This window comes from Sinomonas atrocyanea, assembly GCF_001577305.1.
Lineage (GTDB): Bacteria > Actinomycetota > Actinomycetes > Actinomycetales > Micrococcaceae > Sinomonas > Sinomonas atrocyanea.
Map to the genome: position 1 here is coordinate 2,380,817 of NZ_CP014518.1, position 55,690 is coordinate 2,436,506.

Annotated in this window: 56 protein-coding genes and 2 pseudogenes (2 of these 58 cut by a window edge); 32 read left to right on the forward strand and 26 right to left on the reverse strand. The window is 69.8% G+C overall.

Going from position 1 to position 55,690, the window contains the following annotated elements; translation table 11 throughout:
• Positions 1–281, reverse strand: the 5' portion of a protein-coding gene (locus SA2016_RS10920) for an HIT family protein (RefSeq protein ID WP_066502347.1). The gene continues 271 nt to the left of window position 1, outside the view; 281 of the gene's 552 nt are visible here — the first part of the coding sequence; the start codon lies at positions 279–281; the stop codon falls past the left edge of the window.
• 73 nt (positions 282–354) lie between these two features.
• Positions 355–2,367 carry a threonine--tRNA ligase gene (gene thrS / locus SA2016_RS10925; protein ID WP_371326661.1) on the reverse strand — a complete coding sequence of 671 codons (2,013 nt, stop codon included), beginning with the start codon at positions 2,365–2,367 and terminating at the stop codon, positions 355–357.
• A 165-nt stretch (positions 2,368–2,532) separates the two neighbouring features.
• On the opposite strand from thrS, the gene SA2016_RS10930 reads away from it, so the two are divergent.
• From SA2016_RS10930 to SA2016_RS10950, 5 genes are all read left to right on the forward strand, one after another.
• On the forward strand, positions 2,533–3,261 hold the full coding sequence (locus tag SA2016_RS10930; protein WP_066497997.1) for an SOS response-associated peptidase: 729 nt from the start codon (positions 2,533–2,535) through the stop codon (positions 3,259–3,261).
• 77 nt (positions 3,262–3,338) lie between these two features.
• A complete protein-coding gene (locus tag SA2016_RS10935; RefSeq protein ID WP_066497999.1) occupies positions 3,339–3,599 on the forward strand; it encodes a mycoredoxin in 261 nt (86 codons plus the stop codon).
• Between the two features lie 135 nt (positions 3,600–3,734).
• Positions 3,735–4,817: an S-(hydroxymethyl)mycothiol dehydrogenase gene (locus tag SA2016_RS10940; RefSeq protein WP_179948363.1), complete on the forward strand. Its 1,083-nt coding sequence runs from the start codon at positions 3,735–3,737 to the stop codon at positions 4,815–4,817.
• A complete protein-coding gene (locus SA2016_RS10945) occupies positions 4,817–5,458 on the forward strand; it encodes an MBL fold metallo-hydrolase (protein WP_066498002.1) in 642 nt (213 codons plus the stop codon). Before SA2016_RS10940 ends, SA2016_RS10945 begins: the two co-directional genes overlap by 1 nt.
• A 78-nt stretch (positions 5,459–5,536) precedes the next feature.
• Entirely contained in the window at positions 5,537–6,112 is a 576-nt protein-coding gene (locus tag SA2016_RS10950) for a cysteine hydrolase family protein (protein WP_066498003.1), read from the forward strand.
• On the opposite strand, the gene SA2016_RS10955 is transcribed toward SA2016_RS10950, so the two are convergent.
• From SA2016_RS10955 to SA2016_RS10965, 3 genes are read right to left on the reverse strand one after another with little or no spacing between them, the layout of a single operon-like run.
• Positions 6,105–6,857 carry a lipoate--protein ligase family protein gene (locus SA2016_RS10955; protein ID WP_066502357.1) on the reverse strand — a complete coding sequence of 251 codons (753 nt, stop codon included), beginning with the start codon at positions 6,855–6,857 and terminating at the stop codon, positions 6,105–6,107. The two genes, SA2016_RS10950 and SA2016_RS10955, sit on opposite strands and share 8 nt — an antisense overlap.
• 30 nt (positions 6,858–6,887) lie before the next feature.
• The gene (locus tag SA2016_RS10960) at positions 6,888–7,721 is read right to left on the reverse strand and encodes a thioesterase family protein (RefSeq protein ID WP_066498004.1); all 834 of its coding nucleotides are present in this window, start codon (positions 7,719–7,721) and stop codon (positions 6,888–6,890) included.
• Entirely contained in the window at positions 7,718–8,290 is a 573-nt protein-coding gene (locus SA2016_RS10965; RefSeq protein ID WP_141305584.1) for a DedA family protein, read from the reverse strand. The genes SA2016_RS10960 and SA2016_RS10965 overlap by 4 nt, the downstream gene beginning before the upstream one ends.
• A gap of 120 nt (positions 8,291–8,410) precedes the next feature.
• On the opposite strand from SA2016_RS10965, the gene SA2016_RS10970 reads away from it, so the two are divergent.
• The gene (locus tag SA2016_RS10970) at positions 8,411–9,856 is read left to right on the forward strand and encodes an MFS transporter (protein WP_066498005.1); all 1,446 of its coding nucleotides are present in this window, start codon (positions 8,411–8,413) and stop codon (positions 9,854–9,856) included.
• On the opposite strand, the gene SA2016_RS10975 is transcribed toward SA2016_RS10970, so the two are convergent.
• Both SA2016_RS10975 and SA2016_RS10980 read right to left on the reverse strand, forming a co-directional pair.
• A complete protein-coding gene (locus SA2016_RS10975; protein ID WP_084249456.1) occupies positions 9,853–11,025 on the reverse strand; it encodes an FUSC family protein in 1,173 nt (390 codons plus the stop codon). The two genes, SA2016_RS10970 and SA2016_RS10975, sit on opposite strands and share 4 nt — an antisense overlap.
• A 57-nt stretch (positions 11,026–11,082) precedes the next feature.
• The gene (locus tag SA2016_RS10980) at positions 11,083–12,093 is read right to left on the reverse strand and encodes a hypothetical protein (RefSeq protein WP_066498007.1); all 1,011 of its coding nucleotides are present in this window, start codon (positions 12,091–12,093) and stop codon (positions 11,083–11,085) included.
• 184 nt (positions 12,094–12,277) lie between these two features.
• On the opposite strand from SA2016_RS10980, the gene SA2016_RS10985 reads away from it, so the two are divergent.
• Complete coding sequence (locus tag SA2016_RS10985; RefSeq protein WP_066498008.1) at positions 12,278–12,652, forward strand: response regulator transcription factor; 375 nt, start codon at positions 12,278–12,280, stop codon at positions 12,650–12,652.
• Positions 12,653–12,890: 238 nt separating this feature from the next.
• Here SA2016_RS10985 and SA2016_RS10990 read toward each other — a convergent pair whose 3' ends face one another.
• Complete coding sequence (locus tag SA2016_RS10990) at positions 12,891–13,961, reverse strand: Lrp/AsnC family transcriptional regulator (protein ID WP_066498010.1); 1,071 nt, start codon at positions 13,959–13,961, stop codon at positions 12,891–12,893.
• Between the two features lie 204 nt (positions 13,962–14,165).
• Between SA2016_RS10990 and SA2016_RS10995 the strand changes: the two genes are divergently transcribed.
• From SA2016_RS10995 to SA2016_RS22000, 5 genes are read left to right on the forward strand one after another with little or no spacing between them, the layout of a single operon-like run.
• Positions 14,166–15,086: a polysaccharide deacetylase family protein gene (locus SA2016_RS10995; RefSeq protein ID WP_066498012.1), complete on the forward strand. Its 921-nt coding sequence runs from the start codon at positions 14,166–14,168 to the stop codon at positions 15,084–15,086.
• Positions 15,083–16,411, forward strand: coding sequence for an MFS transporter (locus tag SA2016_RS11000; RefSeq protein WP_066498014.1), 1,329 nt, complete (start codon positions 15,083–15,085; stop codon positions 16,409–16,411). The genes SA2016_RS10995 and SA2016_RS11000 overlap by 4 nt, the downstream gene beginning before the upstream one ends.
• Entirely contained in the window at positions 16,408–17,199 is a 792-nt protein-coding gene (locus SA2016_RS11005; RefSeq protein WP_066498015.1) for an SDR family NAD(P)-dependent oxidoreductase, read from the forward strand. The genes SA2016_RS11000 and SA2016_RS11005 overlap by 4 nt, the downstream gene beginning before the upstream one ends.
• Positions 17,196–18,224, forward strand: coding sequence for a ketopantoate reductase family protein (locus tag SA2016_RS21995; RefSeq protein ID WP_066498017.1), 1,029 nt, complete (start codon positions 17,196–17,198; stop codon positions 18,222–18,224). Before SA2016_RS11005 ends, SA2016_RS21995 begins: the two co-directional genes overlap by 4 nt.
• Positions 18,221–19,384: a M20 family metallopeptidase gene (locus tag SA2016_RS22000; protein ID WP_066498019.1), complete on the forward strand. Its 1,164-nt coding sequence runs from the start codon at positions 18,221–18,223 to the stop codon at positions 19,382–19,384. Before SA2016_RS21995 ends, SA2016_RS22000 begins: the two co-directional genes overlap by 4 nt.
• A gap of 64 nt (positions 19,385–19,448) precedes the next feature.
• Here the strand turns inward: SA2016_RS22000 and SA2016_RS11020 are convergent, their stop codons facing one another.
• Complete coding sequence (locus tag SA2016_RS11020) at positions 19,449–20,435, reverse strand: aldo/keto reductase (RefSeq protein ID WP_066498021.1); 987 nt, start codon at positions 20,433–20,435, stop codon at positions 19,449–19,451.
• A gap of 213 nt (positions 20,436–20,648) precedes the next feature.
• Here SA2016_RS11020 and SA2016_RS11025 point away from each other — a divergent pair, with 213 nt between their 5' ends.
• From SA2016_RS11025 to SA2016_RS11035, 3 genes are all read left to right on the forward strand, one after another.
• The gene (locus SA2016_RS11025; protein WP_066498022.1) at positions 20,649–21,470 is read left to right on the forward strand and encodes a histidine phosphatase family protein; all 822 of its coding nucleotides are present in this window, start codon (positions 20,649–20,651) and stop codon (positions 21,468–21,470) included.
• Positions 21,454–22,389 carry an NAD(P)H-hydrate dehydratase gene (locus tag SA2016_RS11030; protein WP_229710776.1) on the forward strand — a complete coding sequence of 312 codons (936 nt, stop codon included), beginning with the start codon at positions 21,454–21,456 and terminating at the stop codon, positions 22,387–22,389. The genes SA2016_RS11025 and SA2016_RS11030 overlap by 17 nt, the downstream gene beginning before the upstream one ends.
• 119 nt (positions 22,390–22,508) lie before the next feature.
• Complete coding sequence (locus SA2016_RS11035; protein WP_066498024.1) at positions 22,509–23,834, forward strand: Nramp family divalent metal transporter; 1,326 nt, start codon at positions 22,509–22,511, stop codon at positions 23,832–23,834.
• A gap of 241 nt (positions 23,835–24,075) precedes the next feature.
• Here SA2016_RS11035 and SA2016_RS11040 read toward each other — a convergent pair whose 3' ends face one another.
• Positions 24,076–24,288 carry a hypothetical protein gene (locus tag SA2016_RS11040; protein ID WP_066498025.1) on the reverse strand — a complete coding sequence of 71 codons (213 nt, stop codon included), beginning with the start codon at positions 24,286–24,288 and terminating at the stop codon, positions 24,076–24,078.
• A 277-nt stretch (positions 24,289–24,565) separates the two neighbouring features.
• On the opposite strand from SA2016_RS11040, the gene SA2016_RS22235 reads away from it, so the two are divergent.
• From SA2016_RS22235 to SA2016_RS11055, 4 genes and pseudogenes are all read left to right on the forward strand, one after another.
• On the forward strand, positions 24,566–24,835 hold the full coding sequence (locus tag SA2016_RS22235) for a hypothetical protein (RefSeq protein WP_066498026.1): 270 nt from the start codon (positions 24,566–24,568) through the stop codon (positions 24,833–24,835).
• A 44-nt stretch (positions 24,836–24,879) separates the two neighbouring features.
• A pseudogene (locus tag SA2016_RS22645) lies at positions 24,880–25,014 on the forward strand (sigma factor-like helix-turn-helix DNA-binding protein); the annotation flags it as partial.
• Positions 25,015–26,219: 1,205 nt separating this feature from the next.
• Positions 26,220–26,657 (forward strand): nuclear transport factor 2 family protein, encoded by a 438-nt coding sequence (locus SA2016_RS11050; protein WP_257125748.1) that lies wholly within the window; start codon positions 26,220–26,222, stop codon positions 26,655–26,657.
• A gap of 52 nt (positions 26,658–26,709) precedes the next feature.
• Positions 26,710–27,006, forward strand: a complete 297-nt coding sequence (locus SA2016_RS11055) for a hypothetical protein (RefSeq protein WP_066498028.1) — start codon at positions 26,710–26,712, stop codon at positions 27,004–27,006.
• A gap of 126 nt (positions 27,007–27,132) precedes the next feature.
• Here SA2016_RS11055 and SA2016_RS11060 read toward each other — a convergent pair whose 3' ends face one another.
• Positions 27,133–27,810, reverse strand: coding sequence for a response regulator (locus tag SA2016_RS11060; protein ID WP_066498029.1), 678 nt, complete (start codon positions 27,808–27,810; stop codon positions 27,133–27,135).
• A 553-nt stretch (positions 27,811–28,363) separates the two neighbouring features.
• Here SA2016_RS11060 and SA2016_RS11065 point away from each other — a divergent pair.
• Positions 28,364–28,726: a ribbon-helix-helix domain-containing protein gene (locus tag SA2016_RS11065; RefSeq protein WP_141305586.1), complete on the forward strand. Its 363-nt coding sequence runs from the start codon at positions 28,364–28,366 to the stop codon at positions 28,724–28,726.
• 83 nt (positions 28,727–28,809) lie between these two features.
• Here the strand turns inward: SA2016_RS11065 and SA2016_RS11070 are convergent, their stop codons facing one another.
• The 12 genes and pseudogenes from SA2016_RS11070 to SA2016_RS21445 all read right to left on the reverse strand — a co-directional run bounded on the left by SA2016_RS11070 (position 28,810) and on the right by SA2016_RS21445 (position 38,785).
• Positions 28,810–29,523, reverse strand: a complete 714-nt coding sequence (locus SA2016_RS11070) for an IclR family transcriptional regulator (RefSeq protein WP_169803070.1) — start codon at positions 29,521–29,523, stop codon at positions 28,810–28,812.
• Between the two features lie 332 nt (positions 29,524–29,855).
• The gene (locus tag SA2016_RS11075; protein WP_066498035.1) at positions 29,856–30,647 is read right to left on the reverse strand and encodes an SDR family NAD(P)-dependent oxidoreductase; all 792 of its coding nucleotides are present in this window, start codon (positions 30,645–30,647) and stop codon (positions 29,856–29,858) included.
• A 116-nt stretch (positions 30,648–30,763) separates the two neighbouring features.
• Entirely contained in the window at positions 30,764–31,576 is an 813-nt protein-coding gene (locus SA2016_RS11080; RefSeq protein WP_066498036.1) for a sugar phosphate isomerase/epimerase family protein, read from the reverse strand.
• Between the two features lie 99 nt (positions 31,577–31,675).
• Positions 31,676–32,425: an SDR family NAD(P)-dependent oxidoreductase gene (locus tag SA2016_RS11085; RefSeq protein ID WP_066498038.1), complete on the reverse strand. Its 750-nt coding sequence runs from the start codon at positions 32,423–32,425 to the stop codon at positions 31,676–31,678.
• A gap of 227 nt (positions 32,426–32,652) precedes the next feature.
• A complete protein-coding gene (locus SA2016_RS11090) occupies positions 32,653–33,753 on the reverse strand; it encodes an MFS transporter (RefSeq protein ID WP_257125749.1) in 1,101 nt (366 codons plus the stop codon).
• Between the two features lie 17 nt (positions 33,754–33,770).
• Positions 33,771–34,073 (reverse strand): hypothetical protein, encoded by a 303-nt coding sequence (locus tag SA2016_RS22240; RefSeq protein WP_257125750.1) that lies wholly within the window; start codon positions 34,071–34,073, stop codon positions 33,771–33,773.
• 138 nt (positions 34,074–34,211) lie between these two features.
• Entirely contained in the window at positions 34,212–35,213 is a 1,002-nt protein-coding gene (locus tag SA2016_RS11095) for a Gfo/Idh/MocA family protein (protein ID WP_066498040.1), read from the reverse strand.
• Positions 35,210–36,112, reverse strand: a complete 903-nt coding sequence (locus SA2016_RS11100; protein ID WP_066498042.1) for a sugar phosphate isomerase/epimerase family protein — start codon at positions 36,110–36,112, stop codon at positions 35,210–35,212. The genes SA2016_RS11095 and SA2016_RS11100 overlap by 4 nt, the downstream gene beginning before the upstream one ends.
• Before the next feature lie 202 nt (positions 36,113–36,314).
• Positions 36,315–36,686: pseudogene (locus SA2016_RS20915) on the reverse strand (VOC family protein); the annotation flags it as partial.
• Entirely contained in the window at positions 36,683–37,669 is a 987-nt protein-coding gene (locus SA2016_RS11105) for a LacI family DNA-binding transcriptional regulator (protein ID WP_066498044.1), read from the reverse strand. The gene SA2016_RS11105 and the pseudogene SA2016_RS20915, both read right to left, overlap by 4 nt.
• Complete coding sequence (locus SA2016_RS11110) at positions 37,662–38,642, reverse strand: Gfo/Idh/MocA family protein (RefSeq protein WP_066498048.1); 981 nt, start codon at positions 38,640–38,642, stop codon at positions 37,662–37,664. Before SA2016_RS11110 ends, SA2016_RS11105 begins: the two co-directional genes overlap by 8 nt.
• On the reverse strand, positions 38,639–38,785 hold the full coding sequence (locus SA2016_RS21445; RefSeq protein WP_157089126.1) for a hypothetical protein: 147 nt from the start codon (positions 38,783–38,785) through the stop codon (positions 38,639–38,641). The genes SA2016_RS11110 and SA2016_RS21445 overlap by 4 nt, the downstream gene beginning before the upstream one ends.
• Before the next feature lie 102 nt (positions 38,786–38,887).
• On the opposite strand from SA2016_RS21445, the gene SA2016_RS11115 reads away from it, so the two are divergent.
• Entirely contained in the window at positions 38,888–39,535 is a 648-nt protein-coding gene (locus SA2016_RS11115) for a bifunctional 4-hydroxy-2-oxoglutarate aldolase/2-dehydro-3-deoxy-phosphogluconate aldolase (protein WP_066498050.1), read from the forward strand.
• Positions 39,532–40,086, forward strand: a complete 555-nt coding sequence (locus SA2016_RS11120) for a P-loop nucleotide/nucleoside kinase family protein (protein WP_066498052.1) — start codon at positions 39,532–39,534, stop codon at positions 40,084–40,086. The genes SA2016_RS11115 and SA2016_RS11120 overlap by 4 nt, the downstream gene beginning before the upstream one ends.
• Before the next feature lie 404 nt (positions 40,087–40,490).
• Here SA2016_RS11120 and SA2016_RS11125 read toward each other — a convergent pair whose 3' ends face one another.
• From SA2016_RS11125 to SA2016_RS11135, 3 genes are all read right to left on the reverse strand, one after another.
• Positions 40,491–41,645 (reverse strand): serine hydrolase domain-containing protein, encoded by a 1,155-nt coding sequence (locus SA2016_RS11125; protein ID WP_066498053.1) that lies wholly within the window; start codon positions 41,643–41,645, stop codon positions 40,491–40,493.
• 104 nt (positions 41,646–41,749) lie between these two features.
• Positions 41,750–43,099 carry an MFS transporter gene (locus tag SA2016_RS11130; protein ID WP_066498055.1) on the reverse strand — a complete coding sequence of 450 codons (1,350 nt, stop codon included), beginning with the start codon at positions 43,097–43,099 and terminating at the stop codon, positions 41,750–41,752.
• Positions 43,100–43,297: 198 nt separating this feature from the next.
• Positions 43,298–43,897 (reverse strand): TetR/AcrR family transcriptional regulator, encoded by a 600-nt coding sequence (locus tag SA2016_RS11135; protein WP_066502362.1) that lies wholly within the window; start codon positions 43,895–43,897, stop codon positions 43,298–43,300.
• A gap of 204 nt (positions 43,898–44,101) precedes the next feature.
• Between SA2016_RS11135 and SA2016_RS11140 the strand changes: the two genes are divergently transcribed.
• The 10 genes from SA2016_RS11140 to SA2016_RS11185 form a co-directional block, all read left to right on the forward strand.
• The gene (locus SA2016_RS11140; protein WP_066498057.1) at positions 44,102–45,658 is read left to right on the forward strand and encodes a class I adenylate-forming enzyme family protein; all 1,557 of its coding nucleotides are present in this window, start codon (positions 44,102–44,104) and stop codon (positions 45,656–45,658) included.
• 5 nt (positions 45,659–45,663) lie between these two features.
• The gene (locus SA2016_RS11145; RefSeq protein ID WP_066502364.1) at positions 45,664–46,854 is read left to right on the forward strand and encodes an acyl-CoA dehydrogenase family protein; all 1,191 of its coding nucleotides are present in this window, start codon (positions 45,664–45,666) and stop codon (positions 46,852–46,854) included.
• Complete coding sequence (locus SA2016_RS11150) at positions 46,851–48,698, forward strand: alkyl/aryl-sulfatase (protein WP_066498059.1); 1,848 nt, start codon at positions 46,851–46,853, stop codon at positions 48,696–48,698. Before SA2016_RS11145 ends, SA2016_RS11150 begins: the two co-directional genes overlap by 4 nt.
• A gap of 134 nt (positions 48,699–48,832) precedes the next feature.
• Complete coding sequence (locus SA2016_RS11155; RefSeq protein ID WP_066498061.1) at positions 48,833–50,074, forward strand: acyl-CoA dehydrogenase family protein; 1,242 nt, start codon at positions 48,833–48,835, stop codon at positions 50,072–50,074.
• 35 nt (positions 50,075–50,109) lie between these two features.
• A complete protein-coding gene (locus SA2016_RS11160) occupies positions 50,110–51,324 on the forward strand; it encodes an acetyl-CoA C-acetyltransferase (protein WP_066498063.1) in 1,215 nt (404 codons plus the stop codon).
• Positions 51,325–51,406: 82 nt separating this feature from the next.
• A complete protein-coding gene (gene fabG, locus SA2016_RS11165; protein WP_066498064.1) occupies positions 51,407–52,159 on the forward strand; it encodes a 3-oxoacyl-ACP reductase FabG in 753 nt (250 codons plus the stop codon).
• A gap of 37 nt (positions 52,160–52,196) precedes the next feature.
• Complete coding sequence (locus SA2016_RS11170; protein ID WP_066498066.1) at positions 52,197–52,649, forward strand: MaoC family dehydratase; 453 nt, start codon at positions 52,197–52,199, stop codon at positions 52,647–52,649.
• A 17-nt stretch (positions 52,650–52,666) separates the two neighbouring features.
• The gene (locus SA2016_RS11175; protein ID WP_084249460.1) at positions 52,667–53,836 is read left to right on the forward strand and encodes a zinc-binding dehydrogenase; all 1,170 of its coding nucleotides are present in this window, start codon (positions 52,667–52,669) and stop codon (positions 53,834–53,836) included.
• Positions 53,833–55,032 carry an acyl-CoA dehydrogenase family protein gene (locus SA2016_RS11180; RefSeq protein ID WP_066498067.1) on the forward strand — a complete coding sequence of 400 codons (1,200 nt, stop codon included), beginning with the start codon at positions 53,833–53,835 and terminating at the stop codon, positions 55,030–55,032. The genes SA2016_RS11175 and SA2016_RS11180 overlap by 4 nt, the downstream gene beginning before the upstream one ends.
• A 46-nt stretch (positions 55,033–55,078) precedes the next feature.
• Positions 55,079–55,690: the beginning of an NAD-dependent succinate-semialdehyde dehydrogenase gene (locus SA2016_RS11185; RefSeq protein WP_084249461.1), read on the forward strand. Its footprint extends 828 nt past the window's final position; 612 of the gene's 1,440 nt are visible here — the first part of the coding sequence; it begins with the start codon at positions 55,079–55,081; its stop codon lies off the right edge, out of view.

Consider the following 55,690-nt stretch of genomic DNA (forward strand, 5'->3'; position numbering starts at 1 on the left):
GCCGTCTCCTCCGCGGTGATGTCGGTGTAGTCGGCCACGTGCCGGTACGGGCAGACCAGGAGGTGGCCCGGGTTGTAGGGGAAGAGGTTGAGGATCGCGTAGCAGGTCCGCCCGCGGTGCACGATCAGGGACTCCTCGTCGCTGCGGCCCGGCGCCGCGCAGAACGGGCAGTCCTTGTCCGTGTACTGGTTCTGCCCGCCCTTGACGTAGGCCATGCGGTGCGGGGTCCACAGGCGCCCGAACGCGTCCGGCGTCCCGGGCAGTTCGAACGGATCCGTCACGGCGGCGTCGGACGCGGCCTCGCCGACGGCCGACTCCGCCTGCTGGCCCTGGGCTCCCCCGGACCCCGCCACGTCAGAGGGCCCTCGAGCGGACGGCCTCGACGATCCGCCGCACGGCCTCGTCGACGGGCACGCCGTTGTCCTGGCTGCCGTCGCGGAAGCGGAACGAGACGGCCCCGGCCTCGGCGTCGTCGCCGCCCGCGATGAGCACGAACGGCACCTTCTCCTTGCTCGCGGTGCGGATCTTCTTCGGGAATCGGTCGCTCGATGCGTCCACCTCCGCGCGGATCCCCTCCTTCTTCAGGCGGTCCACGACGTCGTACAGGTAGTCGTTGAACGCCTCCGCGACCGGGATGGCGACCACCTGGACGGGGGCGAGCCACGCCGGGAAGGCGCCCGCGTAGTGCTCGGTGAGCACGCCCAGGAAGCGCTCGATCGAGCCGAACTTCGCGGCGTGGATCATGACCGGCTCTTGGCGGGTCCCGTCGGCGGCCTGGTACTCGAGCCCGAAGCGCGCGGGCTGGTTGAAGTCGTACTGGACGGTGGACATCTGCCACGTCCGTCCGATCGCATCGCGGGCCTGGACCGAGATCTTCGGGCCGTAGTACGCGGCCCCGCCCGGATCCGGCACGAGCTCGAGCCCGGTCTCGAGGGCCACGCGCTCGAGGACGGCTGTGGCCTCTTCCCACTGCTCGTCGGTGCCGATGAACTTGTCCGACTCCGGGTCGCGGGTGGAGAGCTCGAGGTAGAAGTCGTCGAGGCCGAAGTCGCGCAGGAGGGAGAGGATGAAGGTCAGCAGGTGCTTGACCTCGCCCGGGGCCTGCTCCTTGGTCACATAGGAGTGCGAGTCGTCCTGGGCGAAGCCGCGGACGCGGGTGAGGCCGTGGACCACGCCCGACTTCTCGTACCGGTAGACGTGCCCGAACTCGAACAGCCGCATCGGCAGCTCGCGGTAGGACCGGCCGCGCGAGCGGTAGATGAGGTTGTGCATGGGGCAGTTCATGGCCTTGAGGCGGTAGTCCTGGCCCGGCTTGGTGATGTTGCCGTCCTCGTCGCGCTCCTCGTCGACGTGCAGCGGCGGGAACATGGTGTCCGCGTAGTACGGCAGGTGGCCCGAGGTGTGGAACAGGCCGTCCTTGGAGATGTGGGGGGTCCCGACGTACTGGAAGCCCTCCTCGATGTGCCGGCGGCGGACGTAGTCCTCCATCTCCCGCTTGATGATCCCGCCCTTCGGGTGGAACACGGGCAGGCCGGAGCCGAGCTCGTCGGGGAAGGAGAACAGGTCCAGCTCGGCGCCGAGCTTGCGGTGGTCGCGCCGCTCGGCCTCCGCGATGCGGTCCTGGTAGGCCTTGAGGGCCTCCTTGGTGGGCCACGCCGTGCCGTAGATGCGCTGGAGCTGGACGTTCTTCTCGCTCCCGAGCCAGTAGGCAGCCGCGGAGCGGGTCAGCGCGAAGGCGTTGGAGATGAGCTTGGTGTTGGGCAGGTGCGGACCACGGCACAGGTCGCACCAGATGACCTCGCCGCTCTTGCGGTCGATGTTGTCGTAGATCGTGATCTCGCCCGCGCCGACCTCGACGTTCGCGCCCTCCTTGGCCGCGGCGTCGTGCGCCTTCGAGTCCTGGTCCTTGACCCCGAGGAGGACGAGCTTGTAGGGCTCGTCGGCCATGGCGGCGCCGGCCTCGACCTCGGTGACGACGCGGCGGCGGAAGACCTGGTTCTGGTTGACGATCTTGAGCATCATCTTCTCGAGGGTGCGCAGGTCCTCGGGGGTGAAGGGCTCGGCGACGTCGAAGTCGAAGTAGAAGCCGTCCTTGATGTACGGGCCGATGCCGAGCTTGGCGCCCGGGCGGAGCTGCTGCACGGCCTGGGCCATCACGTGCGCCGTCGAGTGCCGCAGGACGTTGAGCCCGTCCTCGCTGGCGATGTCGACGCCCTCGACCACGGCGCCGTCGGGGACGGACTGGTCGAGGTCCTTGAGGACGCCGTCGACGCGCATCACGACGATCTCGCGGTGCCCGTCGAACAGCTCGGTCCCCGTGGTGCCCGCCGTCACGGTTCGCGGTTCGCCGTCAACGGTGATCGTCATCTGCTGGGCCTCTGGCACGGGTCTCTCCTCGTCATGTTCCGGCTTCATAGCTTGTGGCATACGGGGACCACAGCCAGCCAGCGTCAAGCCTATCGGATCGCGCCCTCCGTCCCGGGCGGCGACGGGGCCTCGTGGCCGCCCGGCGCCGTTGGCGATAATGGGCCCATGTGCGGCAGATACGTCATGGCCCGTCCCGTGGGCGACCTGGTGGCGGAGTTCGACGTCGACGAGACCTACATCGACGAGCTCGAGCCCTCCTACAACATCGCCCCGACGGACCCGGTGCCCCTCGTGCTGGACCGGCGCGAGAAGGACACCGGGGAGCTCTCCCGCAAGCTCGTCACCGCGCGGTGGGGTCTCGTGCCCCCGTGGGCAAAGGACACCAAGGGCGCCGCCCGGCTCATCAATGCGCGGCGCGAGACGGTCACGGAGAAGCCCTCCTTCCGCAAGGCGGCCGCGGCCAAGCGCGCGCTCGTCCCCGCGGACGGCTACTACGAGTGGGAGAAGAGGGAGAGCGCGGCGAAGCCGGGCAGCATCGAGAAGGTCCCCACCTACCTCCACGCGGACGACGACGGGCTGCTCGCCTTCGCCGCCCTGTTCGAGAACTGGCCGGACCCCACCCTGCCGCCCGACCATCCCGGGCGGTGGCTGCGCACGTGCACCATCCTGACCGGTCCGGCGACCGACGCGCTGGGCTACATCCACGACCGCACCCCGGTCATCGTCCCGCGCGAGATGTGGTCGGACTGGCTCGACCCGGAGACCACGGCCGAGGCGGACGTGAAGGCGCTCATCGACTCGATGCCCGAGCCCCACCTGGTTCCCCGGATCGTCGGGAGCCTGGTCAACAGCGTCCGCAACAACGGTCCGGAACTCATCGAAGCGGCCGGATGACGCCCCCGGACGGGGAATATCCCGCGTCCGCCCCGCGTTCCCTATGCTCGGATCCCCCAACCCCTAGGAGCACACCCATGGACACCTTCACCCCGGCCGCCGGCACGATCACGATGTTCTCGACGACCTGGTGCGGCTACTGCAACCGGCTCAAGAAGCAGCTGGACGCCCAGGGCATCGGCTACACCGAGGTGAACATCGAGGAGGTCGAGGGCACCGCCGAGCTCGTCGAGCAGCTCAACGGCGGCAACCGGACCGTCCCGACCGTGATGTTCCCGGACGGCAGCGCTGCGACCAACCCCTCGGCGGCGCAGGTGAAGGCCAAGCTCGGCCTCTGACGCGTGCGGGCGTCCGGCGGTCTGCGCCTCGGACCCGGTTTGCCCAGCCTCCCCCGGCCCCTCCTACGATGGCCCCACACCGTAGGACGAGTCAGGGGAGGTTTTTTCATGGCCAGCACAGCTCAGGAGTCCAGGATGCATGAGGTGAAGGGCGTCGTGGTGCGTTCGAAGGGTGCTCCGGCGACGGTGGAGACGATCCTGGTGCCGGATCCGGGGCCGGGGGAGGCGCTCGTGGACGTGCTCACGTGCGGGGTGTGCCACACCGACCTGCACTACAAGCAGGGCGGCATCGGGGAGGACTACCCGTACCTGCTCGGGCACGAGTCCACCGCCGTGGTCTCGGCGGTCGGCCCGGACGTGACCGACCTCAAGCCCGGGGACCGGGTCATCCTGAACTGGCGGGCCGTGTGCGGGCAGTGCCGGGCCTGCGCCAAGGGCCAGCCGCAGTACTGCTTCGCCACCCACAACGCGACCCAGAAGATGACCCTGGCCGACGGCACCCCCCTCTCCCCCGCCCTGGGCATCGGCTCCTTCGCCGAGAAGACCCTCGTCGCGGCCGGGCAGTGCACCAGGATCGACGAGGACGTCGACCCCGCCGCCGTGGGCCTGCTCGGCTGCGGCATCATGGCCGGCATCGGCGCCGCGATCAACACCGGGGAAGTGAAGCGGGGCGAGTCCGTGGCCGTGATCGGCTGCGGCGGGGTCGGGATCGCCGCGATCGCCGGGGCCAGGCTGGCCGGGGCGACGACGATCATCGCCGTCGACCTCGACCCGGCCAAGGTCGAGCTCGCCAAGACCCTGGGCGCCACCCACGGGATCGTCTCGCGCGAGACCGACCCGGTCGAGGCGATCCGGGACCTCACCGGCGGCCACGGCGCGGACGTGGTGATCGACGCCGTCGGCCGCCCCGAGACCTACCGGCAGGCCTTCTACGCCCGCGACCTCGCCGGCCGCGTGGTCCTCGTCGGCGTCCCCACCCCGGAGATGACCCTCGAGCTGCCCCTGCTGGACGTCTTCGGCCGCGGCGGGTCGCTGAAGTCCTCCTGGTACGGCGACTGCCTGCCCTCCCGGGACTTCCCGATGCTGGTCGAGCAGTTCAAGCTCGGCCGGCTGCCCCTGGACGCCTTCGTCACCGAGCGGATCGGCCTGGGCGAGGTCGAGGCCGCGTTCGAGAAGATGCACCGCGGCGAGGTCCTCCGCTCCGTGGTGGAACTCTGATGCCGGGCCAGGGCCGCGCCCGGATCGACCGCGTCACCACGTCCGGCACCTTCTCCCTCGACGGGGGGACCTGGGAGGTGGAGAACAACGTCTGGATCGTCGGCGACGACGCCGAGGCGATCGTCATCGACCCCGCGCACGACGCCGGCGCTGCCGCCGCCGCCGTCGCGGGCCGCACCGTGGCCGCGGTCCTGCTCACCCACGGCCACGACGACCACATCCGCCACGCCCGCGAGTTCGCCGACACGGTCGGCGCCCCCGTGCTCCTGCACCCGGCCGACCTCATGCTCTGGGACGCCGTCTACCCCGGCACCGTCCCGGACGCCGAGATCGCCGACGGGCAGGTCTTCACCGTCGCCGGGACCGAGCTGACCGCCCTGCACACCCCCGGCCACTCCCCCGGCTCGGTGTCCTTCCACGCCGAGGGGCTCGGGACGGTCTTCACCGGCGACACCCTCTTCGCCGGCGGCCCCGGAGCCACCGGCAGGTCCTACTCCGACTTCCCCACCATCATCGACTCCATCCGCACCCGCCTGCTGACGCTCCCACCCGAGACCGTGGTGGACACCGGCCACGGCGACCCCACCACCATCGGCACCGAGGCCCCCCACCTGCAGGAATGGATCGACCGCGGCCATTGACCGCGGACCCGCCCCGGGCGGCCTGCGCCTGGGGCGAGGATGTGTGTGCGTGCCCGCGCCCGCGGGTAAGGCGCGGGCATGCGCACCGCCCTGCTGATCATCGACATGCAGAACTCGTTCTTCGAGTTCCCCGAGCTCGCGGCACAGCGCGGGCGGCTGGTCGCCGCCTGCAACGAGCTCATCGCCGCCGCCCGCGGCTCGGGGCTGCCGGCGCTCGTGGTCCGCACCGAGCACGAGCGCGACCAGTCCACGTGGACCCTGGCGATGCTCGACGACGGGCAGGGCTTCGCGTTCCGCGGCACCGAGCAGGCGGAATCCCTGCCCGAGCTGGACATCGACGGGCTGCCCCAGCTCGTCAAGCGACGCGACAGCGCGTTCGTGGGCACCGACCTGCTCCAGCGCCTGAGGACGTGGGGCACCGAGCGCATCCTGCTCGCCGGGGTCTCCACGCACCTGTGCCTCGCCCAGACGGCCGCGGACGCCTACGCGCTGAACCTGCGGGTGGCCTTCGCCGCCGAGGCGATGGGCGCCGAGGACGCGGGCCAGGCGGACGCGATGCTCACGATCCTCCTCGAGCAGTACCGCCAGGAGCGGCTCGGCCGCGAGGATGCCCTCGCCGTGCTCGGCGGGGTGAGCGAGCCCACCGTCAGGTGAGGGCGCCCTGGTCCCTGTACATGGCCACGAGGGCGGTCTCGACGGCGTCGACGGTCACGCCCGGCACGAGGTCGTCCGCGGCGCCCGCGGTGGCGGGGTCGAAGGGCAGCGCGAGGGCGCGGTAGACATCGGTGAGCACAGCCCGCACGGGTGCGGCGTCGGCCACGACGAAGACCGAGGAGAACAGCCACGCCCCGGCGACCACCCGCTGGGCCGTGCCGACGAGCTTGAGGCGGCCGCCCGCCGTCGTGCTTCCCGGGCCGCCGCCCTGCCCTGGGAGGTCCGCGCCGGCGGGGACGCCGTGGACGCTGAACTCGCCCGGGCAGTACTCCCCCGGGATCTCGCCCACCCGGGCGTCGACGCCGAGGGTGCGCAGAACTCCCGCGTAGAGGTCGCCGAAGACCTCGAACCGGTGCCGGTGGCCCACCATGGCCTCCCGGGCCGGCTCGATGTGGTCCACGATCAGCGTCCCGGCGTGGTACGCCGCAGCGCGGCCGCCAGCGCGGCGGACCACGGGCTCGAAGCCGTGCTCGAGGGCCGCGGAGCGGGCCGCGTCGAAGCCGGGCAGGCGGGTGTCCCGCTGCCCGAACGCGAGGGTGCGCCGGGGGCGGTAGAGCCTGAGCGTCGCCCCGCGGGCGCGGCGCTTGACCTCATCGAGGAGCTCCGTGGCGCGCGCGAGCTCCGCAGCGGCGCCGCCCTCGTCGTCACCGGCCAGCCCAGTGCCGGAGACGATCTCGAGCGGCACGGAGGCGCCGCCGTTCCACGCGGCCACGGATCAGCTCCTGCGCAGCGTGAGGATCTGCTCGGCGCGGCCGAAGGGCCCGTCATCGTCGTGCAGCACCGAGGAGGTCAGGCCGATCCCGTCGGCGCCGAAGGAGACGTGGTTGTCGATGCCGAGCCACTCGCCCCGCGGCTCGCGGTACATGTGGATCTGGAGATCGACGTTCGGGAAGGCCCAGCTGCCGGGGCCCGGCGGGACCCGGGTCGCGATGCCGTTGGCCGTGTCAACGAGGCCGATGAGCCGGACCCAGTCCGGGCTCTGCGCGCCGCCGACGAGGGGGTGGGCGGTCCGGATCCACACCGTGCCGCTGCCCGAGCGGTGTCCCGGTGCCTGGTACATCTCGAGCGAGCGGATGTAGCCCCCGGGCCACTCGGTGGCCCCGTCCCAGCGCTCGCACTCCTCGCGCGGCGGAATCCGCGGGTCCTCGACCGCGGCGACCGCCGAGGTGTCCGCGGTGATGAGCCGCCATGCGGTGGCGCGGACGGCGGGACGGCCCTGGGCGCTGAGCTCGGCCTCGATCAGCTCGATCGTCCGCCCCGGGCGGACGGTGCGGGTGGTGACCTCGAACTCGCCGCCGTGGATGAGGCCGAGGATCTCATAGCCGATGCGGGCGATGCGCATCTCGGGCCGCGGCTCGTGCGCGGCCAGGGCGTGGGCCAGGATGCCGGAGGCGGGGGCCATGTGCTGCTCGTGGGCATTCCAGGCACCCTGCGCGTGGATGGTCGACCGGTAGCGGCCGCCGCCGAGGTCCTCGTAGTAGAAGTCGCCCACGGCGAGTTCGGGCAGCTCCTGCGCCCACGGGGCCGATGTCCCTGCCTGCTGCGTCACGTCTCGCTCCTCTCCTGGCCTGCTCCCCGTTGTGCGGCCCCGTCCACCTTATCGCCAGCGGGAGGCGGCACAGCACCGCCGTCGGGCGCGGAGCGGGCGCGTGCGCGGCGGAGGAGGACGAGCCGACCGGCGACGGCGGCCGCTGCCGCCGCACCCGCTGCCCAGAGCCACGGCGCCCCGGCCACGTGCTCGGCCCAGAGCTCCAGGGCGGCCAGGCCGACCGTCGCGTAGACGAAGGCCCAGAGGACCGACCCGGCCGCGGCGGCGGGCAGGTGGTAGCGCAGGTGCATGCGCCCGAGCCCGGCGGCCAGGTTGACGGCGGTCTGCAGCCCCACCGTCAAGAAGGTGAGGACGATCGCCATCGGGCCCCAGCGGTCGAGGATGCGCTGGGCGCGGGCGAGCCTGCGCGCGGGACCCGGGCGGCCCAGGCGGGCAGCGATGCGGCCGCTGCGCGCGGCTCCGGCCGCGATCCCCCGGCCGAGCCAGTAGGTCGCGGTGGTGCGGGCCAGGACGATCGCAAAGAGCACGGCCCACGCAACGCCGAAGGGCAGCGAGAGGATCTGGTCCACGTGCTCACCCCCGGGGCCGTGCGGATCTGGAGGAGGGGGCGGGGAACGAATGCCCTCCTGGTGTGAGCCTAGTCCAGCGCTGCAGGGACTATTTGCGCCCCCGGCGCGGTTCTGACCAACATGACCGTGACCCGTGCCGACGTGGGCTTCCGCTCCGAGCGTGGCCCCATCCTCATCGCCCTCATGCTCACCACCGGCCTCGTGGCCATCGACTCGACGATCGTGGCAACCGCAGTTCCCTCGATCGTGCGGGACGTGGGCGGCTTCTCCTCCTTCCCCTGGCTCTTCTCCGCATACATGCTCGCCCAGGCCGTCTCGGTGCCGGTCTACGCCAAACTCGCCGACATGCTGGGCCGCAAGCCGCTGATCCTGACGGGCATCGGCCTGTTCCTGCTCGGCTCGGTCCTGTGCGGGCTGGCCCCGACCATGGGCGCGCTCATCGCTTTCCGGGTCGTGCAGGGCCTCGGCGCGGGCGCCGTGCAGCCGATGGCCATCACCATCGCCGGGGACATCTACACGGTCGCGGAGCGGGCCAAGGCGCAGGGCTACCTCGCCAGCGTCTGGGCCGTCTCCTCCGTGGTGGGTCCGACTCTCGGCGGCGTCTTCGCGTCGCTGGGCATCTGGCGCGGGATCTTCCTGATCAACATCCCGCTCTGCGTCCTCGCCGCCTGGATGCTCGCGCGCACGTTCCACGAGTCCTTCGAGAAGCAGCGGCACCGGATCGACTACCTCGGCTCCGGGCTGCTGACCGTGGCGATGACCCTGTTGATCCTCGGCGCCCTCGAGGGCGGTCAGGCCTGGGCGTGGGCCTCGCCGCTGGGCATCGGCGTGCCCGCCGCGGGAGCGGCCCTGTTCGTGGCGTTCCTGCTCGCCGAGAGGCGTGCCGCCGAGCCGGTGCTCCCCACCTGGGTAATCTCGCGGCGGCTCCTGCTCACCACCACTCTGGTCTCCTTCGGAGTCGGGGCGATGATCCTGGGGCTGACCTCCTATGTGCCCACGTTCCTCGAGGGCGCCCTGTCCGTCTCCCCCGTGGTCGCCGGCCTCGCCCTGGCGGCGCTCACGCTCGGCTGGCCGATCAGCGCCTCCCAGTCCGGGCGGCTGTACCTGCGGATCGGCTTCCGCCGCACCGCGATCATCGGCATCGTGGTGGCGGTGGCCGGGACGGCCGTGCTCGCGGCGACCGCGCACACGCCGGGCGTGCTCTTCGTCGCCGGCAGCTGCTTCGTGATCGGACTCGGACTCGGGCTGACCGCCTCGCCCACGCTCATCTCCGCGCAGTCGAGCGTGGACTGGAGCCGGCGCGGCGTCGTCACGGGGACCAACCTCTTCGCCCGCTCCATCGGCAGCGCCCTCGGCGTCGCCGTGTTCGGCGCGATCGCCAACGGGATCTACGCGGCCGCGCCGAGCCAGCAGCTCGCCGTCGTGCCCGCCTCGGGGGCCGTCTTCTTCGCCGTCCTGGTGGTCGCGGTGCTCGCCGTGGCGGCCGTGCTCGCCATGCCGCGCGATGCGCAGAAGGAGCCGGAGGCCGCCGGCGCCGAGGAGGAGTCGCGGCGCCCCGCGCCCTAGGCCGGGCCGGTGGCGCCCTCGGCCGGGAGTGAAGCCTCGGGCTCACCGGAGTCCAGGCGCCCGCGGACCATCCGGAGGATCCGCGACAGCGCGAGCGAGATCGCCCCGGTGGCGTCGCCGGGAGCCTCGCGTGCCACCACTTCGTGGTAGGAGCCGCTGAGGGCGTCGACGGCCTCCTGGGCGCGGTCGAGCAGGGCTTCCGGCGCGTCCTCCTCGCCCCAGCCGCGCAGCGCCTCGGCGGTGGCGAGCAGCGCCGCGGCCAGCTCGGGGGTCAGCTCGGTCGGCACCCGCGTCCCGGCGCGCTCTTCCCAGATCACGCTCGTGAGCACGTCGGTGATGTCCTGGACCCGGAAGGTGGCGCGCTCGAGGGCCTGCAGGTCTGCGAGGTCCGCCTCGAGGTCGCGGTGGTGCCGCCTCCTGCGCGGGTTGGCCCGGGCGCTGACTTCGGCCTCCTCGACGGCGCTGCGCACGTCCGCCGCGCTGGCCGCCAGCAGTCCCTCCCTCGTGGACCACTCCTTGCGGCTCGGCGGCCATTCCTCCTCGGTGACCGCGGCCGCCATGTCCTCGAGCTGGTCGCCGAGCGCGTGGCGCAGGCGCGCGAAGGCAGGGGTCACGGCCGCGACGCGCAGCGGGGGGAAGACGATCCAGTTCACCGCGAGCCCCACGGCGACGCCGAGGCCCATCTGGACGAGGTAGGCCAGCGAGAAGTCGTCGCGCCGGTTGGCGCCGGCGACGAGGACGAAGAGCGCGGCGAGGGGAACCCACTCGCGTCCGCTGCCCATCCGTGGGAGCCCGCCGAGGACCATCCCCACCCCGACCACGAGCGCGACCGACCAGGCCGCGGTGTCCGCGAAGCTGCCCACGAACAGGGCTACGCCGATCCCCAGCGCGAGCCCCACCAGGCTCTGGAGCCCATTGCGGAGCGAGTCCGCCACGGTCGGGTACATGCTCACGAGGGCCCCGAGCGGGGCGTAGTACGGGTACTGGCCGAGTGCGCCCGGCATGAGCTGCGCGACGGCCCACGCGATGCCTGCTGCGAGGGCGGTCTTCCCGGCCAGGACGAGGCGCTCGGCCGAGGCTGCCTCCCTCAGTCCGTTGCGGGTGGCCGAGGGGGCCCAGAGGAGGAACTGTCGGAGTGCGGCGCGGGGCTGACGGGGAGAGGGAGCCATCTGTCCAGCGTGGCATGGGCCCGGGGCTGCGTCGACTTGAGTTGGCCCGCGGGGCGGTCAGTCCAAGGCCGCAAGTCGCTCCTGGGCCTTCGTCACGGCCCGGAGTTCGCGCTCCACAAGACGGGCAGCGAGCCCCCGGGCGCGCTCTGCCGCTGCCGCTTCCCGTTGGGCCGCCGCAAGGTCGTCCTCGAGCTCCGTGATCCGGGCGCGCAGGCTCCCGAGTTCGTCGGCCAGGCGCCGGGCGCGGGCGGCGGCGTCCGCGGCATCCCGCTCGGTGCCGGCGAGCTCGGCCTGTGCCTCGTCGAGGGCCTGCGCAGCCTCGTCGCGGTCCGCCTCGGCCTCCGCCCGCTCCTCGCGCCGGAGCTGCTCCGCCCGCCGGCGCTCTTCCTCGGCCTTCCGCTTCGCCTCCTGCGTCCGACGCTGGCCGGCGACGTCCTTCGAGCGCTCGCCGCTGTCGGTGCGCACCGTGCTGTCCCTGCGCCCCGTGTCTCCGTTCGAGGTGCCTCCGAGCCGGCCTCCAGGCTGCGTGGGGCCCCCGCGCGGCGCCGACGGTCCGCCGAGCACCTCAGGGACGGCCACGGCGCCGGAGAGGTCCACCGGCTCGAGGCCATTGCCCTCGAGAGCGCGGACCAGGAGTCCGCTCTGCACCGCCCTCGAGGCCTGCTCGTCCCCCATCGCCGCGCGCAGGGTCTGCTCGATCTCCGCCGCGGCGGCATCGCTCACTGCGACCCCGGCCTCGCCCGCGGCGGCCCGGGCGGCGGCCACCGCCTCGGGCAGGAGATGCGTGCGGTCTTTGCTGAGAGCGCGGAGGCGGGCGGGGTCCAGGTCCTCCTGGGCCTCCCGCAGCTGGGTGCCGAGGCTGACGAGGTCCCCCAGGGCTCCCGGTCGCCCGACGGCGAGCGCGTTGACGGCCCAGGCGGAGACAGAGGGCTTGGCGAGCCGGGCAACCCGCTGCGCGAGCTCGCGGTGGCCCTCGCGCCGGAGCTGCTTGACCCGGTCGTTGCGTGCCGCGGTGAAGGCGCCCGGCGGGCGGGCGTAGAGCTCGGCGGCGACGGCGGCGAGGTCCATGACACGCATCATAGGCGGCTGTGGCCGCTGGCAGCGGGTGCAGCCCGCTCCTGGCGCCCGGATCCATGACAGGGCCGTCATGCCCTAGACAGCTTTTGGATGGACTTTTCATACTTGTCATATCGACTTCGTAGCCCGGCAGAGCGCCGGCTCCTGTCGAAGCGGAACAGGCAGGAAAGACATCATGGGAGCAGACCAGAGGACCCGTGTGCTCCTGGTGAGCGCCTATCCCCCGCTCCTGAGCGCGCTGCGGGAGGTGCTCGAGGAGGAGGGCGTCGACGTCGTGGGCGAGAGCGGGACGATGCGCGAGGGCGCGCGGCTCGCGCGCAGGTGCGCCCCGCAGGTCATGGTGCTCGACGAGCACCTCCCCGATGGGGATGCGGAGGCAATGTGCCGCCGGCTCAGCGAGGCGGGCACACCCACCCGGTGCGTCATCCTCACCAGCCTAGGCGCCCGGAACGGACGCAGGAGGCCGCCGGGCGACCCCATCTTCGTGGTCCGCAGGATTGCCGACAGCGGGCTCCCCCAGGCCGTCCGGGCGGCCGCGGCCCTCACGTGAGCGGTTCCAGCCTCAGCTCCCTCGAGAGGCGGTAGGCGGCCCTGAGGTGAGGCCGTAGCCGACCACGAGGACGCGCCCGATCATGAGTGCGGAACGCCGGGGGGACACGATCTGCCGCATGCCCGGAGGCACCTTCCCGGCCAAGTAGCCCTATCTCCTCACCCTGGCCTCCCAGCCCTCCGAGACCACCGTGCTCCTACCCCTGCGGCGCCCGGCACCTGCACGACCTCCGGCCCTATCAGTCCGCTAGGTGGTCAGGACGTCGTAGGATCCCCTGCACCTGGTCGCCGATGCGGAAGCCGTCCCGGTCCATCCAGTAACGACGCAGCACGTTCAGCCCGATACAGATGTCCATTGAGTGGACGCCCTGCAGGGCCCCCAAGTCCTCGGTGATGAAGTCTGCCAGCTGGGCGGGGCCCGTGAACGCGCCGTTGTGGGTCACGGACGCGCTGCCCGCCACCATGGACACCATCCGCGCGGAGGGGTGCCGACTGAGGTCGGCCAGGACGTCCGGAATGGCAGAAGGGTCGACCTGCAGGGAGATGTTGGCGTTCAGGGGGAAGCCCACCGCTGCGGGTTCGACCTCGATTCGCGGCGAGATCGCCCCGGAGCCCAGGATCACCTGCATGCTCCGATAGGCAGTAGAACTGCTCACGGAGAGCTTCCTCCCCAGGTCGGCGGCTGAGATGCGCGAATTGCTGCCCAACTCCTGCAAGGTTCGAAAGTCGATCTCGCTCAGGTCTTCGATCCGCGTGAAAGGAGGCAGGACCACCGGGTCGGTGCAGCCCTCCAGTTCGCGCCGCTGCTGTTCGGTCAGGCGATTCAGGCGCCACGACTGGCCCACCCGCGGACTCCTAAGCACGAGCTGGCTCCGGGCGGAGGCGATACCCGGAATAGAAGGGATCCGACGGCTGATCAGGTCATTGGCGTCGGATCCCAGAAGCGGGTAGAGGTCCGCGTAGATGTCGGCGCTGCCCGAGGTGACCATCAGGAACTGGATCTCCGGAAACTGCTTGAGTTCCTCGGCAACCTCGTACGCGCGGCCGGGCTGACAACGGATCCACATCTGAAGCGGATTGCCCGACGTGACAAGGGGCCACGCGAACCGGCCGATGGCCTTGACCAGGCGCTCCTGCTGCAGGCGCTTGAGCTTCCGCGTCACTGTGGTGGTGGGCTGATCGAGGATCTCGGCGAGCTTGCTGGCCGGCACACGGGGGGCCACCTGCAGGGCGGCGACGATGTCCAGACTGACCGGATCGTCGATCACCGGCCAGTCATCGACTCGGGCGGGCGTCGGGTCAGCGCTCATGTGGGAAGGGTAGCACCGAGCGGCCATCCTAGAGCTGGTTAAAAAAGCCACATGAGCGCAAAAATGAGAACGAATTCACCAACCTGGGTCTTGTATATGATCGAAACCGTCCTTACGCTGAGTGAGATGGAGGTCACAGGCGGCATCCGACGTCGGTGCTGGCCGCGTCCTCCGCCCACCCAGCACGCGAGAGAGAGACGAACCATGAGCAGCGAACCCCCTTGGAGCTGGCCCGAGAGCACATGGAGGGGACACGTGGAGCGTGTCCGGGCCGGCCGGACGCTGATGGACCCGGCCCCGAGCCGACGGTGGCCCGAAGGAGCGAAGGCTGCCGTCCTGCTTTCCTTCGACTCTGACCACGAGACTCCGTCGTTGCGCGATGGGGAAACCAGCCCTGGAAAGATGGCCGCCGGTGAATACGGCATCAGGGTCGCCGTGCCCCGCATTCTGGAGCTCTTGGAGCGGTACGAAACTAAGGCGTCGTTCTTCATCCCTGCGGTCTGCGCCCTGCTGCGTCCGCATGAGGTACCCGGCTACGCCGATGCCGGCCACGAGGTGGCCGTACACGGCTGGATACACGAACGCAACACGCAGCTGAGCCACGAGCAGGAGCTGGACCTGCTGAGCCGGTCGCTGGAGGTGCTGCACAAGCAGTCGGGAGTGCGCCCCGTTGGTATCCGCACCCCGTCGTGGGACTTCTCCGATTCGACGCTCGATGTGGTCCGCGAACTCGGGTTCCTGTACGACTCCTCGCTGATGGCCGACGACGAACCCTACGAACTGCTCGCCGACGGCGTACCCACGGGAGTGGTAGAGATCCCCGTCGAGTGGATCCGCGACGATGCGCCGTACCTGATGATGGACCGCTTTGCCTCGCTCCGCCCCTACACCCCTCCTAGAGAGCTGCTGCGGATCTGGAAGGACGAGTTCGACGGTGCGTACGCCTCCGGTGGCGTTTTCCAGCTGACGATGCATCCGCACATCATCGGCCACCGCTCACGCCTAGTCGTCCTCGAAGAGCTGCTCGCCTACATCCGCGAGTTCGACGACGTCTGGGTCACCACCCACGCAGAACTCGCCGACCGCGTCTCCGCCCACCTCACCCCAAGGGACACCGAATCATGAGCGAACTGAGCGTGAACGAGACCCTCGTTCACCAGACCAGACTCTCCGCCCGCGGCCGCAAGGCCATCATCGCCGGTTCCATCGGCAACACCGTCGAATGGGTCGACTGGTCCGTATACACGACCTTCTCGTCCGTCTTCGCCCATCACTTCTTCCCCGCAGGGAATGAGATCGCGTCGCTGCTTGGCGCACTCGCCATCTTCGCGGTCGGGTTCGTGATGCGCCCGATCGGAGCCGCAGTGCTCGGCGCCTACGCGGACAAGCATGGACGGAAGAAGGGCCTCGTGCTGACCATCGGGATGATGGCCGGGGCGTCCTTGGTCATCGGCCTGATCCCTGACTTCGGCACTATCGGCGTCCTCGCACCTGCCCTCCTCTTCCTTGCCCGGCTCGCCCAGGGATTCTCCGCTGGCGGCGAGTTCGGTTCCTCCTCTGCATTCCTCATCGAATCTGCGGCCCCGCGGAGGCGGGCATTCGCCGGTTCTTGGCAGCAGGTCTCGGTCGGCGCCGGCATCCTCATAGCCTCGGGCCTCGGCGCCATTATCACCTCGACCCTGCCCAAGGACGCCGTCGATGCCTGGGGATGGCGCGCCGCATTCATCATCTGCGCTCTGCTCGGAGTCGTCGGGCTCTGGCTCAGGTCCTCCGTCGAGGAGACAGACTCGTTTGCGAAGGCGAAGGTCGCGGCAGAAGCGACGGCTGCCCGAAGCATCCGACCGCCCCGCGGCGCAGTGTTCACCATGTTCGTCAAGCACCCTGGTTCCACCCTGCGCGTCTTCGGCGTCACGATAGCCGGCACGCTGCTGTACTACATGTGGGCCTCCTATATGCCCACCTATGCGGCCGTCTCGACTCACATCCCGCTCAACCAGGCGCTGACGGCCAACTTCATCGGCGTCCTCATCTTCCTGGTCCTGCTGCCGTTCGCGGGTCTGCTCTCAGACAAGATCGGCCGCAAGGCCACCATGACTGCCTTCGCCGGTGGATTCTTGGTCTTCGCTTGGCCGGCTTTCCACTTCCTCAACGCATCCTTCTCGACGCTGCTGGTCATCCAGATCATCGGCATGATCCTGCTGCTCGGCTACTCCGCCAACTGTGCAGTGATCATGGCAGAACAGTTCCCCGCTTCCGTCCGCGCCACCGGCATCGGCGTCCCCTACGCCCTCGCTGTGGCACTCTTCGGCGGCACGGCTCCATACATCACCACCTGGCTCACCTCCAGCGGCCTCGGAAGCTGGGTCTGGCTCTACTGCGCGGTCGCAGCAGCCATCGGCGTCATCGTCTACCTGACCATGCCCGAGACCAAGGGAAAGGACCTGGATTGAGCCGCCACGTCCTGATCACCGGCGCCGGCAGTGGGATCGGCCGCCAGACAGCTCTTGCCTTCGCCCAGCAGGGCGCAATGCTCTCCCTCGTCGACCTCAGGACCGATGCCGCCGAGAGCGTGGCCAGCGAAGCCGAAGCCCTCGGCGCAGACTCAGTCCACGTGCACGCAGCCGACCTCCGCGATATGGAAGCACCGGCCACCATCGTTCGTGGCGTTTGGGGCGCTGCGCCAGTCGACGTGCTCGTCAACGCGGCCGGGGTCTACCCCGCCACCCCCTACCTCGATCTGGATGCCTCGACGTGGGACGCGGTGCAGAACCTGAACGTCCGAGCTCCACTGCTCAGCACGGTCGCCCTGGCACAGCTGGCCTCGGCAACAGGGCGCCGGGCCGTCGTCGTCAACATCTCCTCCGGCGCCGCGCTGCGCGCCCGCCCAGGGGCCGCACCATACGCCACCTCAAAGGCTGCCCTCGAGATGGCCACCCGCGCCTCGGCCCTCGAGCTCGGCTCGCTGGGCATCAGGGTCAACGCCGTCGCCCCCGGATTCGTCACCGTGAACAGCAAGGCCAACCCCGTCACCGAGGAGTACGCCGCCGCCGTCTCTCCCAATCCGCTCGGCCGCAGGGGGCGCCCAGAGGACGTCGCCAATGCCGTGCTGTGGCTCTGCAGTGACGCTGCCGAGTGGATCACCGGCGAGATTCTCCGTGTGGACGGCGGAGCCTCGACCGGCGCTATGAACCTGCCCCTCCACTGGGAACCCGCCACCAAGAAGGAAGCACACGCATGACCCTCGCGGACCTCCCCTACACCGTCGTCGGCGCCGGTGCCATCGGCGGCACTCTGGCCGTCCATCTCGATGCCCAGGGCGTCCCCGTCCAACTGGTCGACGCTGACCCGGGCCATGTAGAGGCCATCCGACGCAACGGGCTGCGCCTGCAGACCCCGGACGGAACCCTCACCGCACACCTGCCCGTCTTCGGACTCGACGACGCCCCCTCCCAGCTCAAAGGGGTGCTGCTAGCGGTCAAGGCTCAGACCACCGATAAGGCCGCCGCATGGATTGCGCCACGGCTCGCGCCCGACGGGTACGTCGTCTCGATGCAGAACGGCCTCAACGAGGCCGTCATCGCTGCTCACGTAGGAGCCGGGCGCACGATCAGTGCCTTCGTGGACCTCTTCGCCGACGTCATGGAACCCGGTCTGGTCAAGGACGGCGGTGCCGGAGGGATGGCACTGGGTGAATACTCCGGCGGGGTAAGCGAACGCGTGCACAACCTCGCCGCCGACCTACAGCACTGGGGATCCCCGGTGGTGACACCGAACGTCGACGGATTCCTCTGGTCCAAGCTCGGCTTCGGCGCCATGCTGTCCGCCACCGCGCTGGCCGATGCCGACATGGCCGACTTGATCCACCGGCACCGGCCCTCGATGGAAGGGCTCGCCGAAGAGGTCTTCGGCGTAGCAGAGGCCGAAGGAGTCGCACTCGAAGGGTTCGATGCTTTCGAGCCCACCGCGTACCGTCGGGGCGCCGACGCCGCCATGCGGGAGGCCGCCACCGACAGGCTGGTGGCATGGCTGGGCACGCAGTCGAAGACCCGCTCTGGAATCTGGCGCGACATCGCCGTCCGCAGACGCCCTACCGAAGTGCCCTGCCACTATGAACCAGTCATTGCGAGGGCCCAGGCGCACGGCATCGCAGTTCCACTCCTCACGCAGCTGGTTGAGCTGATCAAGGCATTGGAGACCGGGCACACCGAAATGGGCGAACCACACCTGGACGCGCTGGACGCGGCAGTCGGGGTCCGCTCATGAGAGACGCCCGCGCCGTCATCGCTCTTCAGGACTGGATCAGCTCCCACAGGGACGAGATGGTGCAGGACCTTTCGGACTACATCGGCCAAGAGACACCCTCCGACGATAAGAATCTCCTGATCAAGGGGCTCGACTGGACCGAACGATGGCTGGGTCTGAGGCTGGGCGCTCCCGCTGCTCGACGAATGGTTGACGGCGGCGACCACGGCGACACCGTGGTGGTCGACTACCCTTCCCCAACCCTCCCAGCTGCCCCTTGGGTCACCGCGCTGTGCCACTACGACACGGTATGGCAAGCAGGAACTCTCGCAGAATGGCCCGTATCGGTCGAGGGCGACGCCCTGACCGGGCCCGGTGCCTTCGACATGAAGGCAGGCCTAGTCCAAGCAGTCTGGGCCCTCAAGGCCTGCGACGCCGTGGGGGCAGTCCGCCCCCACGTGCGCCTCGTACTCAACGGTGACGAGGAGCTGGGCAGCCCCTCCTCCCGCACTGTCATCGAGGAGGAATCGCTTCGCGGGGCGTCAGTGCTCGTCTTCGAGGCGAGCGCCAACGGCGCCCTCAAGACCGCGAGGAAGGGCGTCGGCATCTTCCGGGTGGAAGCACGGGGCGAAGCTGTCCATGCTGGGCTCGACCCGGAGGCGGGAGCAAGCGCTATCGAGGAGATCTCACGGGTAGTCCTCCTGCTGCACGCGGCGTCCGATCTTGCCGCGGGAACGACTATCAACGTCGGTGTCCTCCGCGGCGGAACGCGGACGAACGTCAAGGCTGGCCGCGCCGTCGCCGAGGTCGACGTCCGCGTCAGCAGTGAGGCGGAAGCCCAACGCGTTGACAGCCTGCTCGGATCCCTGAGAGCAGAAAATCCCCTCGCGTCCATTTCGGTCGGGGGCGGGTGGAACCGGCCCGTGATGCAGCGGACGGAGAAGACGGCGGCGATGTTCAGCCGTGCCGTAGATGTCGCCACGGCGCTCGACCTCGATCTGCAGGAAGCTTCGGTGGGAGGGGCCAGCGATGGAAACTTCGCCGCAGCCCTCGGCCTCCCCGTCCTGGACGGCCTCGGGGCGGTCGGAGCGGGAGCTCACGCCCGCAACGAATGGATCAGCATCTCGGGCATGGTCGAACGGGCCGCTCTCGCCGCTGGTCTCCTGACGAGGCTCGTCTAGAGAGGGAGGCCGAGGCGGGGCTGGGCAATTCAAAGGTGCAGCCCCGCCTGCTTCTCCCCCGCAGTCACCAGCGTGGGTGGACCGCCTCGCGGAAGTACGCGTCGTAGATGCGCCGCACGCCGACGTCGAACTCCGGGCCCAGTGACGCTGCGCCGGCTGCCGGTGCCGCGTTTGCCCGTGCCTGATCGCCATTCCTCGCGCCAGGGATCACGGTCGACACCCCGGGCTGGGAGATGATCCAGGCCAGGGCAGCCTGTGCGGTGGTCAGCCCTGGCGGGACGAGCTTCTGGAACTCGGCGACCGCGTCCAGTCCCTGCTCGAAGTCCACGCCGGAGAAGGTCTCCCCGACATCGAACGCGGAGCCGGTCCGGTTGTAGTTGCGGTGGTCCCCTTCCGGGAAGGTGGTGCTCCGGCTGTACTTCCCGCTGAGCAGGCCCGAGGCGAGTGGCACGCGCACCACGATGCCCACTCCGGCCTCCACTGCCGCCGGGAAGACCTCGTCCAGGGGCTTGAGCCGGAAGGGATTGAAGATGATCTGCACTGTGGCGACGTGCGGCCGTGCGATCGCGGCCAAAGCCTCGTCGGCAGTCTCCACGCTGACTCCGTAGTGCCGCATCACCCCCTCCTCGACCAGTTGGTCCAGGGCATCGAAGACCCGGTCGTCTGCGTAGACCGAGGTGGGCGGGCAGTGCAGCTGGACGAGGTCGAGGGTGTCGCGTCCCAGGTTGCGGCGCGAGCGGTCCAGCCACTCCCGGAAGTGTTCCAGAGAGTAGTTCTCCGGGACCTGGGGCATCCGGCGGCCCATCTTTGTGGCGACCATGACCCCGGCGTCGGGATGCGCCGCGAGCCACGCGCCGATGGCCTGCTCGCTGCGGCCGTCACCGTACACATCGGCGGTGTCGAAGAACGTCACCCCCGACTCGGCGGCCGCGTCGAGGACCTGCCCGGCCGCCTCCGGGCCGACGTCGCCCCAATCGCCACCCAGTTGCCACGTCCCCAGGCCAATCACGGAGACTTCTCGACCAGTCCGTCCCAGCACACGCGTTTCCATGGGCTCCGACTATAGTGCCGAAACCTGCTTCCAGCGCGAGGGCGATCACGATGGCCGGGGAGGGTGAGCCCAGGGGTCGCTGAAGGTCGCCCAGATCGGTCGCGGACGTGTCGCGGCGGTGCCCGGCCGCCGTCGCCCGTTACGTTCCGCTGCCCGCTGGGTACCGCGTTAGTAGTGTTCCTGCATTCGGCACGGCGAGGACGGGGTGATTTCGTGGAGGACACGACAGCGACGAGTGGTCCGGCCGACGGGGATTCGGTCAACCGTGACGGCCTGACGCACGCCGTCCAGGAGCGCGGGGCGGTGGAGCTGCTCCTCATCCGGCACGGTGAGAGCGAAGGCAACGTCGCGGCCACGGAAGCGCGCGAGGCAGGTGCGGAGGTCATCGACGTCCCCGCCCGCGATGCCGACGTGGACCTCTCCGCGACCGGCCGGGACCAGGCCAAGGCGCTGGGCGCCGCGTTGGGGCGGATCGCCGAGGGGCTCCGCCCCGACGCCGTGGTGTCCTCTCCCTACGCGCGGGCGCGCCAGACGGCCGAGATCGCTGTGGAGACAGCGGGCTGGCCGCTGCAGGTGCGCACCGACGAGCGGCTGCGCGACCGCGAGCTCGGCATCCTGGACCGGCTCACCCGGCTGGGCGTCGAGAGCCGCTATCCCGAGGAATCCGAGCGCCGGGACTGGCTGGGCAAGCTGTACTACCGCCCGCCGGGCGGGGAATCGTGGGCGGACGTGGCTCTGCGGCTGCGGTCCGTGCTGGCCGAGCTGAACGACCTGGGTGTGGGGCACCGGGTGATGCTGGTGTGCCACGATGCGGTCATCATGCTGTTCCGGTACGTGCTGGAAGGCCTCAGCGAAAGGGAACTGCTGGACCTGGCCGCCAGGGAAACCATCCTCAACGCCTCGGTGACGCGGTTCGTGCGTCCCTCCGGGTCGGGACCGTGGACCTTGGAGAGCTTCAACGTGGCCGACCACCTGGCGGAGCAGGGCGTCGCGGTCACCGAGCACGGAGGTGACACCAGTGCCCGGCCGCGCTGATTCTCATGCCGCCATCCTCGTGACGCCGTCGCTCCTGCGACAGTGGCCGCTCCCCGCCCCCGGCCAGGACAAGTACTCGCGCGGGTCCGTACTGGTGGTCGGCGGAGCCCGGGCAACCCCCGGCGCCGCTCTGCTCGCCGGAACGACAGCACTCCGCGCCGGGGCCGGGAAGCTGACCCTAGCCGTGGCTGGATCGGTGGCCGTGCAGCTGGGGGTCGCCTTGCCGGAGTGCGGTTCGATCGGCCTGCCGGAAACCGACAGCGGCTCCATCAAACCGGAGCTCGCCCGGATCTCCCCGTACCTGGACGAGGCGGACACGGTCCTGGTGGGGCCGGGGCTGGACGACCCCGACCTTGCCGGGCAGCTGCTGGCAGCCCTTCTCGAGCGCGAGAGCGCCCGCGGCGACCAGTCCGGCGGCGACTCTGACGGCCGGGGAGGGCCCGCCGTCGTCCTCGATGCCTTTGCCCTGGCCGCCCTGGTGACGCTGGAGGACCAGCTGGAACCCTGGCGGGGCCGGCTGATCCTCACCCCGAACCGCAAAGAGGCCGCGCTCCTGCTGGGGCGGGACGTGGATGACCCGGAAAAGGACCTGGCCGAGATCTCCGCCAGGTTCGGCGCCGTGGTCACCTGCCAGGGGCTGATCACCCAGCCGCCCGGACGGGATCCGGAGGAACCGGACCTGTGGAAGATCACCACGGGATACGGCGGCCTCGGCACCTCCGGCAGCGGGGACGTCCTGGCGGGCGCGATCGCCGGGCTCAGGGCCCGAGGAGCCAGCAGCGCGCAGGCAGCCTGCTGGGGCACCCATCTGCATGCCGCAGCAGGCGACCGGCTCGCCAGCAGGCTGGGGCCGCTCGGGTTCCTGGCCCGCGAACTTGCCGACGAGCTGCCTGCGCTGATGCTGGAGTCCAGCGTCTGACGCTCACTAGCCGTGCAGAGCAGCCAGGGTTGAATAACCGCATATCGGGTACAACTTTGACGGGTTCACTGAAGCGCCGGGCACCCCGGCTGGCAGGGGGAGGAAACAGGAGGCGATCCGTGGCGAACACGCGCGAGCGGGCCCGGAAGACCCCAGCCCGGCTGGGCTGGCGGGGCTGGCTCAAAGCCCTCGGCCCGGGCCTCGTGACCGGGTCCGCGGATGACGACCCCTCGGGCGTGGCAACCTACGCCCAGGCCGGCGCCCAGTACGGGTACGCGGCAGTGTGGACCGCTCCCGTGGTGCTGCCGATGATGATCGCGGTCCAGGAGATGTGCGATCGCACCGCCACGGCAACCGGGGAGACGCTGGGCAAGCTCGCCCGGCGCCGTTTCGGCAGGGCCGGGGCAATCGTGGTGGGCATTCTGCTGCTGTGCCTGCTCGTGGCCAACATCGTCAACGTCGGGGCCGACCTGATGGCAGTAGGCAAAGGCATGGAACTGCTCGGGGCGGGCCCTTCCCAGCTCTGGGCCCCCATCGCCGGAGTGGGCCTGGGAGTGCTGCTGATGACCGGGTCCTACAAGCTGGTCTCGAAGGTCTTCATCTGGCTCTGCCTCGCCCTCTTCGCCTACGTCGTCGTCATGTTCCTCGCCGGGGTCCAATGGAACGAGGTCCTCGCCGGGCTCACCTTCCAGCGCCTCGACCCCAATCTGCAGTTCTGGGGTCTCGTGGCCGGGGTCTTCGGCACCTCGATCTCCCCCTACCTCTTCTTCTGGGAGAGCGGACAGCGCATCGAGGAGATGCGCGCCAAGTCCGAGAAGGGAGACCGCCCCGCCGCCGACACAGACATCCCCGACTACAAAGCCATCCGCCGCCGCAGACAGCAGCGCATCGACGTCGTGACCGGCATGACCGTCTCAGTACTGATCATGTTCGCCATCATCGTCGCCACCGGCGCCACCATCGGCCGGCACCCCACCGACATCAACTCCGCCGCCGACGCCGCCCAGGCCCTGAAGCCCGTGGCTGGGCCCCTGGCCGGTGCGGTGTTCGCCCTCGGATTCATCGGCACCGGGCTGCTGGGCGTCCCGGTCCTGGCCTCGGCAGCGTGCATCGGCTTCAGCGGCCTCACCGGCAAGAACTGGGGCTTCGACCGCAGCCCCCGCAAGGCCCCCCTCTTCTACGGGCTCCTGGTCGCCGGGCTCGTGGTCGGAACCATCCTCTCGGCGCTGTTCACCGACGCGATCGCCCTCCTGGTCCTCTCGGCCATGATCAACGCCATCGCGGCGGCCCCGTTCCTCATCGTCGTGCTCCTGATCGCTGGGAGCCGTCGAATCATGGGCGACAGGGCGAACCGCGCACTCTCAAGCACCATCGGCTGGGCGACCGCTGCGATCATGGCCGCCGCCGGAGTCATGGCGATATGGGCCCAGCTCTCAGGGAGCTGAATTCTCGCAGGCAGCTGAGCCCTCTCCCGGGCGGCCGCCGGCAGCACCCTGAGGATCCGCTGCCTCAGTCGAAATGCGTGGTGGGGTGAGGCTGTCCGAAACAGGCCCGGATCCGGACGCGATCCGTGCAGCTTCACTTTGCGATCATTCGAAGCCGTGAGGAGGAAGCCCACGGCCTATTCACGGGTCCTTCCGGATTCTGCCGTGACCACGCCTGCGGACAGCTGATCGGGGTCCGGGATCAAGGGGGCCGATGTTCCCGGCAGGTTGCGTTTGCGTCTTCGTCGAGCCCTTCCACCGCGGCCGCTGCCACGACGGAGAGGCTCTCGGCGATGCTCAGGAGCGCCACGGTGCGGGCCTGCCCGAACCGTCCCGCAACCTCGGGATCGGCCGCGCCCTCCTCCTGGGACGCCTCGAAGTAGGCCAACGCCACATCGAGCGGTTCGAATGCCACGGCATCGCTCCTCATGTCACGGGCTGCATCCGACCTTTGAAGTCAGGATCGGACCATCGGCGGCAGCTGCTGGTCCGGGGTTCGGGTCTTCGAAGCGGTCGTTCCTGCAGTCCGCTGAGGAGGACTCGGAGGAGAACGGTCGAGGTACCTCGGCGTCGCCGACGCGCTCGCACGGCATTTCAGGTACCGGGAACCGCCCGGGCACGGACCCCTGCAGTACGCCGTCCCAACGGTCAACGGAGAGCTCAAGCGCTACATCCGCGACCAGTCCTGGACGGTGAGGCCGCCCCGGGGCCTGCAGGAGACCAGGCTCAGGCGCAACGCCCTGCGCCGCCGCCTGGCCCAGGAGCTCCGCCGCGAGCCCTCTGCCAAAGAGCTCGCCGCCGCCGCCACGCGCCCAGACGATGTCGCCCAGGCCCGGCTCACCGACGCAGCCAGAGTCGGACAGCCCATGGAAGCCGACGAGGCGCCCTTCACGCCGGAAGGACGCCGGCTCCCGTCCGTCCCCCCCAGGACGATCTCCGGTACGCCCGCGTCGCGGAACTAGCCGCACTCAGGCGCGCCCTCTCGGACGCCTCCGGCCAGGAGAGGCACCTCCTGCGGCTGCGCTTCATCGAGGAGATTATCCGGGAACAGATCGCGCACGAGCTGGGAGTCAGCCAGATGCAGATCTCGCGCCTCCTCGTACGGATCCTCGACAGTCTGCGCCACCGCCTCTTCGACTGACGGTCACACCTGGGCACGGCACCAGACTCCTCTCGCCCCTTTCGGTAGCGGCCCGGGCGCCTCGTGCCAGCGCTGGGATTGGGAACGAGCTGGCCCTCCCACCGAGGCGCTCCGGCTGTGCACGGACGCGTATCCATCCCGCTGATGACCTGTCATGGCGGCGGGTCCCCCCCGGTAGCCCGAGTCCACGAAGAGCAGCGACTTCGTCCCAGACGCGGACCCTCTGGCGGCGAGGGAGGTCCGCTCGGACATCAGGGCGTGGTCAAACTCGGCGACGGCATCGATTTCGAAGAAGCCCAGATCCAGACGTTCCTACCCCTGCCTGACCCCAGCGTGAGCGCCGAGCATCGACACCTGACGCTGTCTCGGTTGGGGTTCCTTCGATGGGACTCCGTGTCATGCTGTTCAGGACTGTAGCGCCGCCCGCTCAACGGGCCTGCCGGTCTCGTACGTTGCGGCCACCGTACGAGTAGCACCCACGGTCCTGCCCGCGGCGGGCGACTGCTCGGGTCTCTTGGGCCTGGATGGGAGCGGCCCCGAGCCGTCCAGCTCGGAGTCGACGCCGCGCTCGCCCTGCGCTGGAAGCTCATCGCCGACGTGGCGGCCTCGATCACCGCGGGAGAGCCATGAGGCGCGGCAGCAGGCCGGAGGAACCACCCCAGGACTCCGCCCGCGAACTTACCGCCCTCGTGGATGTGCTGCTCCACGCCGCCCAGCCCGCGCTGGACGCCGACCGCTGAGGACAAGACCGCTGCGGTCAGGCTCCCCCACCCCCGAGGTTCCGCTTGGCTGGACAGAGCCCGGGTCGGGATGGGCTGCCCGTGCCCGGCGCTCAAGGACGCTCGGCGTCGCTGCCTGCCTCGCCCATCCGAGGGTGTGGCCGGCGACCACAGGTGCGGTCACCCCGTCCGGCTGGGGGGTAGCTGGGCGGGGCGCCGGGTGCCGGCTTCCCATCCCGAAAGGCGGCAGGCCAGCACAGTTCGACGATACGGCTGGCGCATCGAGCCGGCCAGAGGACTTCGGCCCGCCCTGGCCGTGGAGCCGCCCTCGCCCGTCGCCCCCCCTTCCCCCGCCCGCGTGGACGGCACACCAGGCCGGGACGGCGGGACGATCACGGAGGGCCCTAAGCCCCTCACGCTCCCAGAGCCCTCCTGCGAGCATGGAGTGCAGCCCCGCCCCGAGGCCGCACCCCCCGTGGACAGGGCTTGAGCAGTCCATCGACCGACGAGGATGACGGAGAGGTATCCGATATGGGCGCTGCAGAAAACGCCGAAGTGGTCCGGCGCGGCTATGAGGCCTTCAACGCAGGGGACTTGGCCGCCCTGAGCGAGTTGTTCGCGGAAGACGCGGTCTGGTACGCCGCTGGCAGTGGCGTACTGTCCGGGACCAAGCAAGGACGCGAGGCCATCTTGGCCTACTTCGGCGAGCTGGGCGCACGTTCCCACGGTTCCTTCCAAGCGGCGGTCCAGGACATCGTCGGCGGAGAAAGCCACACCGTAGGGATCCAGCAGAGCCACGCCGAGAACAACGGGAAGACCCTGAACCTGGCCACGGCCATCGTGTTCGCACTCCGGGACGGGAAGGTGATCGAAGGCCGCGAGTTCTTCGAGGACACGGCCAAGTCGGACGACTTCTGGAGCTGACCCTCAGCGGGGCAGGAACACCACACACACCCGGACCAACCAAGGAGCAGACATGGAAGCCGCCCCATACGGAGTCGTGCACTTCTTCCCCGGAGGCACCAAGGAGCAGTACGAGGCCTCGATCGCCGCCGTCCACCCCGGCGAAGGCCTCCTCCCCGACGGCCAGACCTTCCACGCGGCAGGACCTTCAGCCGGAGGCTGGACGATCATGGCCGTCCACGAGTCGAAGGAAAGCTGGGAGAAATTCCGCGACGGCATCCTCATGCCCCGCATGCAAGCGGGCATCGAGGGCGGATTCACATCGCCCCCCGAGGAGACCGTCATCGACCTGTACAAGATCATCCCCTGACAATCCGGCAGGCCACCTGAGGTCCAGCGCGTCCTCTCCGGGCATAGCCGGACGCGTTTCGGGAGGGACGAGGGCGCGCCGCCGTCCCCGCCCGGAAGGCCCGGGGCCCAAGACCCGCCGCGGGCTTCAAGCGTGCGGGCCGTGTCTCCTGCGCTCGGCCTGGGCCACGTACAGGGCTGCCTGGGTCCTGTGGTGAAGGCCGAGCTTGGCCAGGACCGCGGAGACATAGTTTTTCGCTGTCTTCTCCGCCAAGACCATCTCGTCGGCGATCTGCCGGTTCGTCATGCCCTGGCCGAGCAGCTCCAGCACCCGGGACTCCTTAGGTGTCAGGCCTTCGTAGGCCCCGGGCCTGGACTGTCTCGCCTCGATGGCCGCTGAGAGGATCCGGTCCTCCTCCTCGGGATCGAAGAGCACCTCACCCGCGGCGGCGCGGCGGACTGCCGCGGCGATGTCCTGCCCGGAGAGCTGCTTGACGAGGTACCCGGACGCCCCTGCCAGGACCGTTTTCCTGAACACCTGCTCATCATGGTCCTCGGCCAGGATCAGACACCTAATGCTCTTGTCTATCGAGCGGATGCGCCGGCAGACCTCGATCCCAGCCCCACCCGCCGGCCGCGCGTCGAGCACCGCCACGTCCGGCCGCAAGGCCGGAATCCTCGCCGCTGCTTCTGCAGCGGTCTCACTCTCCCCGACGACGACCATGCCCTGCTCCTCGAGCAGGTCCCGCAGGCCCCGCCGGGATACCTCATGGCCGTCCAGGAGGTAGACCCGGATCGCCTCAATGGCCTCGTCACTGCTGTCCACGTTGCACGCCTCTGGCTCAGCCCTGCTTGGACGGGCAGCCGCGGCCGTCCTCGAGATGTGCGAGGTGCGGCACACTCCCTGAGGTCCCCGTCCAAGGGGTTGTACGGAAGGGGAGCCTGTCTGGTCCAGCGCTCCCCGCGGGCGCGATTCTTGACCCGTCAGCCATGCTAGGGACCGCCCTCCTTGACGGGCGAGTACGAGACGGCGCGCACAGGCCGGCGGGGCCCGATGACCGCTTCATCCCTGAGCAGGACGAAGACCGTGGGCCCTCGGCCCTCCTCAGGCTAAGTACGAGCGGCGCGAGTGGAACAGTCACGGCAGGGACCTGCAGACGTCGGCGAGGAGCGGGCCCGCATGCCGGGTACCCTCATGCGGGGTACTGGGACGTCGGGCTCTTCCCGTGACCACCTCGTCCATGGGGTCCAGCCGACGGCAGTGCCGCGGGCGCCCTATCGCCGCTGGCTGCCTCCGTCAGCCTCCCGGAGCGGCCCCGTGGGCGAAACCACGCCCAAGTCCAGCCTTGGTACCGCGTTGGTGCCATGAGGGGATGGCCATGACACTCAGGCTCCCTGAAGACCTCGACCGCGAGCTGGACCGCCTCGCCGTCGAAAGCCACACCTCCAAGAGCGCGCTCGTCGTCGAGGGCGCACGCCAGCTTGTCGAGCGCAGTCGCCGCCCCGATCAGGTGTTCGACCTCGTGGTGGGCGTGGCTGACGGGACGGTCGAGCTCGAGAAGTCAGCCGAGATCCTCGCTGGGCACCTCCGCACGAACATCCCGATGAAACCCCTGCCGGATCGACGGTGCCAACGCCGCGACGCAGAGGCGAAGCTTCCGGCAGCCGTCCCGATACGGGCGGATCCCCCAAGCCGCTGGGGCACCTCCCTGCGCTGGCTCCCATCGGGAACCGCCGCCTGATTCGCACCGTGCCACGCCAATCCTGTCAATGATTCCCTTGATGAGACGGCCGCGCCAAAGAGCGCCAGAACATTGGCGGCGTGTCAGCTGGCTCGTGAGCTGGCTCCGCTCAGGCGGAGCGGTGAACGAGCCGTCTGAGCTGCGATCGACTGGGCCACGCGGCCGTAGGCGCTGGCTTCCTCTTCGGTGAGCCGCACTCCCATGAGGGACAGGCTCACCGCGAAGGAGGGCGATGATGTCTCCGATGGAACGGCTGCAGCGATGGCCGTTACGGCTGGGTGGAGTTCCCGGGCCTTGAGGGCGAAGCCTTTCGCCCTAATCTGCGGGAGCTCTTCCTTAACCTGCCGGGAGACCCGCGGGTCCCCATCAGGCAGGGACGCCAGTAGCGCCCTCCCCGCTGCGGTCGAAACGGCGGGCAGCCTGTCGCCGGGCCTTCCCGATGCCATGAGCGGGGCCTTCCCTTCGTGCCGGGCCATGACCAGCACTTGGGGACCGTCGAGTAGGACCAGTTGCACGAGCTCACGAGCCGCAATGCTCGATCTGGCGCACGCCTCGTGGAACGAGCGTACTTCTGGGAAGGAGTTCACATAGGCGCCGCCCAGTTCGGCCAGACGCCGTCCCAGTCGATAGCCGTCGGCTCCGCGCTCGAGCAGGCCACCCATTTCAAGGGCGGTGCATACCGATACAACTGAGCCGCGGGCAGCGCCGAGAACGTTCGCGATCTCGGTCGCTGCCATAGGCTCCGAGGGATGTGCCGCAAGGATCGCGAGCAGCTCGATGCAGCGGTTGACAGCCATGGATCCGGCCATTGGGACTTCTCTCTGAGAACGGCAACCTGATTCACGACAACCAGGCGGCGTCATCGGGGACCACCGTGGACCCGGGCGGAAGAACACGCGGCCGGCGCCGCGGCCCTCGCAAGCGTGCAGTACCGGGGCGGATCGGGAGAGGCAAACCCTCACCGTCGGCTTTCCCGGGTGGTGCGACGATAGGCACCTGAACCATCTAGCCGGCCGACGACAGCGATGGCTGATCGGGACGGCTCCGAGCACTGGCGTACTTGCCGCCAAGTCGCCCTGGGGCGACGCCTGCATGGCATCGCTTCCCCGGTACCGATGCAGGTCAGGCTTCAGGACTTCGAGCTGGGCCGACCGGGAATGTGGCTGAGAATGGACTTCGTGAAGCCACCGTCGACACAGATGTCCTGCCCGGTGACGTAACCCGAAAGCGGGCCCACGAGGAATTCGATGACGTTCGCGATGTCGATGGGATCCCCGATCCTCGCCAGCGGGATGATGTCCTCCCTCGCTTTCTTGATCTGGGGATCGGCGTACATGTTCTCCGTCATCCGCGTATGGGTCATGCCCGGGGACACGACATTCACACGGATTCCGTCGGGCGCCCATTCCAGTGCGAGGGTCTGGGCCAGCATCGTCAGTGCAGCCTTGCTCGGGCTGTAGGCGCCTGATCCGGCGTGCGGTAGCTGGCCCGACATTGAAGAGGTGAAGCAAGCGGCACCGCGGCTCTCTCTCAGGTGCGGGTAGCTTGCTTTGGCAAGGAGCCACGCTCCGCGGAGGTTGACGGAGAACATTCCGTCCCAGTCCTCGAGGGACAGGTCACAGATTGCGCCCGGGCTCGCGATTCCGGCGTTCGCCACCAACGCGTCCAGGCCGCCGAATTCTGCTGCTGCGGCCTCCACCAGCTGACTGGGCACGTCGGGGTCGCCGAGGTCGCCCGCCAATGCGATGGCGGTCCCTCCTATTGACTGGATGCCTCGCACGACTTGATCTTGGCTGCCGTTCGGCTCGTGTCCGCACACCGCGATCATCGGGTGCGCGCCCCGGGCAAGAGCCGCCTCTGCAAGCCTCACGCTTGCAGACGCCCCTATGCCGCTGCTTCCACCGCTGACCAAAGCCCTCATTGCACACACTCCTATTGACACGGATTCACATGGAAATCATTTGGATTGGTAACTAGATCGGGCGCCACGGCCGACGCGACAGTCCGTCAGCCACGTCGGCGCCTCGCGCCAAGGGGTTACTCCCCTAGCTCCCAGCCTCGGTTCCTGAGCTCGTCCAGCGCCTTCTTGAATTCGTGGCCGGGGTTCTCTTCGCGGATGACCTCGAGGACGACGTTGTCGACGCCGCAGGTTGCCTTGACGGCGTCGCCGAGTCCGTTCCAGTCGATCACTCCGGTGCCGATCGGGTCATGCCCCCAGGTTTCCGTGCCGGTATCGGAAATGTGGACGAGCCCGATTGACCGATGGTTCGCGAGCAGGGCCGCCACGGGGTCCTCCCCGATGTAGGCGGCGTTCGCGACGTCGTACACGATCTTGAGCGAATCGTCGTTGACCGCGTTCACGATTTCTGACAGGTCCCGGATGGTGGGAGCGAAGCAATAGGGCGTGTTCTCGAAGAGGAGCCGTGTGCCCGCCTGTCTGGCCATCGGAATCAGGGCCTCCAGGCTCTCGTGCATCCATCCGTGGACGTTCTCGAGGGATGGGGAGATCATGGGGCGTCTCGTGCCGGGGGATATGACGACCTCGCGGGCGCCCCAGGCTGCCGCCAGGTCGATTACCGACTTGATGTGCTCGATGCTCTTGCGGCGCATGTTGGCGCCGGGGCTGGCCAGGTTGATGTCGTATCCGCCGGCATTCAGCGACCTGATCGTGGCGCCGTATTCATTGAGCCTTGCATGGATGGCCGATCGTTCCGAGCCGGACATCTCGTCCGGCCAGCAGTGTGGAGAGCTGATCGGGACTTCAAAAGTGTCGTACCCATTGTCGACCAGTTCCGCGATCGCCTCAATCGCCGTGGTTGACCACAGATAGGAGAATGTGTTGATGATCATCGGGCTGTCCTTCTCAGCTCTGTGCCTGGGCTCTGCCGCTGGCAAGTCGTGGCGCCGGAATCCTGGGGTGTTCGTCTTCAGCCTGCACCGGCCGCACGTTCAGGTTCCGACGCCGAGGTGGGCTCCGCCTGCGACGTCGAGGGTCACGCCGGTGATGTAGCGGTTGTCCGGGTCGGCGAGGAAGAGGATGGCGCGGGCGACCTCCTCGGGTTCGGCGAACCGTCCCATTGGCAGCTGGGCGGCGCGTCGTGCCCGGTTGGCGGCTGCGTCCGGGCCGGTGTCCTTGGCGAACTGGGCCCACATGGGGGTGTTGACCGGGCCGGGTGCGACGGCGTTGACGGAGATGCCGTGGGGGCCGAGGATCTGGGCGAAGGACCACATGATGTGGAGCACCGCGAGCTTGCTCGCGTTGTACGGGAGGTAGTTGCTGCGGGCTTCCTTGGCGGCCACCGAGGACAGGACGACGATCGCGCCGGCGGTGCCGGTGCCGGTCATCGAGCGGGCCGCCTCGCGCACCATTGAGAACGTCCCGGAGGCGTTGATCCGCATGACGGATTCGAACTCTTCCGTCGTCGTCTCCATCAGGTCCGGGGTCGGGCCGAGCACCCCGGCGGCATGGATGAGGGCGTCGATGCGGCCGTATTTGGAGACCGTGTCCTGGATGACGCCGGCGCACTGCTGTTCGGAGGTGATGTCGAGGGGGAAGAAGTCCGCCAGTTTCTGGTCGGCCTTCGCAGCCCGGTCGGCGCCGAGGACGAGGGCGCCGGCCGCGGTGAGCGCCTCGACGACGGCGTTGCCGATTCCCCCGCTCGATCCGGTCACCAGGACGACCTGGTCTTTGAGGCTCATGCGGTCTTCCCCCTCCCGCTGGCACTAGCCCGTCGGTCGTCTGCACCAGGTGTTTGAGCTGCTGGCTTCATCTTTCGAACGTTCCTTTCGGTGGGGTGCGCGTGCTGCGGTGCCGGGTCCTGGGCTTGCCCTGCGGTCATTGTTGGGGAGGCGCTTCCCCTCCAACGACCGCAGGGCGGCCAGGCGCGTTCCGGGGGCGGTGGTTCGGCTCGAGGATCAGGTGGCGCCTACGGGCGGGAGCGCTTCGCCTGGCCCGGCGCCGAACCGATCTCGGCCACGAGGTTCTCGCCCTCGAGTACTTCGCTGTCGGCCAGGGCCACGGTGGCGCGGCCTGTCCGACTGCCGGTCTCAGGCAGGGTGAAGTAGACGATGAGGCACAGGGCGACGATGGCGATCATGTAGAACGCGACGTAGGTGGGGTGCCCGGAGCCGACGAACGCTGCGGCGATCAGCGGTGCGGTGCCGCCGAAGACTGCGATCACGATCTGGTGTGCGAGGCCGATGCCCGAGACACGGACGGCGGCCGGGAACAGCTCGGCCTGCATGGTCGGGTAGACGGCCTGCCAGATGCCCAGGACGACCCATCCGGAGGCGGAGACCAGGACGTAGACCCCGAAGCCGGGCTGGTTCAGGAGCAGGAGCAGGGGGTAGAAGAGCACGACCATGCCGATGGCGCCGATGATGGGGAAAATCTTGCGTCGGCCGAGCCGGTCCGAGAGAGCACCGCAGATCGGGACGATGACGACGAGCAGTGCTAGTCCGATGACGCTGCCGGCCAGGGATGAGGCCAGGTCGCGGCCGGTGGTGAGGTTGGCGTAGGTGGGGAGGAAGGTGGCCCAGGTGTAGTAGGCGACCGCGGGGGCGGAGAGCGCCGCTGTCTGCAGGAGGGCCTTGGGGTGCTCGCGGAGCAGGGCCCACAGGCGCGCCCACGCCGACCGCTGGTCGACCATGGCGGTCGCCTCGAACTCGGGGCTCTCGTCTGCTCGGGCCCGCATGATGAGGCCGATCACGCCCAGGACGCCGCCGACGATGAAGGGCAGGCGCCATCCCCAGGCGGCCAGGTCGGCCTTGGAGAAGGATGATGTCACGATCGCCCCAGCGCCGGTGGCCGCGAGGGTCGCCAGGCCGCTTGCCATGTTGGAGAAGGAGCCGAACAGGCCCCTCCTGTTCGCCGGGGCGTGCTCGACCATGAACGCGATGGCGCTCTGCTGCTCGCTGCCGGCCGAGATTCCCTGGAGGATGCGGGCGACCAGGAACATCACCGGTGCCGCGTAGCCGATCGTCGCGAACGGCGGGGTGAGGCCGACGATGAGGGAGCCCAGGGCCATCCCGGAGATGGAGAGGGTCAGGACGGCCCGTCGGCCGAACCGGTCGGCCAGGGGGAGATGATGATCCCGCTGAGCGGGCGCACCACGAACCCGATCGCGTAGGTGAGCAGCGCCGCAATGAGGGATGCGAAGGCCGAGTGGCTGGGGAAGATCTGTCCCGAGAACACCGCCGCCAGCAGTCCGTAGACGTACCAGTCGTACCACTCGACGAAGTGGCCGATCGTGCCGGAGATCATGTTCACGGGGCGGGGAGGGCGTCCGGGGGCGTGGGGCGTGGGCGGGATGTTCGGTGTCCCGAACGGATCTTGCGAGGTCGTCATTGAACTCTCCTTGCTCCTGGGGGTGTTGCTGGGGTGGTCTGGTTCTGGTTGAGTGAGATCGATTGCATCGCAGGGCAACGAGCGGTCCCGGGCGAGGATCCTGTGCCCGGAGGGCTCTGGATCAGGACGGCTGCGGGCTCAGCGCCGGGCGGTGTTGGTTGCGTGGCTTTCCCATTGGCGGCCTTCCTGTTCACCGCTCGGCAGCCCGGCGGACTGGAGGATGCGCTCGAGCAGCCTCTGGGTGGCGACGGCGTCGCGGCCGCTGGTGAGGGGCTGGCGGCGGTCTGCGAGGCGGTCGAGGAAGTGGTGCACTGCCTCGGCGAAGCCGAGGGTCTCGGTGGCGGTGGCCCAGCCGAAGGCCTCCGAGCTGAGGTCGCGGACGGTGGTGGTGCCGTCGACGGTGATGGCGACGGATTCCGGGGCCCGGACCTCGGCGGAGCGCCCCGCGCCGTAGGCGTCGAGCTTCTCGTTCCATGCGCCTGCGGTCCGGGCGGCCATCAGGACCCCGGTGCTGCCGGTGTCGAAGCGGATGACTGCCGCGGTCCCGTCCTCCTGCCAGGGGTCCTCGCCCGCGGTGTGGGCGGTCACCTCGGCGGCCTCGCCGCCGCAGTACCAGCGCAGCAGGTCGACCATGTGGATGGCGTTCTCGAATGTGGCGCGGTACTCCGATCCGGGCCGGTTCTTCTGCGCGACGCAGAAGGCGGCTCCGGCGTTCCCGAAGGCCTCGCGCCCTGCCACGTACACGGGGGCGTAGCGGCGGTTGAAGTCGACCATCAGGATGCGGCCGTGCTCGTCGGCGAGGTCGGCCAGGCGCTCGGCCTCATCGGCCGAGGGCGCGAGGGGCTTCTCGCAGAACACGTCCACCCCGCGCCGCAGGCAGGCCTCGACGGCGTGCGCGTGCTCCGAGCGCGGTGTCAGGACGAAGACGGCGTCCAGGTCCTCGGCCTCGAGCATCTCCTCGACCGTGGCGTAGGCGTTGCCGAAGCCCCAGCGGCGCATCAGCGCCCCGGGGTCGGGGCGGCGCGAGACGAGCGCGGCCAGCTCGACGTCGTCCCGCTTGACCAGGGTGGGCAGCTGGGCGATGGAGGCGATGTTTCCCGCTCCGACGACGCCGACGCGGGTCCTGGCCTGCGCGCTCACCGGGCGCTCCCGGGGACGGCCGTCTGGGCGAGGGCCGCGCGCACCGCGGCCGCGGACCGGGCGAAGCCGACCGCCGGCTCGGGCAGGTCCTGGGGGTGCCAGCGGTACTCGTACTCAAGGGAGAGGACGTCGTCGTAGCCGAGAGCGGCGAGGGATGCGAGGATTCCGGCCCAGGGCAGGACGCCCTCGCCGACGACGCGGGAGCGCACGGCGCGCTCGGACGCTGCGACCCGGGCGGTCTCGGAGGCCTGGAACGGTGCGTCCGGGTCGGTGAAGACGAGGTCCTTCACGTGCACGTGCCCGATGAGGTCTCCCTGGACGCGCAGCGCCTCCTGGTACGGCTCGTCGTGGGTGAACGTCAGGTTGGCCTGGTCGTAGAGGACCCGCACCGCATCGTGGTCCACTTCGCGCACGAGCCGTGCCGTCTCGGCCGCGGACTGGGTCATGGTCCCGAAGTGGTTCTCGACGCAGAGGCGAACCCCGGCGTCGGAGGCTTCCGGGGCCAGCGTGCGCAGGGCTGCGACGAGCCGGTCCCAGTGGGCGCCGTGGTCCCGGTCGCCCGGGTGCCATGACCCGGCGTAGACGCGCAGCCGGGCGGCGCCGACGGCCTGGGCGATCTCGATCGCGCCGCGGAACTCGTCGACCGCGCTCCGCCACTGGCCCTCCTCGAGGGCGTTGATCCCGGTTGTGTAGGGGGTCAGCCCGATGATCGGGACGCCCAGGTCCTCCGAGGCCCGCCGGGCCTCCTCGGCCGAGCGCCGGTCGCGCGGCGGCAGCGCTGAGCGGTAGCCGTCCTGGTAGATCACCTCGGCGGCGTCGAGCCCGGCGGCCGCGAACAGCGCGAGGGCCTCGGGGACGGTCTGTCCCGGGGTTCCGAGGGTGTGGCCTGCGAGGCGCATGGTCACTGGTCCTTTCTGGGGTTCTGGGGGCTGCCGTGAGCCAGTCGGCGGGGCCGACCAGGGGCGGCGGGTCGGCCACCCTGGAGCGGTCGACGATCTCCATCAGCAGCCCCCAGGGGGTGAGGAAGTAGGCCCATCGGTTGCCCGCGACGCGGGGGCTGTCGCCGGCGACCTCCTTGCGGTCGCCGAGCACCCGCACACCGGGGATGACGCGGAGCGCTGCGAGGGCCTCGTCGACGTCGTCCACGACGAAGCACAGGTGGTGGCCGCCGGCGTCGCTGTGCCGGGGGTGCTCGGTGCGGCGGTCCGAGGTGTCCCACTCGAACAGCTCCACGTTCAGGTTCGGAGGCATGCGCAGCATTGCCAGGGTCAGGCGCGCGTCCTGCGGCACGGCGAAGTTCTCGGGCATGAACTCCGCGTCGGGTCCCCGGGTGGAGCGGTAGAGCTCCTCGGCGCCCAAGGCCTGGACGAAGAACCGGACGGCGTCGTCGAGGTCGGGCACGGTGAAGGCGACGTGGTCGGCGTGCCGGAGGCCGGGGACGCGGGCCAGCTTCCCCTGCGTGGGGGCGCTCATGGCCGCGGCCCTGCGGTGGAGGCCCGCACCAGCAGCTCCGGCTCCAGGACGATGTGTCCGGCCGATCCGTCTGCCGCCTTCTTCTCGGCGAGTTCGATCGCGATGCTGCCCATGTCGGCGATCGGCTGGCGGACCGTGGTCAGGGCGGGGTTGAAGCGGGCGCCCAGGGCGAGCCCGTCGAAGCCGACCACCGAGACGTCCTCGGGGACGCGGAAGCCCCGGGAGGCGAGGGCGGAGATGACCCCGAAGGCGACCATGTCGTTGGCTGCGATGATCGCGGTGGGCCGGTCGGCCATCGCGGCGAAGTGCGCGGCGGCGCGGCCGCCCGCCTCGGAGTCGGCGCCGCTGTCCAGGACGATCGGCTCGCCCTCGGCCAGGTCCCGGTACGCGTCCATGCGGTCCTGGGCGGTGTGCGTTCCTGCGATGCCCGAGACGTAGCCGATCCGGCGGTGGCCGAGGGAGCGCAGGTGCTCGAAGGCGAGCTCGATGCCGCGGCGGCTGTCGACGGTGACGGTCGGGACGCCGGCGTTCTGGTCCACGCGGTCGATGACGACCAGGCGCTGCCCGAAGTCGAACTGCATCAGCGCGTCGATGTCCACCCGGGTCGAGGGGGCGATGATGCCGAACGGGGCGTACAGCGACTGCATCGCCGTCAGATAGCCGGCGGTCTGCACGTCGTCGCCGTTGGTGACGCACAGCATCAGCTGGTAGCCGCGCTCCCCCGCCGCCTCGGTCATCGTCTTGGCGAGCTCGGCGAAGAAGGGGTTGGTGATGTCGGGCACGATCAGCGGCACGAGGGTGCTCGTCTTGCGCCGCAGGGCCTGGGCGAGCGGGCTCATCGTGTACCCGAGCTTCTCCGCGACGCGCAGGATGTGCTCGCGCGTCTCCGCCTTGACCGCCTCGGGGCGGGAGAAGGCGCGGGAGACCGTGGAACGGTGCACGCCCGCTTCCCTGGCAACGACATCGATGCTGAGATCAGCCACGGTGTACTCCTTTTCGTTGGACCTCGTAGGCGTGCCAGATGATCCGCATCGCGTCCTCCAGCTCGCCCAGCGTCGGCATTCCGCGGAAGCCCTCGCCCAGGGTGCGCGCAACCTGCCGCACGAACGGATCGTAGAGAGGGTCGCTGTCGACGTTGATGACGGCTCTCTCAGTGCGCCCGTCGAGCCCGGTGAACACGGCCGACCCGTCCGTGTCGATCGAAGCGAATCCGACCTCGCCCGCGGACGAGTAGCTGCAGTAGCGCTGCAGCTCCGAGTGCGGGAACGCATACCCCACCTCGACGATCGCCTCCCGGCCGTCCGGGGCGGTCAGGACCAGGGTTGCGTGGTCTTCGACGGCCCCGGCGTGAAGGGCAGAGGACAGCCGCGCCGTGACCTCGGCGCCCGTGTTGCCGCTGCCGCGCAGGAACAGGTCGGCGAAGTGCGGGCCCAGGTTGGCCAGGCAGCCGCCGCCGGCCCGCTCCGGGTCGAGCATCCATGGGTTGCCGTTGCGCTCGTAGCGCTCAGGGGGGCCGGCGATGAACGAGAGCCTCTCGTACACCGGCCGGCCGGCCTTCGCCAGCCAGCTGTCCACCGGGCCGCCGCGCTGCACCAGCGGAACGGTGGCCGGGACCCCCGCCTCCTCGGCGGCGCGCCGGACCTCCTGCAGCTGCCCAAGCGAGGTGCCGATCGGCTTCTCCACGACGAAGGGAACGCCCCGCCCAATCAGCGCCCGGCAGATCTCAGGCATGCGGTCATGCGGGCTGAAGACGTAGGCGAGCTCTATGTCCCGCAGCTGCAGCAGCCGACGCCAGTCGGCCTCGACCGGGGCGCCCCACAGCTCGGCCAGTTCCCGCACGCGTCCTGGGTCCTCGTCGGAGAGCCCGACGACGTCATGCACCTCCGCGATCGCCGGAGCACAGAGCGGGACGTGCCAGTGCGAGGCCCCGAAGACGACAGTGCGCGCCCGGTTCACGAGGACACCCCGAGTCCGGCTTGGCCGCCGGGCGAGCGGTGGTCGGCCGAGGCGCTCGACTGAGCCGGATCGAGGCGGATCCCGGCGCCGTCCCGCAAGGACAGGCGGGCGCCCTCGGCTCGCGGCTCGAAGTGGACCATCACGGGAATCTCCTCAATGAGATCGGTTGCTGAGATCGGTTGCATTCAGCGTAGGGAGCGTGGGACAGTCTTGTCAACGGATCTTTTTCCACAGGAGGAACCCTGATGTTCACCAAGCTTCGGACCCTGCGCACGATCGATGACTCCGGGGCGGTCCTCATCGTCCGACTTCCCGATGCCGACACCGCCGAGCGCGTCGCGCACGCCGCGATCGAAGGCGGGTTCCGGGCGCTCGAGATCACCCTGTCCATCCCAGGCGCGGTCGACCTCGTCCGCCGCCTGGCCGCCCAGTATGCCCCCGAGGGCGTCGCGGTCGGCGCAGGGACGGTCCTGGACGGCCACGCCGCATACGAGTGCATCCGCGCCGGGGCTGCGTTCCTGGTCAGCCCGCAGCTCAACCCCGAGATGATCCGCGTGGCGAACCGCTACCAGGTGCCCACCATCAGCGGCGCGTCCACCCCGACAGAGCTGCTCGAGTCGGCCGAGGCCGGCGCGGACATCCTCAAGCTCTTCCCGACAGAAGGCGCGGGCATCCCCTACGCCAAGGCCGTGCTCGCTCCCCTGGCGCACCTGCCGATCATGCCCGCTGGAGGCGTGACGACGGAGAACGTCGCCGAGTGGTTCGCCGCCGGCGTCTCCGGCGTCGGTGTGGGGAGCGCCGTGACCAAGGCATGGCAGCCCGACGGCGACTTCACCAGGGTCGCCGCCGCCGCCAAGGAGTTCCTCGCGGCCGTGCAGGAAGCGCGCCGATGACCGAGCCGACCCTCCGCATCGTCATCGGAACCGCCGGCTCCGGCAAGTCGACCGTCGCCCAGCACCTCGCCCGCGAGCACGCCGCCGCCTACCTCGACAAAGATGCGATGAGCGCCCGCTTCGTCGAGGCCGCGCTCGCTGCCGCCGGATATGATCCCGGAGACCGCGAGTCAAACGCGTTCTACCTCGATCGCATCCTGCCCCTCGAGTACGACTCGCTCCTCGACGTCGCCGGAGCCAACCTCCGCCTCGGCCGCCCCGTTGTCATCGACGCCCCGTTCAGCCCATACCTCTCCGACCCCGACTTCATCACCACCGCCCGGAAACGCTTCCAATGGCCCACGGTCGAGGTCGAGGTGATCCGCGTCCGCGTCTCCCCCACCACACTCCAGCAGCGCCTGCGGGAGCGCGGCCTCGAGCGGGACCGCTGGAAGCTCGCCCACTGGCACGAATACTGGGCGAAGCACGGGGGCCAGGCATGCACCTGGACCGGCGTCCTCCTGACTGAATTCGACAACGACGCATCAACGGACCACCGGCCAAGGCCCTGACGATTCGACGCCGCTCTCTCAGACCAGGGAACAGCAGTCCGAAGCAACCCGGCGCCTCCACCGCTCGTGGGCATCCTCGCCGTGGACACAGACTCAACTCGATGCTTCTGCGTGCGGATGACCACATAGGGCAGAGCTCCAAAGGTTCCTTTGGTGAGGCGACCAATCACGCCTCGTGCCCCCTCCCCGGGCCCCCGGACACTCCGCCCGGCATCAAAGAAGGGCTCGGGCACCAGGGTTGTCCCACTCCGGTTCTTCTCAGGATCAGTCCACTCGAGCCTTTGATTGGAAGGCCAGGCAAGATGAACCCGGTCCACTGTCTCATCGGGGGTGAGACCGGGGCGACGCGTTCCAAGGGCTCGGAGCATTGGGTTTCGGGCATTTTGGACCTGCGAAACGCCTCCTTATGATCCGTGCGAAAGGTGGTGGGCGATCTGTCGGAACACGTGCTCGAACTGGGGCACGGGAACAGCCGGGTCGATGACGTGAGCCCCGAAGTGCGCGATCACGGTTTCCCTTTCCGGAGAAACGTAGAGGCGCTGTCCCGAGCGGCCGCGGGCCACAAACGCACCCTCATCGTTGTAGGGGACCCACCAGAAGTCGTGGTAAGCCATGACGGGGCTATTTATTCTCCGGTCTCCCGGGCCTAAGACGTCGTGGGCCGGCCCTGCGGGGATCGTGGGGATGCCGCGGACGATCTCCTCCGGGAGCACCTGGTGTGCGCCCAGCGCTCCGCCACAACGTAACAGTTCACCAACACGTGCGATATCGCGAAGGGTGGCTGCGAAGCGGCCGCATGCGATCTCGCGACGTTGCCCATCGAGGCCGAACAACGCGTCCTCCTGCGCACCGATCTTGGACCAGAGGACGTCGGAGAGCAGCTCGGACAGGGAGGCACCGGTGACCCTGCGGATGGCTTCGGCCAGCGCTTCGGTGTTGCCGTTCTCGTAACGGAAGATCGTACCGGGCTCGTGTTCTGCGTGGGCGGTCGAGAGCCGTTCCATGAGGTTCCGTGGGCCGTTGTAGTCGTGAGGTCTGGGCAGGATGCCGACGGCGGTGAAGAACCGCTGCGCTTCGCTCTCCTTGTTGAAGGGGCGTCCCTCGTATCGGACCGCGGTCGCCATGTGCAGCAGATGGTCGACCGCCGCGTCGCCGAACGCAGTGCCGGCGAGCTCGGGCACGTAGTGATGCAGAGCGCGGCCGCGGTCGAGCTGCCGCTCCCGGGCCAGTACCGCACCGAGCAGCCCGACCAGAGACTTGCTCATCGAGGCGGTGACGTGCAGGTCGTGCGGCCGCATGCCGCGCATGTACCGCTCATACACGACGTTCCCCCGGTGCAGGACCAGGATCGCGGTGCTCTCCGACTCGGCCAGGAAGCTGTCGAGGGTCCGCAGGCCGTCGCCGGCGAGTTCCAGCGAGCCGAGGTCCTGGGCCTCGGATTGCAGGTGCCACGGGCCGCCGGCGCCGCGCCAGACCCTGCGGGTGGGTGTGGTCTCACTGCTCTGGAGGAAGTGGGCGCGCAGGGCTTCAGGGTCCTGCCTCCGCCGGGCGTGTTCCATGGGGGTCCTTTCGGAGGGTCATCGGTTGGGCGGGCAGGGGCACATGAGCAGGGGGCCGCCCTGTGGCCCCTCGCCCTCCGCTGGGCTGTCGGCTGCCGGCTGCTTCAGCTGAGGGAGGTGCCGGCTTCCTGTGCGGCCGCTGTCGCGGGTGCCTCGCTGTCCCGCATGTCCTTGCGCCTGTGGTCCGGGACGAGGGTTATCACCGCGAGGAAGCCTGCGATGGCCACCGTCGCGGCGATCATCCAGGTCTCCCAGCCGGCGGCGGCCACGACGCGGGGCGCGAGGAGCACCGAGGCGAGGACGAAGAGCCGCGTCACGAGATGGTTCAGGCCGAAGGCGAGTCCCTGGATGTCGGGGTGGACCTCCTCGATGTCCTCGGAGAAGCTGGCCATCCAGGGGCCGAAGACTGCCCCCAGCGCGAGGCCGGTTGCGGCGAGTAGCAGGATCAGCAGGGCCAGGGGTGCCTGGTGGCCTGCAGTCATCGAGGCGATGAACGCCGCGAGCAGGACGGTGGCGGCGGCGCTGCCGGCGAGCATGAAGGGCTTCCTCCTCTGCACGCGGTCCGAGAGCCAGGAGAAGAGGATGCCGCCGCCCAGGTTGCACAGCCAGAAGGCCATGGCGACGCCTGAGGCCAGCTGGATGCTCAGGGCGAAGTGGTCGACGAGCATGATCTGCGCGTAGGAGTTCATGGTGGCGAGGAAGACGTACATGAGCGCCATGGCGGCCACGTGGGCCCACACCGTCGGGCGCTGCAGCAGCAGCCGGAGCCGCCTTCCGCCGGCATCAGCGCGCTCGTGGAGCGGGTGCTGCGCGGAATGGACTGTGTGCTCCGTGGACCGGACGGTCCTTCGGACCTCGGGAGAGAGGTCGCGGAGCACCAGGGCCACCGCGACTGCCCCGACACATGCGAAGGCGCCCATCAGGTACACCTGGGAGCGCCACGAGTGGCCGAACGCCCCGAGCGTAAGGGCGGCGATGGCGGCGGCAAAGAAGCTCGCCCCCACGGGCCCCCAGGTCCACAGCGCGTAGGCCTGCGCCCGGCCCACGCGGGGGGTGAAGTCGCGGATGAGCGGGGCCGTCCCGGCCACCGCAACGCCTTCGACGAAGGCCAGCAGGATCCGCGCGATGAGGAAGTGGAGCATCGAGTCGGAGCCGGCCATGAACAGGCAGGCCCCCGCCGAGAGGAAGGAGAAGGGCACGAGGATCCGCACCCGCCCGACGCGGTCGACCAGCCCGCCCCCGATGTAGCCGGCGAAGGCGCCCACCAGGAGCGAGGCGGCCGTGATCAGGCCGTAGGTCTGCAGGGGCATGTGGAGGTCGGACAGGAGCAGCGGCAGGATCGGCGCCAGCTGGCCCTCGTAGGCCGAGATGAAGACGGCCAGGATCACCACGCTCACGTACACTCGGCGGCGCCAGCCGGTGGGGAACTCGTGGAGCAGTCTGCGAGAGGACAAGGCAGAACCTCAATTCCTAGACGTGATGTCCATTAATGATCGATGGCTCCAAAACTAGGCCACGTGAGACAGATCACGCAAGGCCCCTGCAGCTTGCGCCCGCGCCTCGGGTTCTGACCGCCCCGCCAGGGCGCGGACCGGCGTCGGCATCGCTTGCGCCGAGGACTCGGGGGGCCGGAGAACCAGTCCGGCTGCCTGTCAGACGGGCGGAGCGGCGAATCCCATGGCCCATTGGCGGCCGCGGCGCGAGAGGTCGACGAGGGTGGCCACGACCTGCTCCAGAGAGGGCCGCGGCTGCGGCGCCTCGAGCCACCAGAGGAGGACGGCGGCCTGCTCGCCTGCCCATGCGCGCGAGACCACGCGGAGGTCGACGCGGGGGCGGACCCTCTGGGCCTCCGTGCGGGCGAAGAAGATCTGGTACGCCGTCTCGGCCCACTCCTCGGTCAGCCTGCGCAGCCCGCGCCCGTCCCCCTGGCCGCGCAGGATGAGGCGGTAGGCATCGGGCTCCTCGGAGGCATGCCGGAAGAGCTCCATGACCGGCACCCCGGTGAAGCCGGCATCCTGCCTGTCGATCGGGGCCAGGCGGGCCCTCAGGCCCTCGAGGATGTCGTCCACGACATGGTCGTAGAGGGCTTCCTTGTCCTTGAAGTGGGTGTAGAAGGTGGCGCGTCCGATGTCGGCCGCGGCCACGATGTCCTCCACTGTGACCGGGGTGTATCCGCGTTCGAGCACCAGCGCGACGAAGGCTCTGCGCAGGGCCTCCTTGGTCCGCCGGATCCGCCGGTCTTCCAGTGCCATGCTCGCCTTTCCGTCCCCCACGGCGGCCGCGTCGCGGCCCGGTCCGAGCACGAGGAAGACATGTCCGCGCCCGACGCCCCCGCTGCGGAGACGCTGCGGCCGACGTCTGGCACGCACTCTTTCTAGCAGTTTTGCGACCCCTAGACTATTAATGGACACCGTGTCTATTATCTGGTGCTGTTGGAGAACCGAATTGGAGGACTGATGAACCTCGGTGACTACCTCAGCCGCAGCGCCGCGTACTGGCCTGACGCTGAGGCCTTGGTATGGAGCGGGCAGCGGTGGACCTACCGGAGGCTGGAGGCCGAGGCCAACCAGCTGGCGTCGGCGCTGCAGGGACGCGGATGCCTCCCTGGGACCGCCGTTGCTACCTTGGCGGCCAACCGCGGCGAGCTGGTCGTGGCCGAGATGGCGCTCTGCAAGGCCGGCGCGGTCCGGGTGCCCATCAGCACCCGGCTCGCCCCTGCGGAAGTCGAGCACGTGCTCGTCGATGCCGGCGTGGAGGTCGTCCTGGTCGATGCGAAGCACCGGCACATGGTATGCGAGATCGCCGACCGCCGCGGGCTCGCGCTGCTGGTCGTCGACTTCGACGCTGCCGGGGACGGCGATCTGGCTTTCCCGGCGCTGCTGGCCGAGGGCGATCCATCGCCGGTCTCGGTCGACGTCCCGGCCGGCCATCCCGCGGTGCTCAACTTCACCTCCGGGTCGACCGGGACGCTCAAGGCTGCAGTGCAGACGGTGGGAAACCGGCTGTCGAACATGCGCAAGATGGCAATGAACCCCCAGGCCACCCTCAGCAAGGGCTCCGTCTACCTGGTCGCCGGCCCCATCACGCACGCTAGCGGGATGGGCATCCTCGGCTGCTTCTTCCGCGGGGCAACCGTCGTGGTCCTGTCCGCGTTCGACGTCGAGTCCTACCTGGACACCCTCGAGCGCGAGAAGGTCACCCAGAGCTTCCTGGTGCCGGTCATGCTCAACCGAGTCCTCGCCTCCCCCACCCTGGGCCGCCGCAACTTCCCCCACCTGCGCAGCATCACCATCGGCGGCGCCCCAGTCGCGCCGGCACGGCTGAGGGAGGCCGTGGAGGCCTTCGGCCCGGTCATCAGCCAGGGGTACGGACAGGGCGAGACCACCAGCACCATCACCTTCCTCACGATCGAGGACGTGCTCCGAGGGATCGAATCGGACCCCGACCTCCTCCTCTCCTGCGGCCGGGCCGTCTTCGACACCGAAGTCCGGGTCGTCGACCCCGACGGCCGGCCCCTGCCCCCTGGCGAAGTCGGAGAGCTCCTGGCCCGGGGCCCCGACTGCGTGCAGGAGTACTTCCACGCGCCCGAGGCCACGGCCGAGCTGCTCCTGGACGGCTGGGTCCGCACCGGCGACCTCGGCTACATCCGCGAGGACGGCTACATCTTCCTCGTGGACCGCAAGAAGGACATGATCATCTCCGGCGGCTACAACATCTACTGCACCGAGGTCGAGGCCTCCCTCTACGACCATCCCGGGGTCTTCGAGGCCTGCGTCGTCGGCGTGCCCGACGAGCAGTGGGGCGAGACGGTCAAGGCCTTCGTCAGCCGCGCCCAAGGCACCTCGGTGTCGGAGGAGGAGCTCAGGGACTTCTGCAGCCAGCGGCTCTCGCGCGTCAAGGTCCCCCGCATCATCGAATTCGTCGAGGACCTCCCGCGCAACCGCAACGGCAAGCTGGACCGGCGCCTGCTGCGCGAGCGCGAATGGTCCGGCAGCGAACGGCGGGTGGGGTGACGGCCATGAGCTTCTCCCTGGAACCGGCCTACGACGACAACCCGCGCCTCGCCGACCTCGTGGCCCGGCTGCGGACGTACCTCTCCGGCGAGCTCGCCCAGTACGAGCAGGATCTCGGCCTCGGACCGGAGACGCCCCTGGACCGGTCCATGCTCGAGCCCGTGTGGCGGCGGAGCCGCGAGCTGGGCTTCTACGGAGTGCACCTGCCCGAGAAGCTCGGAGGCCAGAGCCTGTCCTTCACCGAGCTCGCCGCACTGAAGGAAGAGGTCGGCGCCTCGGGCCGCATCCTGTCCACCAGTGTGCTCGGAGACATGGGCGGCCCCCTGCGGGTGGGCTCGATCTTCGAATACGCCACCGAAAGCCAGATCCACCGCTACCTGCTTCCGGTGGTCCGCGCGGAGCGGGCCTGCTGCTTCTCCCTCACCGAGGACGACGCCGGCTCGGACGTGCGCGCCATGCGCACCACAGCCACTCCCGTCGACGGCGGCTACCGGATCACCGGCCACAAGGTCTTCAGCACGGGGGGCACGTTCGCGGACTTCTCGATCCTGGTCGCCCGCATGGCCGGAACCGACGATGTCTACTCGGCCTTCCTGGTGGACCTGGCCTCCCCCGGATGCGAAGTCCGCCCCGGCCGGGTTCCCCTGTCCGGGCAGAACATCGAAAGCGACATCGTGCTCGAGGACTGCTTCGTCCCCGCCGAGAACCTGCTCGGCGGGGAAGGGCAGGGCCTGAGGATCGGGCTGGGCCGGGTCGTGGTCAACCGTCTCCTCCACTGCCCCACCGCGCTCGGCGCGGCCCGGCAGGCGCTCTCCCTCGCGCTCGACTTCGCCGCCGACCGACAGGTCTCGGGCGGAGCCCTGCTGGAGAAGCAGGCCATCCAGCACCGCCTCGCCGACATGGCCACGGACTACTACGCGGCCAGGGCCATGACCTATGACGCATTGCGCGCCCTCGACGCCGGCGCCCGGCCCCAGACGGAATCGTTCATGTGCAAGCTGTTCGTCGCCGAGCGCGCCTTCGAGATCGCCGACGCGGCCCTGCAGATCCACGGCAAGGCCGGCATGGTCCGCGGCGCGCAGATCGAAGTGCTATGGCGCCGCCTGCGGATGTTCCGGGTCCTCACCGGCTCCTCCGAGATCCAGCGCAACGGCATCATCCGCGAACTCGCCAAGGTCGCCGGAGGCAGGGCATGACCGGCACACTCCAAGGCTCGGCAGGCCCGGGCACCCTTCAGCCAGCCGACGACGGGCAGGACCGCCGCGACGCCGAACGCGGCTTCATCGCCGCACTCGAACCCGGCCAGGTCACCGACGCCAACGGACGCGTCGTCTACGACGCCGAAGCCTACAGCTTCCTCGAGGAGGCTCCCCCGGCCACGGCCCATTCCGGTCTGTGGGGGCAGGGGCGCCTCGTCTCCCGCCAGGGGCTGTTCCACGTCGCGGAGGGGATCTACCAGGTCCGCGGGCTCGACCTGGCCAACCTGACCCTCGTCGAAGGGGACGAGGGCGTCATCGTCATCGACGCCCTCACCTCGGCCGAGTGCGCCGATGCTGCCCTCCGGCTCTACCAGGCCCACCGCGGAGTCCGCCCGGTCACCGCCGTCATCCTCACCCACCCGCACGCGGACCACTTCGGAGGCATCGACGGAGTGCTGGCCCACGCGGTCCCCCGCGTGCCCGTGGTCGCGCCCGAAGGGTTCCTCGAGCACGCCGTCTCCGAGAATGTCCTCGTCGGGCCCGCGATGGGCCGCCGCGCCGGCTTCATGTACGGGCACCGGCTCGAGGCCTCCCCGACAGGGCACATCGGCTGCGGGCTCGGGCAGCGCCTCTCCACCGGGGCCTCGGCACTGGCCGAGCCCACCGACACGATCAGGGAGACCGGCGAGGTCCGCGTCCTGGACGGGGTCGAGATCGAGTTCCAGCTCACGCCCGAGACCGAGGCCCCGGCCGAGATGAACCTCTACCTTCCGGCCTCACGGGCACTGTGCATGGCCGAGAACGCCGTCCACACGATGCACAACATCGTCACCCTCCGCGGCGCCCAGGTGCGCGACGCCCGGCAGTGGGCCCGCTACCTCACCGAGACCCTCGAGCGGTACGGCAGCCGGGCAGAGGTGGCCTTCGCGACCCACCACTGGCCGACCTGGGGAGCCGGGCCCGTCCAGGCCTTCCTCGCTGGGCAGCGGGACATGTACGCCTACCTGCACGACCAGACGGTCAGGCTGATCAACCGCGGGCTCACCGCCCGGGAGATCGCCGAGGAACTCGTGCTCCCGCCCGACTTGGAGGCGCTGGGGGCGAACCGCGGCTACTACGGCTCCCTCAGCCACAACGTCAAAGGGATCTACCAGCGCTACCTCGGCTGGTTCGACGGGAACCCCGCCCACCTGTGGGAGCACCCGCCGGCAGAAGAAGGCAGGCGCTGGGTCCAGCTCCTCGGCGGCACCGAGGCGGCACTCGCCCACGCCAGGGAACTGCTCGGCCAGGGCGGCGAGGGAGACGTACGCTTCGCAGCCACCCTGCTCGGCCACGTCGTCTTCGCCGACCCGGACAGCCCTCAGGCCCGCAGCCTCCTGGCCCAGGCATTCACTTCCCTGGCCTACGGCTGCGAGAACGCCACCTGGCGCAACTTCTACCTCACCGGCGCCAAAGAGCTCCTCGACGGGCCTCCGCCAGCACGCCCGCCCAGGCAGAAGCTCGTGGGCGCCCTGCCCGTCGAGCAGATCCTGGACTCCCTCACGGTACGGGTCGACGGGCCCCGGGCCTGGGACCTGGACCTGTCCATCGACTGGCACGTCACCGACGAGGGCGCCCTGCACCGCCTCCGCCTCTTCCGAGGAGTCCTCCTGCACCGGCAGGGCTCCGCCGCCGACGGCGGCGCCCAGCTCGCCCTCAGGACGACACGGAAGCAGCTGCTGGCCGTGCTGGCCACCGGGAGCCTGGAAGGCATCGACTTCGAGGGCGACCCCGCGGTCCTCTCCACCCTGCTCCAGGTCCTCGAAGCACCCGACCCGGCCTTCCCCATCGTCACCCCCTGAGCCGGCCACGCCCCAAGCACCGGCACCGGCCCGGGAACACTCCGGCCCGGCGCCCAGGCCGGCCCGCCATCCGCCCCCGGACGACGGCCTGACCGGCCAATCCCCCGAAGACGCACGAAACACGAGGAGAACAGATGACCATCAGCGCCACCCGCCCCCAGGCCCCCAGCCGACCTGCCAGCGTCAGCGGGGACCTCCTGGAAGACCACGACATCTACCAGCTGGACCGGCGGCTGACGGAGGAGGAACGCCGGATCCGCGACAAGGTGCGCGCCTTCGTCGACGCCGAGGTCCTTCCCGTCATCAACGACTACTGGGAGCGGGCCGAGTTCCCCTTCGAACTGGTCCCCAGGCTCGCAGAGCTGGGCATCGCCGGGACCGTGATCCAGGGCTACGGCTGTCCCGGAATGAGCCGCATGGCAGCCGCACAGGTCTCCGTCGAGCTCTCGCGCGGGGACGGCTCCATCAACACCTTCTTCGGGGTCCACTCCGGCCTGGCGATGGGCTCCATCAGCGCCCTCGGCTCCGAGGAGCAGAAGCAGCGGTGGCTTCCCGCAATGGCGCGCCTCGAGCGCATCGGCGCCTTCGCCCTCACCGAACCGGACCATGGCTCGGACTCGGTGGCCCTGGAGACGAGCGCCCGCCGCGACGGCGACTCATGGGTCCTCAACGGCGCCAAACGTTGGATCGGCAACGCCTCCTACGCCCACGTCGTGGTCATCTACGCCCGCGACACCGAGGACGGCCAGGTCAAGGCCTTCGTCCTCGAACGAGGCCCCGAGGAGGACTTCGCCCCCGGGTTCCGCCCCACCGTCATCACCGGCAAGATCGGCAAGCGCGCGATCCTCCAGCCGGACATCGTCATCGAGGACCTCCGCCTCCCCGAGGCGAACCGCCTGCAGAACTGTCGCTCCTTCAAGGACGTCAACAGGGTCCTGAACACCACCCGCGGAGGCGTGGCCTGGGAATCCCTCGGACACGCGATCTCCGCCTACGAGGACGCCGTCCGCTACGCACGCCGGCGCGTCCAGTTCGGAAAGCCCATCGGCAGCTTCCAGCTCGTGCAGAACACCCTGGCCAACATGCTCGCCGAGACCACGGCCATCAAGCTCATCTGCTTCCGCCTGAACGAGCTGCAGGACGAAGACGCCCTCACCGGCCCGATCGCGTCCCTGGCGAAACTCGCCGCCGCCAAAAAGGCCCGCTGGGTGGTCTCGGCCGCACGCGACATCCTGGGCGGCAACGGGCTGCTCCTGGAGAACAACATCGCCCGGCACCTGACCGACATGGAGGTCGTCTACACCTACGAGGGCACCGACTCCATGCAGTCCCTCATCCTCGGCCGCGCCATCACCGGCATCTCCGCATTCGCCTGAGCCCCCCACCACCACCCTCACCCGAAGGGAACACCATGCCCGAAGCTGTCATCGTCTCCGCCGTCCGCTCCCCCATCGGCCGGGCTCGCAAGGGCTCCCTGCGCGAGATGCGCGCCGACGACATGGCGGCCCAGATGGTCCTGGCCGCCCTGTCGAAGGTCCCCGAACTGGACCCCGCCGAAGTCGAGGACCTCATGCTCGGATGCGGGATGCCAGAAGGGGAGTCCGGCCAGAACCTGGCCCGCGTCGTCGCCGTCCGCGCCGGCCTGGACACCGTCCCCGGCACCACCGTGACCCGCTTCTGCGCCTCCAGCCTGCAGACGACCCGGATGGCGATGCACGCCATACGGGCCGGCGAGGGCGAGGTCTTCATCTCCGCCGGCGTCGAGTCCCCCAGCCGCCTCGGCCTGGGCCGCTCGGACGAGGACACCCGCAACCCCCGGTTCCGCGCAGCATGGGAGCGGACGGCCCAGCGGGCCGCCGGCGCAGCAGAGGCGTGGCGGGACCCCCGCGAGGACGGCCGGATGCCGGACGTCTACATCGCGATGGGCCAGACCGCGGAGAACGTCGCGCAGCTGCGCGGAATCAGCCGCGAAGCCCAGGACTCCTACGCTGTCCGCTCCCAGGAGCGCACCGAGAAGGCCCAGGCCTCGGGATTCTGGGACCGTGAAATCAGCCCGCTGACGCTCCCGGACGGCACCGTCGTCACACGCGACGACAGCCCCCGCCCGGGCACAACCCTCGACGCCGTGGCCGGGCTTCCACCTGCCTTCCGGCCCGACGGCACCGTCACCGCAGGAAACGCCTGCCCCCTCAACGACGGCGCAGCGGCGCTTGTCATCATGAGCGACCGGCGCGCCAAAGAGCTGCAGCTCACCCCGCTCGCGCGGATCGTCTCGACCGGGGTCTCCGCCCTCTCCCCGGAGATCATGGGCCTGGGCCCCGTCGAGGCGACGAAGCAGGCCCTCGCACGGGCTGGGATGACGATCGACGACGTCGACCTCGCCGAGATCAACGAGGCCTTCGCCGCGCAGGTCATCCCGAGCATGGAGGACCTGGTCATCCCCGAGGAGAAGCTCAACGTCAACGGAGGAGCGATCGCCCTCGGGCACCCTTGGGGCATGACCGGTGCCCGCATCACCGCCACCCTGCTCAACTCCCTCCAGGAGCAGGACAAGCAGGTCGGCCTCGAGACCATGTGCGTCGGCGGCGGCCAGGGCATGGCCATGGTCCTCGAACGGCTCTCCTGAAGCCACGGCCCACCCTGCCGGTCCCCATCTCCGCCCCCCTCGTCCTTGCCCGTTTACCACACCCGACCTCTAGGAGCAGAACATGACCACCCGTACCGCCATCGTCACCGGCGCGGCCCGCGGCATCGGCGCCGCCCTCGTCCGGCGGCTCGCCGCCGACGGAATGACCGTCGCCGCCGTCGACCTCTCCGCCGACGCCTGCGACGACGTCGTCGCAGCCGTTGCCGCCGCCGGCGGCACCGCAAAGGCCTACAGCGCCGACGTCTCCGACGAACCCTCCGTCGCCGAACTCGTCGACAGCGTCGCCCAGGACCTGGGCGCACCCACCGTGCTCATCAACAACGCCGGAGTCCTCCGCGACAACCTGCTCTTCAAGATGACCGCCGAGGACTGGGACACCGTGATGAACGTGCACCTGCGCGGCCACTTCCTCATGTCCCGCGCCGTCCAGGCCCACATGACCGGACAGGGCTGGGGACGGATCGTGAACGTCTCCTCGACCTCCTCCCTGGGAAACCGCGGCCAGGCCAACTACTCGGCCGCCAAGGCCGGCATCCAGGGCTTCACCAAGACCCTCGCCATCGAACTGGGCAAGTTCGGCGTCACCGTCAACGCGATCGCCCCCGGCCTGATCGAGACAGCCATGACGAAGGCCACCGCCGAGCGCATGGGCGTGCCCTACGAGGACTTCACGAAGAGGGCCGCCCAGCAGATCCCCGTCGCCCGGGTCGGCCAGCCTGAGGACATCGCAGCAGCGGCGTCCTTCTTCCTCCGGGACGAAGCGTCCTTCGTCTCCGGCCAGGTCCTCTACGTCGCCGGCGGCCCGCGGGCCTGAGTCCCGCCCGCCCACCCCTTAAGCAAAGGAAAGAGCCATGCAGACCTATCCCAGCCTCGACACCTACACCGAAGCGACCGGCAGCCACCTCGGGTACAGCCCCTGGCGGCCGGTCACCCAGGAGCAGGTGAACCTCTTCGCCGACGCCACCGACGACCACCAGTGGATCCACACCGATCCCGAGCGCGCCAAGGACGGCCCCTTCGGCACACCGATCGCCCACGGCTTCCTCACCCTCGCCCTCATCCCCGCCTTCCTGCGCGAGGTCTACCGCATCGAGGGACTGTCGATGGCCGTCAACTACGGCTCGAACAAGGTCCGCTTCCCCCGCCCCGTGCCCGTGGGCGCCATGGTGCGCGCCGGAGTCGAGCTGCTCGAGGTGGAGGACGCACCCCAGGGAATCAGGGCCACCACCCGGGTCACCGTCGAAGCCCAGGGCTCCGACAGCCCAGTCTGCGTCGCCGAGATCCTCTCGCTGCTGCGAGCCTGAAGGGAGAGCAAGGAGCCATGACCACCCACACTGCCCAGGCCGCTGCGGGTCGCCCATCTGCCGCCGAAGGCGGAGAGCTGGCTGCATCGGACGTCTACCCGCAAACGGTCCGCGCCCTCGTCCACCGGGGGCAGGACGCGCCAGCGCGCGTCGAGAACATCCGGCTCCGCCGTGCAGGCCGCGGCGACGTCCGGGTGAAGATCGCTTCGACCGGGGTCTGCCACTCCGACCTGTCCCTCTCCAACGGCACCCTCCCCCAGAGGTTCCCGGCTGTCCTGGGCCATGAGGCCAGCGGAACCGTCCTGGAGGTCGGAGAGGACGTCTCCGACGTGGCAGTCGGGGACAGCGTCATCCTCCTGTGGAATCCCTCCTGCGGGTCATGCTGGTTCTGCCAGGCCGGAGACCGCCACTTGTGCGCCCACGCCTCGGATGGGGCCCGCCGCCCGCTGGCCCTCGACGCCGACGGAGCGACCGTGTGGGCCGGGCTCGGGGTCGCCGGCTTCTCGGAGCAGACCGTCGTCCCGGCTGCCTCGGTCCAGCGCATCGAGGGCATCCGGCCGGACCAGGCCGCCATGCTCGGCTGCGCCAGCGTCACCGGAGTCGGGGCTGCGGTGAACTCGGCACGCGTCACCGTCGGGGAGAGCGTGGCGGTGACCGGGCTCGGAGGCGTCGGCCTGAGCGCCGTCCAGGGAGCCCTGCTCAGCGGCGCCTCCCAGGTCCTCGCCATCGACCGCAGTAGCGAACGCCTCGCCCTCGCCCAGGACCTGGGCGCCATCCCCGTCCAGGCCGACGGCGAGGCCCTCGCCAGGATCCGGGGTATGACAGGGAACCGCGGCGTCGACGCAGCCATCGACTGCGTCGGGGCCAGCGCCACCATCCGCCAGAGCTGGGACATGACACGACGCGGCGGAAGGACCGTCGTCGTCGGGATCGGCCGCAAGGAGGACTACGTCGCGTTCAGCCCCCTCGAGCTCTTCCACTCCTCCCGGTCCCTTATCGGCTGCGTCGCCGGCGGAAGCGACCCCCGCACCGACTACCCCCGCCTTCTGGACTGGGTGAAGGCCGGGACCCTGGTCACGGACGGCCTGATCACCGACAGGCTCGGACTCGGCGGGGTCGAGGAGGCCTTCGAGAAGATGCAGTCGGCCTCCGGCGGCCGCACCGTGATCGATCCGGCCCTGCCGTGAGCACGGCCGTGGAGCAGGCACTCGCCGACCCCGCGGACCTGATCTCGTTCGACTCGCTCCTCTCCGACGAGGAACTCGCTCTGCGGGACACGGTCCGGGAGTTCGTGCGCGCGGAGATCAGGCCGAACATCGCCCGCTGGTACGAGGACGCGCACTTCCCGCTCGAGATCGTCCCCGAACTCGCACGGCTCGGCCTGCTGGGCATGCACCTGGACGGGTACGGCTGCGCCGGCCGCTCGGCGGTCGAGTACGGCCTCGCCGGCGCCGAGCTCGAGGCCGGCGACTCGGGCCTGCGCACCTTCGTCTCGGTCCAGGGCTCCCTCGCGATGTCCGCGATCCACAAGCACGGCTCCGAGGAGCAGAAGGCCGAGTGGCTGCCGCAGATGGCCGCGGGCGAGGCGATCGGCTGCTTCGGCCTCACCGAGCCCACCGCCGGCTCCGACCCCGGATCCATGAAGACCTACGCCCGCCGCGCCGGCTCGGGCGAGGACGCGGACTGGATCCTCACCGGCGCCAAGCGCTGGATCGGCCTCGCCAACGTCGCCAAGGTCGCCGTCATCTGGGCCATGACCGACGCCGGCGTGCGCGGCTTCCTCGTCCCGACGGCGACCCCCGGCTACACCGCCACCCCGATCCAGCCCAAGCTCTCCATGCGCGCCTCGATCCAGTGCGAGATCGAGCTCGACGAGGTCCGCCTCCCCCACGATGCGGTCCTGCCCAACGCCGCCACCGGGCTCAAGGGCCCCTTCTCCTGCCTGAACGAGGCCCGCTACGGCATCATCTGGGGCGCCATGGGCGCCGCCCGGGACGCGTTCGAGGACGCGCTCGCCTACTCCAAGGAGCGGCTCCAGTTCGGCCGCCCGCTTGCCGGCTACCAGCTGACCCAGGCCAAGCTGGTCGACATGGCCCTGGAGATCAACAAGGGCTTCCTCCTCGCCCTCCACCTCGGCCGGCTCAAGGACGCCGGGAAGCTCGCCCACCACCAGATCTCGGTGGGCAAGCTCAACAACTGCCGCGAGGCCATCGAGATCTGCCGCGAGGCCCGCACCATCCTCGGCGGCAACGGCATCACACTGGACTACTCGCCGCTGCGGCACGCCAACAACCTCGAGTCCGTGCGCACCTACGAGGGCACCGACGAGGTCCACACCCTCATCCTCGGCCAGCAGCTCACCGGAGAGGCGGCCTTCCGGTGACCGCGGGGGGGAACCGCACACCCTCTTTGAACCGAACAGGAGCACAGTGAACAACTACAGATCCGTCAACCCTGCAACCGGCGAGCTTCTCGCGGAATACCCGATCCTCCCTGACGAGGCACTCGCCGGGCTGGCCGACCGCTCCCAGCGGGCCTACAGCTCGTGGCGCTGGGAGGCTGTCGAGAAGCGGGCCGACCTGCTGGTCAGGACCGCCGACCTCTACGCCGAACGCGCCGACGACCTCGCCAAGATCGCGACCGAAGAAATGGGCAAGCCCATTGCCGAGGCGCGCAAAGAGGCCCAGCTCGCCGCGGCCATCTTCCGGTACTACGGCCTCAAAGGCCCCGAGCTCCTGGCCGACGAAGTCCTGCACCCCCGCAGCGGCGACAATGCAGTCGTCCGCTCCGCTCCCCTCGGCCCGCTCCTGGGCATCATGCCCTGGAACTACCCCTACTACCAGGTGGCCCGCTTCGCCGCACCGAACCTGCTGCTGGGCAACACCATCATCCTCAAGCACGCGCGCAGCGTGCCCGGCGCTGCCCTCGCCATCGAGGCACTCTTCCACGAAGCAGGCCTCCCAGCGCACACCTACCAGAACGCCTTCGTCTCCACCGGCCAGGTGGCGGACCTCATCGCCGACCCCCGGATCTGCGGCGTC

Bases quoted from the DNA above. Each gene is read 5' to 3' on its own strand.
- thrS (WP_371326661.1), bottom strand. From the start codon at position 2,367: ATGACGATCACCGTTGACGGCGAACCGCGAACCGTGACGGCGGGCACC.
- SA2016_RS10930 (WP_066497997.1), top strand. From the start codon at position 2,533: ATGTGCGGCAGATACGTCATGGCCCGTCCCGTGGGCGACCTGGTGGCG.
- SA2016_RS10935 (WP_066497999.1), top strand. From the start codon at position 3,339: ATGGACACCTTCACCCCGGCCGCCGGCACGATCACGATGTTCTCGACG.
- SA2016_RS10940 (WP_179948363.1), top strand. From the start codon at position 3,735: ATGCATGAGGTGAAGGGCGTCGTGGTGCGTTCGAAGGGTGCTCCGGCG.
- SA2016_RS10945 (WP_066498002.1), top strand. From the start codon at position 4,817: ATGCCGGGCCAGGGCCGCGCCCGGATCGACCGCGTCACCACGTCCGGC.
- SA2016_RS10950 (WP_066498003.1), top strand. From the start codon at position 5,537: ATGCGCACCGCCCTGCTGATCATCGACATGCAGAACTCGTTCTTCGAG.
- SA2016_RS10970 (WP_066498005.1), top strand. From the start codon at position 8,411: ATGACCGTGACCCGTGCCGACGTGGGCTTCCGCTCCGAGCGTGGCCCC.
- SA2016_RS10975 (WP_084249456.1), bottom strand. From the start codon at position 11,025: ATGGCTCCCTCTCCCCGTCAGCCCCGCGCCGCACTCCGACAGTTCCTC.
- SA2016_RS10980 (WP_066498007.1), bottom strand. From the start codon at position 12,093: ATGGACCTCGCCGCCGTCGCCGCCGAGCTCTACGCCCGCCCGCCGGGC.
- SA2016_RS10985 (WP_066498008.1), top strand. From the start codon at position 12,278: ATGGGAGCAGACCAGAGGACCCGTGTGCTCCTGGTGAGCGCCTATCCC.
- SA2016_RS10990 (WP_066498010.1), bottom strand. From the start codon at position 13,961: ATGAGCGCTGACCCGACGCCCGCCCGAGTCGATGACTGGCCGGTGATC.
- SA2016_RS10995 (WP_066498012.1), top strand. From the start codon at position 14,166: ATGAGCAGCGAACCCCCTTGGAGCTGGCCCGAGAGCACATGGAGGGGA.
- SA2016_RS11000 (WP_066498014.1), top strand. From the start codon at position 15,083: ATGAGCGAACTGAGCGTGAACGAGACCCTCGTTCACCAGACCAGACTC.
- SA2016_RS21995 (WP_066498017.1), top strand. From the start codon at position 17,196: ATGACCCTCGCGGACCTCCCCTACACCGTCGTCGGCGCCGGTGCCATC.
- SA2016_RS22000 (WP_066498019.1), top strand. From the start codon at position 18,221: ATGAGAGACGCCCGCGCCGTCATCGCTCTTCAGGACTGGATCAGCTCC.
- SA2016_RS11020 (WP_066498021.1), bottom strand. From the start codon at position 20,435: ATGGAAACGCGTGTGCTGGGACGGACTGGTCGAGAAGTCTCCGTGATT.
- SA2016_RS11055 (WP_066498028.1), top strand. From the start codon at position 26,710: ATGGAAGCCGCCCCATACGGAGTCGTGCACTTCTTCCCCGGAGGCACC.
- SA2016_RS11065 (WP_141305586.1), top strand. From the start codon at position 28,364: ATGACACTCAGGCTCCCTGAAGACCTCGACCGCGAGCTGGACCGCCTC.
- SA2016_RS11070 (WP_169803070.1), bottom strand. From the start codon at position 29,523: ATGGCTGTCAACCGCTGCATCGAGCTGCTCGCGATCCTTGCGGCACAT.
- SA2016_RS11075 (WP_066498035.1), bottom strand. From the start codon at position 30,647: ATGAGGGCTTTGGTCAGCGGTGGAAGCAGCGGCATAGGGGCGTCTGCA.
- SA2016_RS11080 (WP_066498036.1), bottom strand. From the start codon at position 31,576: ATGATCATCAACACATTCTCCTATCTGTGGTCAACCACGGCGATTGAG.
- SA2016_RS11085 (WP_066498038.1), bottom strand. From the start codon at position 32,425: ATGAGCCTCAAAGACCAGGTCGTCCTGGTGACCGGATCGAGCGGGGGA.
- SA2016_RS11090 (WP_257125749.1), bottom strand. From the start codon at position 33,753: ATGGCCCTGGGCTCCCTCATCGTCGGCCTCACCCCGCCGTTCGCGACG.
- SA2016_RS22240 (WP_257125750.1), bottom strand. From the start codon at position 34,073: ATGACGACCTCGCAAGATCCGTTCGGGACACCGAACATCCCGCCCACG.
- SA2016_RS11100 (WP_066498042.1), bottom strand. From the start codon at position 36,112: ATGCGCCTCGCAGGCCACACCCTCGGAACCCCGGGACAGACCGTCCCC.
- SA2016_RS11115 (WP_066498050.1), top strand. From the start codon at position 38,888: ATGTTCACCAAGCTTCGGACCCTGCGCACGATCGATGACTCCGGGGCG.
- SA2016_RS11120 (WP_066498052.1), top strand. From the start codon at position 39,532: ATGACCGAGCCGACCCTCCGCATCGTCATCGGAACCGCCGGCTCCGGC.
- SA2016_RS11125 (WP_066498053.1), bottom strand. From the start codon at position 41,645: ATGGAACACGCCCGGCGGAGGCAGGACCCTGAAGCCCTGCGCGCCCAC.
- SA2016_RS11135 (WP_066502362.1), bottom strand. From the start codon at position 43,897: ATGGCACTGGAAGACCGGCGGATCCGGCGGACCAAGGAGGCCCTGCGC.
- SA2016_RS11140 (WP_066498057.1), top strand. From the start codon at position 44,102: ATGAACCTCGGTGACTACCTCAGCCGCAGCGCCGCGTACTGGCCTGAC.
- SA2016_RS11145 (WP_066502364.1), top strand. From the start codon at position 45,664: ATGAGCTTCTCCCTGGAACCGGCCTACGACGACAACCCGCGCCTCGCC.
- SA2016_RS11150 (WP_066498059.1), top strand. From the start codon at position 46,851: ATGACCGGCACACTCCAAGGCTCGGCAGGCCCGGGCACCCTTCAGCCA.
- SA2016_RS11155 (WP_066498061.1), top strand. From the start codon at position 48,833: ATGACCATCAGCGCCACCCGCCCCCAGGCCCCCAGCCGACCTGCCAGC.
- SA2016_RS11160 (WP_066498063.1), top strand. From the start codon at position 50,110: ATGCCCGAAGCTGTCATCGTCTCCGCCGTCCGCTCCCCCATCGGCCGG.
- fabG (WP_066498064.1), top strand. From the start codon at position 51,407: ATGACCACCCGTACCGCCATCGTCACCGGCGCGGCCCGCGGCATCGGC.
- SA2016_RS11170 (WP_066498066.1), top strand. From the start codon at position 52,197: ATGCAGACCTATCCCAGCCTCGACACCTACACCGAAGCGACCGGCAGC.
- SA2016_RS11175 (WP_084249460.1), top strand. From the start codon at position 52,667: ATGACCACCCACACTGCCCAGGCCGCTGCGGGTCGCCCATCTGCCGCC.